Raw genomic sequence first — 57,671 nt, forward strand, 5'->3', positions numbered from 1 at the left:
CTCGCTTCGCTTCGGGCACCCTGATGTCACTTCGGACGATACCGCCTTTCCGTGCTGGGGTACTGTGCGGGTGCGGCCGCGTTTTCCGGGTAGCCGCTCTCGGCCCCGCTGCCGGAGCGTGCCGGTGCACCTTCCGAAAGCGACATCAGGGTACCCTCTCGGGTGCTCTCCGCAGCGAAGCAAGGAGAGAGCGGAGCGCCCGAGAGGGTGGGTTCCCCTGTAGGAGCGTAGGAAGGTGCGCACCGGCCGCATCGTTAGGTAAGGGGAGAGGAACGAGGACGAACGCCGTCCCTCAAGCTTTCACATCAAGAGGAGTGCTAGTCCTCGTGCGCAACCTTCACGGTCACACCGTTGAGAGTCACGGTGTCGCCGGGGTGCAGTTGCTTTCCGCGTGCTTCCTCAATGTCGCCGTTGACCTTTACCAGGCCGTGCTGAATGACCTCGCGTGCCTGCGCGCCGTCCTCTACGAGGTTGGCGAGCTTGAGGAACTGGCCGAGGCGGATCATGTCGTCGCGAATAAAAATTTCTTCCATGCTTCCTAGTTTATCCCGCCGGGTGCATCCTGGTGTCCGGCAAAAATGGGGGAGTGGTGGGCCGGGTAGGCATACCCAGGGGTAGGGTGGTGATGGTACCCTAGTGTCTTGCATCAAAAAGTGTGCATATTGCGCCGATGAGCGCGAATACGGGCGCCCCGTTCTGGGCGGCGTCCCTTATGAACCCGAACTCACGCACGTCACAGCCGGTGGCGGGGCAGAAGGAGTAACTATGGCTGAAAAGTCCACCCTCGATAACGTTATTGCGCTCGCGAAGCGCCGCGGCTTTGTTTTCCAGGCCGGTGAAATTTACGGCGGTTCCCGCTCCGCATGGGACTACGGCCCCCTCGGCGCAGAGCTGAAGGAAAACATCCGTCAGCAGTGGTGGCAGCGTTTCGTCCGCTCCCGTGCGGACATGGTTGGCCTGGACTCCTCCGTTATTCTGCCTCGTGCGGTGTGGGAGGCATCCGGTCACGTGGCGACCTTCACCGACCCGCTGGTTGAGTGCCTGTCGTGCCACAAGCGTCTGCGTCAGGATCACCTGCTGGAGAACTTTGAGGCGAAGAAGGGCCGCGCGGCTGAGGGCATGGAAGAGATTGCTTGCCCGAACTGTGGTACTCGTGGTGAGTGGACTGAGCCGCAGAACTTCTCCGGTCTGATGAAGACTTACCTGGGCCCGGTTGATAATGAGGAGGGTCTGCACTTCCTGCGCCCGGAGACCGCTCAGGGTATTTTCGTGAACTTCAACAATGTGGTCACTGCTTCTCGTAAGCGCCCGCCGTTCGGTATTGGCCAGATTGGTAAGTCGTTCCGTAACGAGATCACTCCCGGTAACTTTATTTTCCGTACTCGTGAGTTCGAGCAGATGGAAATTGAGTACTTCGTGCACCCGGATGACGCTGATAAGTACTTCAACGAGTGGGTTGAGGACTGCTGGAACTGGTTCGTTGACCTGGGTATTAACCCGGATAACATGCGCCGCTTCGACGTTCCTAAGGAGGAGCGTGCACACTACTCGGCTGGCACTATTGACGTTGAGTACCGCTTCGGCTTCCAGGGTTCCGAGTGGGGCGAGCTGATGGGTGTTGCGAACCGTACTGACTACGACCTGGGTGTGCACAACGAGCACTCTAACGCGAAGCTTGAGTACTTCGACCAGGCTACCGGCGAGCGTTACGTCCCGTACGTGATTGAGCCGTCCTTCGGCCTGACCCGCTCCATGATGGCGTTCCTTGTTGACGCATACGTCGAGGACGAGGCACCGAACACTAAGGGTGGCGTGGATAAGCGCGTCGTGCTGAAGCTTGACCCGCGTCTGGCTCCGGTTAAGGCTGCTGTTCTGCCGCTGTCGAAGAAGGCTGAACTGTCTGAGCCGGCAACTAAGCTGGCGAATGAGCTGCGTGGCCTGTGGAACGTGGACTACGACGAGGCGGGCGCTATTGGCCGCCGTTACCGCCGCCAGGATGAGATCGGTACCCCGTTCTGCATCACCGTGGACTTTGACACTCTTGAGGATCAGGCTGTGACCATCCGCGAGCGTGACACCATGAACCAGGAGCGTGTGGCTCTGGATCAAGTGAAGTCTTACCTGGCTGCACGCCTGGCAGGCTAAAAATAATTTATAACATGGTCGGCGGGTAGCTTCTTAGAGCGAAAGAGGCTACCCGCCGTCGTGTATTTAGGCTACCCTGGTTAGACTGATTGGCACGATTGACGCGAGCGAAGGAAAGGTGCACGGATATGGCTGAACGCCTCAGCGAAAAATTTGAGATTCGCCCCTGGCAGGAGGGTGATGACCTTGCCCTGCTTGAGATTTGGAACTCTGCCCGCAATGAGGTTGAGGAGCGCCAGCGTGGCCTTTTCGGCCCGGATACGGATGCGCCGTTTAGCCGCACCCTGGTGGTGACTGTTTCTGGTGTGCCGGTGGCTGCGGGTACTGTGGTGGCTTCGCTGCTGCATCCGACGCGTTTGTGGTCGTATGTGGAGGTGGCAGCTGACCACCGCCGTCAGGGTATTGGTACTGCCCTGCTGGATGCGTTGCGTGAGATTGCGGCTGCGCACGGTCAGACCACTGCTCTGCGCGTGAAGTTGGCGCCGTTTAGTGACGGTGAGGAGTTTGCGCAGGCGGCTGGTATGAAGCTGGTTCAGCGTTCCCGTATGGTGCGTGTGGAGCCGGGTGCGATTCCTCCGGTGTCGTTGCGTGAGGATGCTGACGGTAATGAGACTCAGGCGATTGAGGATTTAGCGACCGGTTCGGTGGAGCTGACTTCTGCGCTGTGGAATTTCTACCGCCGCGCCCACGAGTGGGATGTTCCTGCTGAGGTGGGCCTGGGCACGGTGAACCGCTATTTCCTCTCGGATGAGGTGCGTGCTTTTGGCGCGGTGGTGCTTCGTGACCATATTCGTGAGGCTGCCGCTGAGGGTAAGAAGGGCCCGATCGTTGCGTTTGCGGTGAGCTACCACCCCTTCGAGACTGACCCGGAGGCGGCGCTGGTGAATGAGAACACCGCCACCGAACTGCTGCTGGGCTACGACTTCGATAATGAGGGTGCTGTGGAGGCGATTATGCAGGTGTTGTCTCTGCTGAGTGCTAAGTACCCGGTGCTGGTTGAGGTTGATGACGCCATGGAGGCGCTGGTTCAGGTGACTGACGTGCTGCTGCGTGCCGGTACTGCTTCGGTGGAGGGCGACCCGACCTATATTTACGTGACCGAGTAGGTTCCAAATAGGTTCGTAGGTTCTCGGTACTGAGCCTGCTGGCTGACTCTTGCTGAAGGGGCGGGGGAGCGGAACGCTTCCTCGCCCCTTGTGCGTGCTTGCGCCTCCTCGCGGTTGCTGAGCCTCTTTAGGGTCGCTGAGCTTGCGCCGTGCCGCTGTACTGTGCTTGTTGTGCCGTGCCGCTGTGCCACTGCACTGCGCTCCTGTACCCCCTCAGCTGAGTCCGGTTCTCGATTTGCCCCCGTATGCCACAATATAGGGGTGAATTCTGAAGCACCCCGTCTTACCCTTCCGCCCCTGAAACTGGGCAATCTGACCGTTGATACTCCCGTGGTTCTCGCCCCGATGGCTGGCGTGACCAATAAGGCTTTCCGCCGCCTCTGCAGTGAATATGGCGGCGGCCTGTACGTTACCGAAATGGTGACTGCGCGCGCCCTGGTGGAGCGTAAGCCCGAGTCCATGCGCATTATTGAGCATGACCCGGACGAGAAGATCCGCTCCATCCAGATTTACGGTGTGGACGCGGTCAACGTCGGTAAGGCTGTGCGCATGGTCGTTGAAGAGGACCGTGCCGACCACATTGACTTGAACTTTGGCTGCCCGGCTCCTAAGGTGACTCGCCGCGGTGGCGGTGCCGCCCTGCCCTGGAAGACTGACCTGTTCACTGCGATTGTGCAGACCGCGGTGAAGGAGGCGTCCCGCAACGATATTCCGCTGACCATTAAGATGCGTAAGGGCATCGACGATGACCACATTACGTTCTTGGAGTCCGCCAAGATTGCTCGTGATGCCGGTGTTGCGGCGATTGCTCTGCACGGTCGTACTGCGGCTCAGCATTATTCGGGTAAGGCTGACTGGGATTCTATTGCGCAGCTGCGTGAGCTGATTCCGGATGTGCCAATCCTGGGTAATGGCGATATTTTCTCCGCCGAGGATGCGGTGCGCATGGTTGAGCAGACCGGCGTGGACGGCGTCGTGATTGGTCGCGGTTGCCAGGGTCGCCCGTGGCTGTTTGGTGACCTGCAGAATGCGTTTGAGGGTTCGTCGGAGCGTATCCGCCCGACCCTGACTGAGGTGTCGGACATGATTTACCGCCACGCAGAACTGCTGGTGGAAACCTTCGGCGATGAGACCCGAGGCCTGCGCGAGATCCGCAAGCATGTGGCGTGGTACTTCAAGGGTTACCCGGTTGGCGGTGAGCTGCGCGCGAAGATGGCTCAGGTGCCCGATCTGGCGACGTTCCGTGAGCTTATTGCTCAGCTGGATCACTCGATTGGTTACCCGGGCGCCGCCGTGGAGGGTTCGCGCGGTCGCGCCGGCAGCCCCAAGCAGCCGCACCTGCCCGATGGCTGGCTGGATTCGCGCATCCTGGGGGATGCTGAGCGTCTGGGCCTGGCGGAGGCTGAGCTGGATATTTCCGGCGGCTAAACACCTGTGTGCCGCGGCGTGCTGTTTGCGCGTCGCGGCGCATCCTTTTTATGAGCCTGTTCGTGCGCTATTTCCTGCGCCTATAACGCCTGCAGGCGCTACCTGTTGACCCTCACCGTAGAATTGAGTTTATGGCTGGATTAATCCGCAAAGAAGACATTGACGAAGTCCGCGCCCGTACCGATATCCGCGAAATCATTGAAGGCTACGTGAGCCTCAAAAGCGCCGGTATAGGCACCTTCAAGGGGCTGTGCCCGTTCCACGACGAGCGCACGCCCTCCTTCAATGTGCGCCCGCAGGTCGGTTCGTACCACTGCTTTGGTTGCGGTGAATCCGGTGATGTGTACTCCTTCGTCATGGCGATGGAACACACCAGCTTCGTTGAGACGGTGGAGCGCCTTGCCGCGCGCATCGGCTACACCCTGCACTATGAGGGCGGTAAGCCCGGCGACCGCTACGAGGCGGGTATGCGCCGCCGCCTGCTCGACGCGCACAAGATTGCCGCCGAGTTCTTTGAACGCAACCTCTACAGCGCTGATGCTCAGGAGGCGCAGCACTTCCTCGGCGCCCGCGGTTTCGACCCCGCCGCAACCCGCAAGTTCGGTGTCGGCTACGCCCCGCGCGGCTGGGATCACCTGCTCAAGCACCTTCGCTCCCAGGGCTTCACCGATGAGGAACTGAAGGCTACCGGCATGTTCTCGGAGGGCAACCGCGGCCTGTACGACCGCTTCCGCGGCCGCATCATCTGGCCCATCCGCACCATCGCCGGTGAAACCATCGGCTTCGGTGCCCGCCGCCTCTTCGACGACGACCAGGGCCCCAAATACCTGAACACCCCCGAGACGCAGCTGTACAAGAAATCCCAGGTGCTCTACGGCATTGACCTGGCAAAACGCGATATGACCAAGACCAAGCAGGTCGTCATCGTGGAAGGCTACACGGACGTCATGGCGGCACACCTCGCCGGCATCACCACCGCCGTTGCCACCTGCGGCACCGCGTTCGGTCCCGGCCACATCAAGATGGTGCGCCGCATGATTACCGACGACGGCTCCGGCGGCGAAATCATCTTCACATTCGACGGCGATGCCGCAGGACAGAAGGCCGCTATGGCAGCCTTCCAGGAGGATCAGCGCTTCGTCGCGCAGACCTTCGTTGCGGTTGCTGAGAACGGCATGGACCCCTGCGACCTGCGCCTGCACAAGGGCGACGCTGCCGTGCGCTCGCTGATCGCTTCGCGCCGCCCGCTCTTCGAGTTCGCGATTGATTCGACCCTCGCCAAGTACGATTTGGCGACCCTTGAAGGCCGCGTGCTGGCGATGCGCGCTATCGCCCCGATTATCGCCGGCATTAAGGACCGCGACCTGCGCCCCGCCTACATGCGTAAGGTGTCCGGCCAGCTCGGTCTGGAGCTTGACGAGATTCAGCGTGCCGTGGCGTACGCGCAGAACCACCCGAAGCTTTCTCGCTCCCAGCAGGCGGAGGCTCCCGCAGCCGCACCGCGTTACGAGTGTCTGAATGAGGGGCCGCAAAGCGTGCAAGGCACGCCGGGTTACGCGGGAGCGCAGGGCTATACGAGCGCTCAGGGGGCAGTTCATGCTGACGCACCCTACGATCCCGCCTACGACGCACCGCCCCCGGAAGACCACGCCGCCCCCAGCGCCTACGCCGGACAGAACGCTGCCGCGCACCCGCCGAGCAGCATTCAGCCCACCGCACCCCAGCCGGAGGCGACCGCCCCCGCCGTCGAGGAGTTCCTCACCCCCGACCCGCGTGACCCGGTTGCCCGCCTCGAAAAGGCGGCGCTCGAGATTGCCCTGCAGCACCCCGAGCTTATCAGCGTGGAACAGTGGCGTAACCTCGCCACCGTGCAGTTCCGCTACCGCACCCACCGCGAGGTGGCCGCCGGCATTATTCACGCGGCAACCGTCATGGCACCTACCCCCGGCATCGAATGGATCAACTGCGTGCGCTCCGGTGCTGTGGAGGGCGTACACCCCGCAATCGCGGAGCTCGCCGTCTCACCGCTACCGGTCAGTAGCGCTGAGCGCCTGCCGAACTTCGTCACCGGGGCACTCAACGCCCTATTCGAACAACAGATCGCCCGCCAAAAATCCGACCTGATGATGCGCCTAGAGCAGCTCAGCGCCAACCCCGACGACGAAGAGTTCGAAGCGGTACAGCGTCAGCTTCTCGAACTGGAAATGCGCCGCCGACAGCTCAGCGCACAGCGCGGCTAAGTACGGTTCCTTGTGAATACCCCGGTTACCTGCAGAACCTCTACGTTCCACAGGTAGCCGGGGGCACCGCAGGGTAGAAGCCACTCACACAACCTAAAAGTGATGCAATTCATAGTATTTCAAGTTGCGGAGCCCAAACAGTCCCGGTATAGTTATTACTCGTTGCAAGGGAAACCAGCAATGAAAATAAAATAATCCCCCGTAGCTCAATTGGCAGAGCATTCGACTGTTAATCGAAGGGTTACTGGTTCGAGTCCAGTCGGGGGAGCCAAGCTGAAAGCCTCAGAACAAAGTTCTGAGGCTTTTCCATTTTCCCGACGGGACTCGAACTCAGTAACCACTGCGTTAGGTGCAGGCGCTGGGGCGCCCACACCTAACTTCGTCTGGTCGAGTCCAGTCGGGGGTTCTTGCTTTATCTGTTCCTCTGGTTCGAGTCCAGTCGGAACGTTCTCTCCAAGTCATGAATCAGTAACCACTCCACCCTATGTGAGCGCTGGGGTGCTCCCTTCGGGCCCTCGGGCTTACGCCCCCGGCGAGGCAACGATGCTTCACCCTGCAAAAAATGTGAAGTCTAAAGCACAGAGAAGTTCCTCGCCCACATCAACCACACGCCTACCCAACGCACGGCGGGGGAGCGGCGCATCGGCTTTCTCTTACGCCTACTCCAAAGCAAATCCACAGGGGCAACCAAACCCAGAAAGCTACGCCTGCAGCTCAACACAGCCTCCAGAAAGTCGAAAATACCTGAAGAGATAGCGTAAACCCCCACCCAAACGGTCACGCGGAGGTATCATAAGGGGCTAAACTATAGGAGGTGGAGTGCGAAAAAGAAGCCTCCAAAAACACGTCACGGAGAGGTGGTCATGACCACTACTACTAATCCCAAGGCACCCAAGCGTTTCTTTGCTGGCATCAGCGGGATTAAGTCCGGCGTCGCGAACATCATCGACGCTGGCAAAACCTTCAAGACCCTCGGACCCAGCCAGGTCAAGGACGAAATCCAGATTGCAAAGCACGAGCTGAAGACCAAGGGCATCGCCGTTGGTAAGGGCGCAGCCTTCTTCGGCGTCGCAGCAGTCTTCGGTCTGTTCCTAATCATTGCGCTGGTCGCCGCAGCAATCCTCGGCCTCGGCACCGTCATGCCCTACTGGGCATCCGCACTGGTCTTCGCCCTCATCTTCCTCATCGTCCTGGCAATCTGCGCCCTGGTCGGCCTGAAGAAGGTCAAGGCACAGCTGCCGTTCAAGCCCGAATCCGCAATCTTCGGTCTGCTCTTCGACCTCGGCGTACTCAAGGAAGGTACCGCCATGTCCGCTGAGCGCCTGAAGAAGGAACAAGCAGAGCGTGCAGAGCAGAAGGCTAAGGAAGCTGAAGAAGCAGCAGAACGCGCACGTCAGGAAGCTGAAGAGCGCAAGGCACGCGGCGAGGAAGAGCCCAAGCCGCCGACCTTCGAAGAGCTCAAACAGCGCACCGCAGAACGCCGCCAGCACCTGGCATCCCTGCGCGACGACCTGCAGTCCTACACCGGCGACGTTCAGAACAACACCCAGCAAGCTCTGGCTGCACTCAAGGCAGTGCCCTCCGAGGTTGCTGCCGGTGCAGCAGCTACCGGCCGCGGCCTGGCAGAGAACGTGCGCAAGCCCGAGGTTCTGCAGGCACGCTGGAAGTCCTTCGCAGCATTGGGCGCATCCATTGCAACCGTCCTGCACTTCCTGAACCGCCTGGTACGCCGCTAAACCCGGTACACCATAAACCCAGTCGCCGCTAAAGCCGGCGCACAGGTTTAACGCCAAGCATCAAAACGCCCCGATACTCGTATCGGGGCGTTTGTGCGTCTACGGGTAGGTTGCTGGCTTCTGTCTCAACGTGAGGTTTAGAGGTAACTCCCAGCCAAAACCCGCCCTCCACGAATCGGAGAAGGACGCAGCTCACAGGTAGAATAGACAAATGCTGTACGTACTGGACCCACCCGGTGCACGCGGCAGACAGAGGTAGAAGCGGCGCACCGTCGCACCCGAAACCCCAAAGTCACCGACACACTACACCCCGATGAGGAGCCCCGTCATGGAACAGGCAAAGACGATTCTGATTGGCGCAGAAACCTACCCGCCGGACATCAACGGTGCAGCACAATTCGGTCACCGCCTCGCCACCTCCATGCTCAAACGCGGCCACTCCGTGCACGTGGTCGCCGCCAGCCCCATCCCCGGCCCCAGCTACCGCACCGAAGTAGAGGGCGGCGTCGTGGAGCACCGCCTGCGCTCGCACCTGCCCCCGACCCACGAGACGAACCGCATCTGCGTGCCCTGGGAGATCTGGTCCGAGGTCGGCGCAATCCTTGACGAGGTCCGCCCGGATGTGGTGCACGTGCAGTGCCACTACATTATTGGTCGCGCCCTCATCTTCCAGGCGAAGCGCCGCGGTATCCGTGTCATCGCAACGAACCACTTCATGCCGGCGAACCTTGACCCGTTCCTGCCCTTCCCCGCTCCCGTGAAGCGCGTGATTGAGAAGGTCACCTGGAGGGACATGCGTTTCTGCTTCTCTAAGACTGCGGTCGTTACCACCCCCACCCAGATTGGTGCGGATGCGATGCGTGACCTGGGTCATTTTGACCGCCCCGTCATGCCGGTTTCTAACGGTATTGAGATCAGCGACTACGAGCTGGCTGAGGGTGCTGACGCCGGCAAGGTTCCAGGTGAGCTGCGTATTGCCTTCGTGGGTCGTCTTGCCGAAGAGAAGAACGTGGACGTGCTTATCGAGGCGCTCTCCCTGCTGCCCGATACCCTCGAGCACGTGGTGCTGGATATCGCCGGTGGTGGCGAGCTACGTGAGGCTCTTGAACAGAAGGCGCACGATTGCGGCGTGTCCGACCGCGTGATTTTCCGTGGCTTCGTTCCGGATGAGCATCTGCCCGAGGTGTACCAGATGGCTGATGTGTTCTGCCAGCCCGGTACCGCCGAACTGCAGTCCCTGGTTTCCCTGGAGGCGATGAGTGCCTCCACCCCCGTGGTGCTCGCGAATGCGCTGGCTCTGCCGCACCTGGTGGAGGACGGCGTGAACGGCTACCTCTTCGAACCCAATAACGCTCAGGATTTGGCGAAGAAGTTGGAGGCCGTGCTCTCCCTGCCCGCTGCTGAGCGTGAGCAGATGGGTCGTGAGTCCCGCCGCATCGTGGGCTTCCACAGCGCTGAGAACACCTGGCGCACCTTCGAGGAACTGTACGTGAGTGACGCTCCGTACCAGCATTACCTGGATTCGCGCCGCTAAGGTTCTCTAGCCGCTGGGTGGTGGATTGAGTGTTTTTCGTTTTCAGTCGCTGTTCAGGTACTCTAGAGGATGGTGCTGGTGCCCATTGCGTGCCGTCACTGCACCGGATGGGGAGTTAGCTCAGCCGGTTAGAGCAGGGGACTCATAATCCCTTGGTCGCGGGTTCGAGCCCCGCACTCCCTACGGCCCCGCCCGTCGACTTCACCCACTTGTCGGCGGGCGGGGCTTTTTGCGCCCTCTTTTCGTGCTCTTTTGCGGTGCTATCGGGGCGCTATTTTCGTGCATGGAATGCATCAACGGTGATGAAAATGAGTAAATGACGAACGACAGCTCATCATAGCGTTCAATAGGGTAGGGTTGAAGAGTCTTGTCACGAAAGACAGTGTGATGCCGCCGGTAGATGCCGATTCAGCCGGTAGGTGTTGCATCCGCACACCATGTGAGAGGATCTCAATGTCGGAGAACACTCCCAACAACCCGTCGCAGGGCGCATCTGCTGCAGGAGGCTACGGCTACGATGCCGGTGTGCACCCCGCGCAGGACGCTTCGCTGTCTGCTCAGCCGGGTAACGTAGCTCAGGTTGCTCAGCCTCAGCAGCCCGTCCAGCCGCAGCAGGCGTCTCAGACCGCTCAGGCAAACGCTAATGCACAGCCGAATGCAGAGGCTCAGGCAGCCCCCGCACAGCCCGGTCAGCCTGCCGTCGCACCTCAGCCCGATGCGGCCCAGTCCGGTGTCGCTCAGTCGGGTCAGCCCGGCCAGGCAACCTATGTGCCGAGCGCACCGCATCCGGCGGTGAAGGCACTGGGTGCTACCTGGAACGCGTTCCTGGATGTTTTCTCCAGCAACCCGGCGACCGCGCACGCCCGCATCTCTTCCGCAGGTGTGTGGGGTTGGATCGTTCCCACGACTTTGCAGGCGCTGGTGGGTGCCTTCTTCTTCAGCCAGCTGGTTATCCTGGCTGCCGTCATCGCAATGTCCATGGTGGGCTACATGTTCGGCGGTCGAGGCGGTGCCGCTTACGGTGGTGCCTACGCAGCACAGGCTGTACCGACCGGACGCATGATTCTGGCGTACGTGCTGATGGCTCTTGCAATCTTCGGTGTGCAGGTTCTGCGCGGTGTGCAGCTGCAGCTGACCGCGCGTATCGGTAAGGCGCCGACCTCCTTCACCGTGAGTATGCATGCCGTGTCGGTTTCTTCGCTGGTGCTGATTCCTTCGTTCCTGCTGTTGAACCTGCTCATGTTCTTCATGACTCTCAGCCGTAGCGGTGACGGTGCGTCCTTCCTGACCATGCTCATGGTCCTGGTGCTTGCTTTCGCCGTGTTCTCGGGAGAGGCGCTCACCTACCTGGGTCTGAACCGTCTGGGCCGCTTCGCGAAGTCCCCGATTATCATGCACGCAGCGTTGAGCACTGCTTGGGTTTTTGCCTCCATGATTGTTTACTACGTGGCTATTCGCCTGATGGGAGCCTAGTATGCACGCGATGACTCACGTCCCGAGCGCACCGACTCGTCAGCGTTGGATATTCCTGGCGGTTCTGCTGACCATTGCCGCCCTGATTCTGAGCGCCTGCGGTGCGAGGATTGAGACTCAGCTGGGCCTTGAGAGCGCTGAGAAGGGTACCCGCACCATGCTGGTTTCCTTTAACCTCAAGGACAACAAGGACAAGATTAAGGGCGGTTCGGAGGCTCTGGATGCGTCCGTGCGTAAGCACCTGCCCGAGGGCCTGGAATACGGTGGTATTCAGTCTGAGGGTGACAAGGCACGTGCGACCTTCACCATTCCCTTCTCCTCTGTGGATGAGTACCGTAACAAGGTTGCTTCTATCCTGAAGGCTGCTGGTTCCAAGACCGAGCCTACCGTCACTATTCTCAATACCGAGCAGGGCCTGGTGCAGGGTATCCAGGTGAAGGAAAACTTCAGCTCGAAGGAGCTGCTGGATTGGCTCCCTGAAGCTCTTGTTGTTGATGGCGTGATTGAATCCTCCAACAAGAACAGTGTGTTCAACAGCAGCGGCAGCGAAACCACTGTGAAGTTTGGCGAGAAGGAAGTAAAGAATTCCGGCGGTTCCACTATCTCTGCGAAGGACGTGCAGGACCGTGGCTTCAAGGCGATGGTTCTTGAGCTTCAGGAAAAGGACGGTGGCTACTCTGCTACTGCCTCCTTCGTAGCGAAGGACATCATGAACTCGGAGACCGCTGCTACGGTCGACGCCTATCTGAACCAGGTCAAGCCTGAAGGCTCAGAGCTGAAGAAGAGGCTGGAGTCTTCCCAGGCAACCTACATGGCTCCTTCTGCTTCTACCAGCGCGGCGAAGGAAGAAGTGGGTCGTACCCTGACCTTCAGCGCATCCTCCCTGGACGACCTGAACACTAAGCTGAAGAAGCTGCTGGGTGCAGGTACCACCGATTTGAGCTACACCCGAGAGGTCAAGGAAGAGTCGAAGACCTTCTATGTGCGCAAGACTATGAAGGGCGTGCTGGACTGCTCGTTGCTGTGCTCTCCGGAAGGCAACGGCCTGGAAGTCATCCTGAAGGACAGCTCCGACCACAGCTATCAGGTTGATAACACCGGCAACTCTGGCTCTTCCTCTTCGAAGAGCGTCCTTCACCTGAGCCGTTACCTTTCGCAGCAGGTGACTATGAAGGGCATGAAGGTGGCTACTTCCCTGGGCCTGGACGGTTCCATGGAGGCACGTTTCCTCTACTCCTTCCCGAGCTCTGACGTAGCTGGTGCAGAAGAGGCGCTGAAGAATGCTTTTGCTGGTGGTAGCAATGACGAGACTGAGGTCCGCCAGGACGGCGACGCCACCATCGTGAGTGTGAAGGTTCGCGGTAAAGACGAAGCTGAGTTCAACCAGCACCTGAATGAATACCTGCCCGAATCGAAGGTGACCGTCACCCGCTCCGGTGGCTACCACCCCTTCGGCAGTGACTACACTCTGAAGCCGGATATTAAGCTCGCTCAGAAGCTGGGTAACTACTACCGTGTTCCTTACGAGCTCACTTTCAAGGCGCCGACCTTCTCCTCGCTGGACCAGCAGAAGGTGAACACCCTCAACTATGATTTGGCGCGTGCCGGCGTACAGTTCACCGTCAATGGTGGCGAGCTGAGCGTCAAGAGTGAGAACGGTGTGTTTAGCGGTAACGCGTTGACTGTTCCGGTGTCCGGTCTGAGCATGACCGACGTAATCGTGGATGCGGTTATTGTGGGTCTGATGCTGCTCATCCTGGTTCTGCTCTTCCTGTTCCGCAAGAAGATCGCGGAGGCTCGTGCGAAGGGCCGTGAGCGTCGTGCCGCTTCGGCTGCGGCTCTTGGCGCTGCTGCGGGTGTTGCGACCGGTTACGGTGCAACCCAGGCTGACGTACAGAACGGCTACCCGGCACAGGGTGGCTACGCTGCTCATCCCGGTTACCAGGCACAGGGTGGCTACCCGGCGCAGAACACCGCCTACGCCGCGGGTGATGATTCGCCGACTCAGGTGTTCACCCCGCAACACGGCGTGAACTACGGCGAGAACGAACCGACCAAGGCAATGCCCGCGTATATCCCTCCGACTGAGCAGCCTGCACAGCCCAACCAGCCTGCACAGCCGAACCAGTTCGGTGCTGATGACGGTGACGTCCTCCAGTGAGTAGCTGCCTCTAGCGCCTACGCTAGTGAGCACAACCCAGGCTGGCTCCTGTGGCCCGTTGCCTCCTTTGTCGGAGGTGACGGGCCACAGCTGTATCTGGTTCGGCTCATGCTCGGCGCAAGTACCCGCGCCTAATATCCAGTACCCGCGCCTAATATCCGCCTGGCACGGGAAGCAAAATGCTCGGCTCCTTCGACCCCAGCAGGCTCATGGGGTTGATGTACTCGGCGGTCTTGCCGCTGCCGTCCCTGCGGGCGCCTCCCTGTCGTACTCCCCAGTACAAGCAGGGGGCGGAGCATCGCCGGTAGGATTGCTCGCCGTTGCCGCCCGCCGCGTCTGCGACGGTACCGATGACATCACCGGCTGTAACCGTGGTGCCGACCGGGAGCGTTTCATTCATGGGTTCGAAGGTGCTGCGCCGCCCATCCGGATGCGCAATGACCAACACTTTGCGGTTGACGACCGTGCCGCTGAAAACCACTTTTCCCGGTGCCGGTGCGTAGACGCGCCGGTCGTTCTCGGGTACGGCAAGGTCTACGCCGCGGTGCCCCGCGCTCCAGCGTTGGGCGGGCTTCTCAAAGGGGCGGATCACCCGAGGTCTGGAGTCGGCGGTGGGGGAGCGGTAGCGTAGTCGGCTCGCGGTGAGCTCAACCGTGCTGGGAACGTGCGTACTGCTGGGAGCTTGCGCACCTGAGGTGGCACCGTCAGTAACACCAGCCCCGCCTGTAAAACTGAGCCAACCCGAATAATCCTGGCTGCCCAAATAACCCTGGCTGCCCGCGTAGCCCTGCCCACCCGCGCTCACAAGTGCACCCAGCAGGTAGCACGCCACCAGCATCGTGCGCCGTAGCGTTGTCGCTAACGTCTTCATGTTCTGCTTCATCTTCTGAGCACATCACGAATTGCCTCGCCCCGCAGCACCTCATGAAAAATTGTGGATAACCCCGCCGTTTTCGTCTTAAAATTCTTTATCCACAGTGCTCCTGCACACACCCGCCGTGCCTGCGCAGGTTTTACCCCTAATCCGGCGGATTAATCGCGGAATATACGGTACAATGTCGTATTGCAGTGTGCCTGCGCGGGTATTCTCCCTCTTCGAGGCATTCCGCACAGCATCACTGACGACGCGCGGCGTGAGCGGCATCCTCAAACGGGGAGCCGATAAGGGACCTTCGGTCCACCCACACGGGGTGGTTAGGGCCTGAGCTGAACGGGTAACCGTGAACGCTAACCGCCGCCAGGAAAAACTGATAACTACTATGCGCGCGTTGGGCTAGCCCGAATGGGAGGTCCGCGCGGCACCACAAAGGAGACGACATGCCCGTCGTAACTATGCGTGAAATGCTGGACTCCGGCGTTCACTTCGGTCACCAGACCCGCCGTTGGAACCCCAAGATGAAGCGTTTCATCCTGACCGAGCGCAACGGCATCTACATCATCGACCTGCAGCAGTCCCTCGCCTTCATCGACAAGGCATACGAGGCTGTTAAGTCGACCGTCGCACACGGTGGCAACATCCTGTTCGTGGGTACCAAGAAGCAGGCTCAGGAAGTTATCGCTGAGCAGGCAACCCGCGTGAACATGCCCTACGTGAACCACCGCTGGCTCGGTGGTATGCTGACCAACTTCAGCACCATCTCCAAGAGCATCGAGCGCATGAAGGAACTCGAGCAGATTGACTTCGACGATGTAGCAGGTTCTCGCTACACCAAGAAGGAACTGCTCCTCATGCGTCGCGAGTTCGAGAAGCTCGAGAAGACCCTCGGCGGTATCCGTAACCTGTCCAAGGTTCCCTCCCTCCTGTGGGTTGTTGACACCAAGAAGGAGCACCTGGCAGTTAACGAGGCTCAGAAGCTGGGCATCCCCGTTGTTGCTATCCTCGACACCAACTGCGACCCCGACGAGGTTGCTTTCCCGATCCCCGGTAACGACGACGCTATCCGCTCCGTCAACCTGCTCACCCGCGTGATTGCTGACGCAGTGGCAGCCGGCCTGATCGAGCGCAACGCTAAGAAGAACGGCAAGGCTGAAGCAGCTGAGGAGCCCATGGCAGCTTGGGAGCGCGAGCTCCTGGAGCAGCACGAGGCTGCACAGGCTGAAGAGGCAGCTAAGTAAGCTTTCTTAGCCCACTAAGCTTTATGCTTTGTGGCCCCCGCCCGCGGGGACCACGTTCGGACGGCGCCCGCCCTGACCTGGGCGCGGCGCCGTCCGCCATATGTACCACCGGGATGTCATCCCGATTTATTACAGCAACACAAGGAGTTCACAATGGCGAACTACACCGCAGCAGACATCAAGGCACTGCGCGAGAAGACCGGCGCAGGTATGCTCGACGTCAAGAAGGCTCTGGACGAGGCTAACGGCGACCAGCAGAAGGCTGCCGAGATCATCCGCGTTAAGGGTCTGAAGGGCATCACCAAGCGCGAGGGTCGCGCAACCGCTGAGGGCCTGGTGGCTGCACGCGTTGAGAACGGCGTTGGCTACATGGTTGAGGTCAACTCCGAGACCGACTTCGTGGCAAAGTCCGACCCCTTCATCGCTTTCGGTCAGAACGTGCTCGAGGCTGCTATTGCTGCTGACGCTTCCACCCTGGAAGAGCTGCAGGCTGCATCCTACGAGGGCAAGACCGTTGAGGAGCTGACCACCGACGCTGGCGCACTGCTGGGCGAGAAGATCGTTGTCCGCCGCATTGCACGCGTTGAGGGCGAGAACGTTGCAGTTTACCTGCACAAGACCTCCAAGGACCTGCCCGCACAGGTCGGCGTTCTGCTGGCTGTTTCCGGTGAGAACACCGAAGAGGTCGCACACGACGTTGCAGTTCACATTGCTGCAATGAGCCCCAAGTACCTGGATTCCGAGTCCATCCCCGCAGACCAGATCGAGACCGAGAAGCGCGTTGCTCGCGAGACCGCAATCGCTGAGGGCAAGCCCGAGAAGATTCTGGACAAGATCGTTGAGGGTCGCCTGAAGGGCTTCTTCAAGGAGAACACCCTGCTCGACCAGGACTTCGCAAAGGACGCAAAGAAGTCTGTTGCACAGGTTCTGTCCGAGGCTGGCGCAACCGCTACCGCATTCGCACGTTTCCGCGTGGGTGCATAAGGACTCGCTGCAGTTCTGTCCTCCCGTATTGCGGGTTCCCGGTAAGGGAAATCGTATGAGGTTGGGATTATAGCCTGAAGCCGGGTAGTCACCACTGGTGGCTACCCGGCTTTGCTGTATCCTTGATAAGGACTAGGCGGCAGGAGTCCGCCCCGATCACCTATAACAACCCCTAGGTAAGCCACTGGAGGAACCATGACCGAAGCTATTTCGCACCCGATTCACCATGACGAGACCGGCCGTCGCCGCGTTTTGCTCAAGCTTTCCGGTGAGGTTTTTGGTGGCGGCGAAGTTGGTATTTCGACCGAGGTCGTGCGCAGCATCGCCAAGCAGATCGCCGCAACCGTTGGCGAAGTTGAGACTTCCATCGTGATTGGTGGCGGCAACTTCTTCCGTGGCGCTGAACTCTCTCAGGCGGGTATGGATCGCTCCCGTGCAGACTACATGGGTATGCTCGGCACCGTGATGAACTCCCTGGCTCTGCAGGACTTCCTGGAGCAGGAGGGTATTGACACCCGTGTTCAGTCGGCTATCACCATGCCGCAGGTTGCTGAGACTTACATTCCTCGCCGCGCGATTCGCCACATGCAGAAGGACCGCGTCGTGATCTTCGGTGCTGGTGCGGGTCTGCCCTACTTCTCCACCGACACTGTGGCTGCTCAGCGCGCCCTGGAAATCCACGCAGATGAGGTTCTGGTGGCTAAGAACGGCGTGGACGGCATCTACACTGCTGACCCGAACAAGGACCCCAACGCTGAGCGCCTGTACAACCTCACCTACGATGAGGCAATGCAGCGCAACATCCGCGTGCTGGATCAGACCGCGTTCTCCCTGTGCCGCGACAACAACGTGACCATGCGTGTGTTCGGCATGCAGGGTGACGGCAACGTGACCCGCGCAATTCTGGGCGAGAAGATGGGTACCCTCGTTACTCGCTAACCCCTAAATTTTTAGGTTTGGGCGTACGGAACGCGCCCTCACACTGTGACCGTGCTCGATAGCGCGGACTTATTCTGGACGGTACCGCGCGGGTAAGCGCTAAAACTCGCTTATGCCCGCCGGTACCGTCTAGACTTATATCAAATACGACGTTCTGCCTCTTTCCCATCGACTTCGCGGTATTCCTCAGGTTTTCGCCTCGGATGCGCCGCGAACCGGTAGGGAAATCATGAAGGCTGAACGCGCACCCACCGACAATTCTGGTACCCCAGAATACCGACAAAGGAGATCCTTTCGTGATCGAAGAAATCCTTGCCGAAGCCGGCGAGAAGATGGAAAAGACCATCGAAGCAACCAAGACTGAGTTCGCTAAGGTCCGCACCGGTCGTGTGAACCCCGCAATCTTCAGCGGCCTGACCGCCGACTACTACGGTGCACCGACCCCGCTGCAGCAGCTGGTGTCCTTCAACGTTGAGGACGCACGTACCGTCAAGATCGTTCCCTTCGACGTGACCGCACTGGCAGCTATCGAGAAGGCTCTGCGTGACTCCGACCTGGGTGTTAACCCCAGCAACGACGGTGCAGCAATCCGCGTTGTCATGCCCGAAATGACCGCTGAGCGCCGTAAGGAATACACCAAGCTCGTCAACCACAAGGCTGAAGAGGCTCGTATCTCCATCCGTAACGTTCGCCGCCACGCTAAGACCGCTATTGACAAGCTGGTCAAGGACAGCGAAATCGGTGAAGACGAAGGCGCACGTGCTGAGAAGGAACTGGACGCACAGACCAAGAAGCACATCGACCAGGTCGACGCACTGTACAAGCACAAGGAAGCTGAACTGCTCGAGGTCTAAACCCTAATGAGTACACGCAAAGAAGCGAAAGAAGAGAGAGGCGCGCCGCCTGCTCCACAGCCGAGCCCGCAGACCGCTACAACGCCGGTGAAGTCACGCAGCGCCAAAGCTGGCCGTAACCTGCCCGCCGCCATTGGTGTGGGCGTTGGTTTCGGCGTGCTATTGGTGCTGGGCCTGATTTACCAGCCGGTTTTTGTTGCGGTCGCTACCGGCGCGGCAGCTTTGGGCACCTGGGAGATCGGGCACGTGCTCAACACCCGCCGCGGCTACGGCATCCCGGAATACCTGCTGGGTGCCCTGTCTGGCGCAATTGTGGTGGTGTCTTTCCTGTTCGGTTTTACCGGGCTGGGCATCGCCCTGGCGGTGAGCCTGCTGGCGCTGCTGCTCTCTTCTGCTCTCGTGCGTGCTGACCGTCAGGTCTCACTGGGTAAGTCTTTGAGCGGTAGCGCCCTGGCTCTGCTGTGGGTGCCGCTGATGCTGGGTATTGCCATGGTCTACTTCCAGACGGACCACGGCGAGCGTGGCATCCTCATGATTCTGCTGATGGCCATCTGCAATGACACGTTCGGCTTTATTGCCGGTGTGAATTGGGGTAAGCACCCGATGGCGCCGAAGATCTCCCCGAAGAAAAGCTGGGAGGGTCTGGCTGGTTCCTTCGTCGGTTCGGCAGTTGTTGGCGCTATCGCCTTGGCGGTCATGGGTTCGCCCTGGTATTGGGCTATTCCGCTGGCGGCGGTCATGGTGGTCGCTTCGACTGCCGGTGACCTGGTTGAGTCCGTGTTCAAGCGCCGTATGGGTGTGAAGGACATGTCGAATATCCTGCCCGGTCACGGCGGCATGATGGATCGCCTGGACTCGATCCTTTTCGCTGCGGCGGCTGGCTGCCTGATTTTCCGGTTTATTATGCCGCTCTAAAGCCTGAAGCTTTTATCGCTTATGGAGGCGGGGCGTTTCTTCCCACGAGTGGGGGAGGGGCGCCCCGCCTTTGTTGTACCCGGTGCATCAGGGGCGTAGGGGACTATATCTAAGATACCGCCCGCCAACCTTGCGCCAGGTAGCCTGAGCATTGGTATTCTTAAAGTTCAATCGTCGAGAGGAGCCACCTTGGCAAGCACCACCCGCGGAGGCGGATTCGCCCGTGCAGCAGAAACCGAACCCGGCTACAAGCGCAGTGAAGTCGACCGCCTGTTCACCCGCCTTGCCGAGGACTACGAGAAGCTCAGCGGAGCCTCCGAACTGCCCGAAGACCTCTACACCTCCCGACGGATCCGCCAGGTCGTCTTCCGTGAAGAACCCGGCGGCTACCAGCTGGATGTGGTCGACCGCGCCCTCGAAAAGATTGAGGAACGCTTCGCCAAGCTCGAACGCAGCCGCTACATTGAGGCGTACGGCCTGGACAACTGGGAACGCTCCCTCGTAGAGACCGGCGAGCTGCTCGCAGGCCGCCTGGAACGCCCCGCCGGTGAGCGTTTCCGCCGCCCCAGCAAACGCCGCCACATGGGCTACTTCGTCGGCGATGTGGACGCCATCTGCGACCGCGTGTACGCCCAGCTCAACAGCGAAGAACCGCTGGACCCCTCCGTGGTGCGCCACGCAAAGTTCCGCCCCGCCTCGGGCACCGTCAGCTACGAGGAATCCCAGGTGGACGCTTTCCTGGACCGCTGCATTGAGCTGCTGCAGGATCTGCTCTAAAACGTATGCATTGAATCCCCCGCCCCGTGTGACAGGGTGGGGGATTCTTCTGCGCTGAGGTCTTTTGCGCTGGGTTTTCTGTGCTGGGGTCGTCTACACTGGGCCTTCTAAGATGAGAGGCGGCGCCAGTACCCGGATCCACCCGCGAGCTCATGAGACACTAGAACCATGAAGTTTGGATCCTCAGCACGAGTCGGCGGCAACCGCGACCGCCTCACCGACGCCCTCACAGAACTCACCCGCGCACCGCAGCGCGTCACCCTCCTCGGCTCAACCGGCTCCATCGGCACCCAAGCCATGGAAGTCATCGACCATCTCGCCGCGCTCAAAGGCACCAGTGCCTCCGCCGCCGACGCACCGCTGAAGGTCGTCGCCCTCTCCGCAGGCTCCCGATCCCTCGAACTGCTCGCACGCCAGGCAGTGCACGTGCGCGCCGAACTGGTCGCCACCAGCGGCACCTCCGACGACGCGCAGCGCCTCCGCGAACTCATCGAAGCGGCAGCCTCCGAAGCAGGCGCCACCGGCTACACCCCGCAAATCGCCCACGGCGCCGAAGCCTCCGTACAAGCGGCAGCACACCCGGCAGACACCGTCCTCAACGGCATCACCGGCTCCATCGGCCTGGAACCGACCCTCACCGCCCTCAACAGCGGCTACCGCGTGGCACTGGCCAACAAGGAATCCCTCATCGCAGGCGGCCCGCTCGTACGCGCCGCCGTCGATGCATCCCCCCTGAACACCCCCATGGTGCCTGTCGACTCCGAACACTCCGCCCTCGCGCAGGCGCTCGCCTCCGGAACCGACGCAGAAATCGACCGACTCATCCTCACCGCATCGGGCGGTCCGTTCCGCGGCTACAAGCGCGAACAGCTGCACGACGTGACCCCCGCGCAGGCGCTCGCACACCCCACCTGGGACATGGGCCTGGTCGTCACCACCAACTCGGCAACCATGGTCAACAAGGCACTCGAAGTGCTTGAGGCACACCACCTGTTCGGCGTGGACCTGGACCGTATTGACGTGGCGGTTCACCCGCAGTCGATCGTGCATTCCATGGTGCAGTTCGTGGACGGCTCGACCATTGCGCAGGCGTCCCCGCCGAGCATGGTTCTGCCCATCGCGCTGGGTCTGACCTGGCCGCACCGCATCCCCGGCGCCGTGCCTGCTTGTGACTGGTCGAAGGCGGCATCCTGGACTTTTGAGCCGCTGGACGAGGAAGCATTCCCCGCCGTGCGAATGATCAAGGACGCCGGTAAGGTCGGCGGCACCCACCCGGCAGTGTTCAACGCCGCCAATGAGGAAGCCGTGGCAGCATTCCATGCGGGCGCGATTCGCTTTACCGACATTGTCGATTCGGTGGCACGCGTGCTGGAGGAGCACACCGGCAGCGCTGAGGCTATCTCCGACTCTGATTTGACGCTGGAGGCTGTGCTGAACGCGGAGCGTTGGGCTCGCGTTCGCGCGAATGAGCTGCTGGGCATGACCGGCAACTAGAAGACGGCTTTCTTCCTGCTTGTGCGGGAAGTACAGCTGTTGCAGGAGGGGCGGTGTTCGTCCTCGTTCCTACAGGGGCACCCGCCCTCGCTTCGCTTCGGGCACCCTGATGTCACTTTCGGACGACGCCGCCCCTCCATTCGTATCCCGGAGGAAATATGCGGCGTGCCATCCCCACCAGCGGGGCGAGGATAAATACCGTCCCCCTTGCCTCCCCCCCCGGCGCATAGTAGGCTAGTGTTCAAAATATGTTCTCTCAAGGGCAAACAACGAAGAGCCCCTGAACGAGCGAACAAAGATGCAGCATATATTTCACGAGGAAGTGCCCACCTATGCGTCGACAGAACACCCTACGAACCCTCGCCGGGGCCCTACTCCCGCTGACCCTGCTGCTTAGCTCCTGCGCCTCCGGGCAGCCCAGTGCCGACTCCTCGGCGTCCGCTAACGCTGAGAAGGCGTATAGCGCCTCCAAGAGCCCTGATAGTCAAGCTATCGAAAAAGTAGAGAACCTCGCCTCACTTTCTGACAATGTTGCCCGTGCCTACCAGCGTTCCCTGAGCCAGTGCATGGCTGAACGAGGTTTCCCGAACTACAAGGTTCCTGCAGGAAAAACTGAAATCTCGCTGCTTCTGCAGGCTGATCTTGAACCTCTCACCGTTGCGGACGCCCGCGCTCGCGGATACGAAGAGCGCTACTCTTTGACTACTACAGCACTGGAAGAGCAGAGCCGTACTATGAGCGAAGCCGAAATGCAGGCTCTTTACGGCACCGAAGGAAAGGGCGGTTGCGAGCAAGAAGCTACCCGTGCAGTCTTCGGTTCAGAAGAATCCCGCGCGACCATACGAAGGGTCCACATTACCGCGGTTCACTACCTCAACAACGACGCAATCTTCAAAGATCTTGGGCCCGCCACCGAGAAGTGGGCACAGTGCATGAAAGAACGCTTCGGAGGAGACTACACCACGCCGGTTATGGGTCGCGAACAGTACCGCCAGAACAACCAGGACACCCACGAACTGGCAATCAACGATGCGACCTGCCGTGAAGCAACCGAGCTGGATGCCGAACAGCGAAAGATTGCTATCGCTTACCTGAGTTCTTTCCTCGAAAAGGAGCAGGGTCTCATCGAGCAGGTGACCACGATTAAGAAAACTGCTGAAGAGAATGCCCGAAAGATTCTGAGCTAATCCTGCGGACTATCCAGAACAGGCATACAGAGTAGCTACAACAGCTACACCTCGTCACAGCGTATTGTGCCCGGCACGTATCCCCGTGCCGGGCATAAACTAACCCCACACGGCATCGCCGCCTAAGCCCAAACGGCACAGACAACAGCGTTCCCGTACGCGCACCCAAAGAAGGGACACCATGAGCGCCACCCCCACCCGCCAGAAGAAAACCCTCTGGCTCTACGGCATTATCGCCCTGCTTCTCATCATCACCGTCGGCACGCTCATCAGCGCCCAAAACATCAAAACCACCGCCCAAAAAGACGCGGAAGCGGCACCCCCGGACCCCTCCACCATCACCGCCACGGTCACCCGCGAAAAACTGCGCACCACTGTGCCCCTGACCTGCACCGCGAACTACGCCACCTCAACCCCGCTACGCTACAGCGGCGAAGGGCAGTACACCGCAATCACCATCAAACACGGTGACACCGTCGGCAACGGCACCCTCATCGCAGAAGTCAACGGTGAACCTCTCATCACCCTCACCGGCGGCTTCGCGCTCTACCGCGACCTCAAACTCGACGATAGCGGCCCCGACGCCGCGCTCCTCAACGAGGCACTGACCGCCATGGGACGCCAGGGCCCGCAGCCCGCGCGCATCACCAAAGACACCTACGAGGCTCTCAACAACCTCCTCGACAGCCTCGGCTACCCGCACATCAAGACTGACCAGCCCATTCCCTCCCGCTACTTCCTCATCATCAACCGTGCCGGAGTTGTCACCGGCAACCCCCGCGCAACCGGCGCTATCGCAGACGGTCCCGTAGCCACCATCGCAGAAGGTAGCAAGACCCTCAGCTGCACCGGAACCACCGGCAGGCTCACCCCCGAAGCCCGTAGCGGTCAGAAGGTAACCGTGCCCTCCCTCGGTGATGCTGAGTACGTCGCAACCCTCGGATACAAGAACACCACCGAAGCCGCCGGTGCCGCAGGCAACAGCCAGGCCGGTCGTCAGGCCAATGGCGCAGAAGGCGCGGCTGGCTCCAACCTCAACGGCGCAGCCGGTGCGGCAGGAAGCACCGAAGGGGAACGCATCCTCACCCTCGACGTAGGGGATAAGGCGGACAGCCTCCGAGGCGCCGTCAACGCGGAACTCACCCTCGAAGAAACCCCCGAAGCGCACCTGGTCGTGCCCTCATCGGCGCTCTACACCCGTGACGGACAGACCCGAGTCATCGTGCTCGGCCCCGAAAGCTCCAACGGATCGAAGGCCCGCGAAGAACGCGAGGTAACCGTTACCGTCATCAGCAACGCCAACGGCAAGAACGCCGTCACCGGTGACTTGCACGAAGGCGACAGCATCAAAATCATGCGCGAGAAAAAGTAGGGAGTAGCCATGACTGACTCCCGCGCCGATCACGCGCACCCACCAGCCTATAGCGTCGATATTCAGGGAGTGTCCCAGCACTTTATGCAGGGTGACACTCGAATTGACGTGCTCAAAAATATTGACCTGAAAGTCCGCTACGGAGAAGTCGTCGCAATCCTGGGACCGTCCGGCAGCGGCAAATCAACCCTGCTGAACATCCTCGGTCTGCTCAGCACGCCCGCCTCCGGCAGCTACCTGCTGGACGGTACAGACACCGCAACCTTCAACGCGGCACAGCGAGCTGAAGCGCGCCTGGACAGCATCGGTTTCGTCTTCCAGGCGTTCCACCTCATCGAGCATAAGAACGTGTACCGCAACGTTGAGCTACCGCTCATCTACCGTGGCGTGCCCAAAGCGGAACGAACGCAACGTGTTGAAGACACTCTCGCCCTGCTGGGGTTGAGCCACCGAACGGATGCACCCATCACCACTCTCTCAGGCGGTGAAAAGCAGCGTGTGGCTATTGCTCGTGCGCTCATTGGGGAACCGGCGTTGTTGCTCTGTGATGAGCCGACCGGCTCGCTGGATGAAGAGCTCACCCGTGAAGTCATTGATCTGCTCCGTGAATGTACGGGTGACCAGCAAAGCACGATTGTGATTACTCACGACCCGCTCGTGGCGGAGCACTGCGACCGGGTGCTACGTATGCACGAGGGGCAACTCATCGAGCAGGATGCACAGCGGCAGGAAGAAACGACCGCCCGCGCGTCTCTGAACCTGCCTAGCTTTGCTGAGGAGCAAACATCTAAGCCACAGAGCAGTGGTCGTGCACCTTGGGCGCTCGCCTCCCTCAAAGAAGCCTGGGACGCTACCGTGCACCGGGTGAGGCGCAATATCTTCACCATGCTTGGTGTGGTGCTGGGTATCGCTTCGCTCGTGCTGACCGTTGGTCTGACCGCCACCATTTCTGGGCAGTTGGCTGACAGCTTCGACATTTTTAGGGCTAAGCACCTGACGATAAGCTCGACCCGAACCGAATCCATGAGCCGCACTGAACTCTTGAGCCTGGCGGCAAGTGAGAACTACCGGCGTGTTAGCCAGCTGAACGGAGTGACCGGTACCGCGCTGGTGGATCAGCTGTATGAATCCGCAGATATTCAGCGCGGTCCAGACAACTTCGGTGAGCGCGGTGCTAACGTGACGGCTGCCGTCCGTGCGGCAACCCCCAGCATCTTTAGCGTGCAGGGTCATGAACTGGTGTGGGGCCGCACTTTCGACGAGGGGCATGTGGAGCGGAACGATAAGGTTGTGGTGCTCAGTGAAAGCGTGATGCGCCAGCTCGGACTACCCTATAGCCCCGGAGTTACGGTCTATATTCACGATGAGCCGTACACCGTCATCGGTGTGGTGCGGGAGAATCCCTCGCTGACTCTGTCGTACGGTTCGGTCTACCTGCCTCTGGGCGCGAAGCCTGGTGCCGATGTTGAAGAAGCGCAGCCCGCTGCCGGTGGCGGTGCGGCGCAGACCGGTAAGCGTTCCACTCAGATTGTGGTGAGTACTGTTGCCGGTGCCGCAAACCAGATTGCGGAGGAAGCACCGTACGCGCTCTCGCCGGAACGTCCAGCCCTGTATAGCGTGAGTGTTCCGCCCGAGCCGAAGACCCTTCGTGAGGCTGTCGACCAGCAGCAACGCACGATGCTTCTTGCGATGAGCGTTATTACCCTCGTGATTGGTGCGATGGGCATTATGAATACGTTCTTGGTTGCGGTGATGGAGCGTCGCCGTGAGGTTGGTTTGCGTCTGGCTATTGGTATGCGCCCTTCGGGTATTCTGCTGCAGTTCTCGGCGGAGGCGTTGCTGACCGGCATCCTGGGCGCTGTGGCTGGTATTGTGCTGGCGGTTAACGGCATCTCGATTGTGTCTTTGATGAACCGTTGGACGCCGATTATTAGTGCCGACACTATTCTGCTGGGCCTGGGCGCTGGTGCGCTGGTTGGCGTGTTGGCTGGTCTGTACCCGGCGGCGAAGGCTTCGCGTATTGATCCGGCACAGACCCTGGCGGCAGGCTAGTCGTTGAGGAAGGCGTGGAGGGGCGGTGTCGTCCGAAAGTGACATCAGGGTGCCCGAAGCGAAGCGAGGGCGGGTGCCCCTGTAGGAACGAGGACGAACACCACCCCTCCTCATCTATCCCAGACAAACCCCACCCAAGCCAGCAGCCCCTCCGGAAAGCGGGGGAGGGCGCCTTCACAGGCTAAGCGAGTATCCTAGAAGCTTCGTATCCCCGAACCGAAACGAGAAAAAGCGTGGAAATCCTGCTGTACGCTGTGGGCATTATCCTCATGGCAATCGCTATTGCCGTCTCGATTGCCCTGCACGAGGTGGGGCATCTGGTGCCCGCGAAGCTGTTCAATGTGCGCGTCCCGCAGTACATGATTGGCTTCGGTAAGACCGTGTTCTCTTTCCGCCGCGGTGAGACTGAGTACGGTTTCAAGGCGATCCCGTTGGGCGGCTACATTTCGATGATTGGCATGTACCCGCCGAGCCCTGCTGAGGTGAAGGAGCACCATGAGGAGGGCCATTCGGGCAGTACCAGCCCGTTTGCCTCCATGGCTGAGGAGGCGCGTGCGGCGGATGCTGAGCGCCTGAAGCCCGGTGATGAGGACCGCCTGTTCTATAAGTTGCCGGTGCTCAAGCGCATGGTGATTATGCTGGGTGGCCCGACCATGAACCTGCTGATTGGTGTGGTCTGCACGGCTATTTTGGTGTGCGGTTTCGGTACGGCGCAGGTGACGAATAAGGTGTCAGCGGTGTCTGAATGCGTGCCGAGCGTGAACGTCACTCATGATTCGATTAGCTATGGCGAGTGTACGGATAAGTCCACCCCGTCGCCTGCGAAGGCTGCTGGTGTGCAGGTGGGTGACCGTGTGGTTGCTGTGAATGGTGCGTCGACGGGTTCGTGGGAGGCTGTGTCTTCGGCGATTCGTGCGGCGGGTTCTCACCCGAGCACTTTGACGGTGGAGCGTAATGGTCAGCGTCTGGATTTGTCGGTGACTCCGGTTGAGATGATTCGCCCGGTTTCTGATGGTAAGGGCCAGTATGCGCGTGCTGCGGATGGTTCGATTGCGACGACTCGCGGCGGTTTTGTGGGTGTTTCGCCGTCGAGTGAGTTGGTGCCGGGTTCTATTACTGAGGTGCCTGCGATGGTGGGCGATACGCTCTCTCGTGTGGGTTCGTCGATGCTTTCGTTGCCGCAGCGTGTGTGGGAGTTGACGGTGACTTTGGTGACTGGTGGTGAGCGTAGCGCCGAGTCGCCGGTGTCTGTGGTTGGTGTGAGTCGTATTGCCGGTGAGGTGACGGCTACTGACCGTATTGATGTGAAGGCGAAGGCAGCGATGTTGGTCTCGCTGGTGGCGAATATGAATTTGATGCTTTTTGCGTTTAATCTGATTCCGCTTCTGCCTCTGGATGGTGGCCACGTGTTGGGTGCGCTCTGGGAGGGTGTGCGTCGTTTCTTTGCACGTTTGACTGGGCGTAAGGATCCGGGTCCGTTTGATCCGGTGAAGTTGTTGCCGTTGACGTATGCGGTGGCGGGCGCATTTATTGTGATGTCTATCATTCTGATTGTGGCGGATATTGTTAAGCCCATCACCCTGTTTTAGTGTGTTGTTACGCGCGGTAAGGGTACCCGTATTAGTGCTTTCTTTCGCGTCAGTGGCACAATAAAAAGTTGAACGAAGGATGCGTCGTACGTCCTTCATAACCCATGTATGGAGGAAAACCTTGTCGGTCAGCCTTGGTATGCCGAAGCCCGCTCCCGCGGTTCTGTCCCCGCGTCGTAAGACTCGCCAGTTTAAGGTGGGTTCTGTCGGTGTTGGTTCTGAATCTCCGATTTCGGTGCAGTCGATGACGACCACTAAGACCCACGACATTGGTGCGACTCTGCAGCAGATTGCTGAGTTGACCGCTGCCGGTTGCGATATTGTGCGTGTGGCGTGCCCGACCGATAAGGATGCGGAGGCTCTGCCCATTATTGCGAAGCAGTCCCGTATTCCGGTGATTGCTGATATTCACTTCCAGCCGAAGTACGTGTATGCGGCTATTCAGGCTGGTTGCGGTGCTGTGCGTGTGAACCCGGGTAATATCCGTAAGTTCGACGACCAGGTGAAGGAAATCGCTCAGATGGCTTCGGACCACGGCGTTTCTCTGCGTATTGGTGTGAACGCTGGTTCGCTGGATAAGCGTCTGTTGGAGAAGTACGGTAAGGCTACTCCGGAGGCTCTGGTTGAGTCTGCTGTGTGGGAGGCTTCGCTCTTTGAGGAGCACGGTTTCCGCGATTTCAAGATTTCTGTGAAGCATAATGACCCTGTGGTGATGGTGGAGGCGTACCGTCAGCTGGCTGAGCGCGGTGACTGGCCCCTGCACTTGGGTGTGACTGAGGCTGGTCCGGCGTTCCAGGGCACTATTAAGAGCTCGGTGGCGTTCGGTACTCTGCTGTCTCAGGGTATTGGCGATACTATTCGCGTGTCGCTGTCTGCTCCTCCGGTTGAGGAGGTGAAGGTGGGCACCAAGATCCTGGAGTCGCTGAACCTTCGCCCCCGCAAGCTGGATATCGTTTCGTGCCCGTCGTGTGGTCGTGCGCAGGTGAACGTGTGGGAACTTGCTGAGAACGTGACTAAGGGCCTGGAGCATATGAAGGTTCCGCTGCGTGTTGCCGTGATGGGTTGCGTAGTGAACGGTCCGGGTGAGGCTCGTGAGGCTGACCTGGGTGTGGCGTCCGGTAACGGTAAGGGCCAGATTTTCGTGAAGGGTGAGGTCATTAAGACCGTGCCTGAGGATCAGATCGTTGAGACTCTGATTGAAGAGGCTACCCGTATTGCTGCTGAGATGGAGGCTTCGGGCGAGTATGTTCCCGAGGGTTCCCCGGCTGTTTCGGTGAGCTAGTTAGCTTTTGTGTGCGGAGGCGTCCTGGTGAGGGGCGCCTCCGCGCTTTTCCGGTTATGTCCGGTTATGGTGGTGGCAGGCTTGGTGCTTGCCGCTGCCGGTTGTGGCCGCATGATCCGGCTACCTTTTCGGGGTTACATGTCCCCGTGTTTTCACTCAATTTTTATCGCTCATTCTCTATCACTCAACACGTCATGTTCACTCTTTTTTCTCGCCGCTGTAAGGGTAATCGTGCCCGGTGTGCTGCTATTTCGTCGATGGATTCTTCCCCTATGCGTAATCGCGTGAAGGAACACGTTTTTGCTTTGGATACTCGGTGGTGTGATGAATTGGAGGAGGTCCTGTTCAGTGACCCGGTCCCGAATCTGTACTCCATTGAGCATTATTTGGCGTGCCCTCTTCCGGTGAGGGCCCCGCGTATTCCGATGCACTACTATCAGGGTTTTGTGGGGTGTGAGCGCGATGGGCAGTTGTGCTGTGTGTTGCTGTTGGGTTCGAATGTGGTGCCGGTGCGATTGTGTGGTGCCGCAGTTGAACATGCTGAACACGATGCGGATTCTCATGGCGCTGAATCGCCGGATGCCTCCTCCCTGGATGCGACGGCGCTCGCGCATCGTGACGCGCTGGCTCAGCTGCTGCTGCAGGTGGGTTCTCGCCTGGATTCTATGTTCGGTGAGAGCGCCTTCGTGATGCCCCTGTGGACGCGTATGCAGGAGCTGTGCGAGCAGAGCCGAGGCGGTAAGAGCCCGCTACTGCAGATGCAGCAGCCGAGCCTGCGTGACGGTTGCGATCATCGTGCGCGGGTTCTGTCGGAGCGCCCCAATCAGCCGTTGCTGTATTTGCCGCCGGAGAAGGACCTCGCCCGCTTCTACGAGGCGGAGCTTCCTGAGCTGCCGGCGCACCTGCCAGAGCCCATCAAACCCAGGCCCCTCAAGCCGGGGGAGAGCCCCGCCGCTGCTTTCCAACTCAGCGGTGAGACTGCCGGGTATGCGCGCCTTGCCACCTCCGCGGACCTGGAGGAGCTTCTGCCCGCCGCAGCCGCCATGTTCACCGAGGAGGTCGGCTTTGACCCGATTGCCCGCTACGGGGAGGGCTACGCGGCGCGCCTGCGCACGCTCATCGCCGGTCAGCGCAGCGCCATTGTCACCGATGTGAATGGGCGCGTCATCTTCAAGGCGGATGCGGGCATCGTGAACCTGGACGCCGCGCAGGTGCAGGGCGTGTGGCTGCACCCGGACTACCGCGGCTACGGTCTGGCTAAGCCGTTCTTCACTGCCGCCGCGCAGATTCTACAGCACCGCTACCCGCACTTGAGCCTGTACGTGAACGACTACAACGCCCGCGCTCTTGCCATGTACCGGGGGACCGGTTGGGAGCAGATCGGGCAGTTCTCGACCATCATTTTTGAGCGCTAAACACGCCGAACCCTAAAACGCTATAAAATTAAAGACGACTGTGCCTTTTTCGCGGCTTACCCGGTGAGCCGTGGGCACCCTATTTAAACCTATCGACCTTTCAAGGAGAATCGTGGTACTTCGCCTTTCCAACCTCTTCGTGCGCACTCTGCGCGAGGACCCCGTAGACGCTGAGGTCGCCAGCCACAAGCTGCTGGTCCGTGCCGGTTACATCCGCCGCGCAGCCCCCGGCGTGTACACCTGGCTGCCCCTGGGCCTGAAGGTACTGCGCAAGGTCGAGAACATCGTCCGCGAAGAGATGGACGCCATTGGCGCGCAGGAAGTCCACTTCCCCGCGCTGCTGCCCCGCGAACCCTACGAGGCAACCAACCGCTGGGATGAGTACGGCGATAACCTCTTCCGCCTCAAAGACCGTAAGGGTGCAGACATGCTGCTGGCACCCACCCACGAGGAAATGTTCACCCTGCTGGTGAAGGACCTGTACTCCTCCTACAAGGACCTGCCGCTGTCCCTGTACCAGATTCAGACCAAGTACCGCGATGAGGCACGCCCCCGCGCGGGTCTGCTACGCGGCCGCGAGTTCGTCATGAAGGACTCCTACTCCTTCAACATTGACGACGAGGGCCTGAACGAGGCGTACATGGCGCACCGTGCCGCCTACCAGCGCATCTTCGAGCGCCTGGGTCTGGAGATTGTCATTGTGACCGCACAGTCCGGCGCGATGGGTGGCTCCCGCAGTGAAGAGTTCCTGCACCCGACCCCCATCGGCGAGGACACCTTCGTGCGTTCCGCGGGCGGCTACGCGGCAAACGTTGAGGCCGTCACCACCGTGGTTCCCGAGGAAATCGAAATCACCGAGGACACCCCGGTAGCAATCGTTGTGGACACCCCCGACTCCGCCACCATTGAGTCCCTGGTGGAGCGCATGAACGAACTGCACTCCGAGGTAACCGGTGGCACCCTGGAAGCTTCGCAGACCCTCAAGTGCTTCCTGGGCACCGTCATCACCCCCTCCGGCGAGCGTAAGGTCTTCGCCGTGGGCGTTCCCGGCGACCGTGCCGTGGACCTGGGCCGCGTTGAGGTCAACATCGGCGCCCTGCTGGGAATCGGCGGCGAGGTTGAGGTTGAGGCAGCCAGCGAAGAGGACCTGAAGGCATACCCGCAGCTGGTCAAGGGCTACATTGGCCCCGGCCTGAGCCTGGACGCGCCCCTGCTCGGCGCGCACACCGAGGCCGAGGATGCGGTGGCTTCCGCAACCGGCATTCCCTTCTTCGTTGACCCCCGCGTGGTGCGCGGTACCCGCTGGGTGACCGGCGCAAACGAAGAGGGCAAGCACGTGGCGAACCTGGTCTTCGGCCGCGACTTCACCGCCGACGGCGTGATTGAGGCGTGCGAGGTGCGCGAAGGCGACCCGGCACCGGACGGCTCCGGCGAGCTGGTGGCAGCCCGCGGCATCGAGATGGGCCACATCTTCGCCCTGGGCCGCAAGTACGCTGAGGCACTGGGCCTGAAGGTCTTGGACCAGAACGGCAAGCTACAGACCGTGACCATGGGCTCCTACGGCGTGGGTGTGACCCGCGCACTGGCTGCTATCGCCGAGGGCAACCACGACGAGAAGGGCCTGATCTGGCCGCGTAACCTGGCACCGGCAGACGTGCACATCGTCATCACCGGCAAGGACGCAGCATCCCACGAGTACGCTGAAGAGCTCAGCGCATCCCTGGAATCCGCCGGCCTGCAGGTCATGCTGGACGACCGCCCGAAGACCAGCCCCGGCGTGAAGTTCGGCGACGCCGAGCTGCTGGGTGTGCCCACCATCCTGGTGATTGGTCGCGGCTTCAAGGACGGCGTGCTGGAACTGAAGGACCGCCGCAGCGGTGAGGCTCGCGAGGTGTCCGTCGAGAACGCGGTGGCTGAGGTCATCGCTGAGGTGCGCGGCGCCTAAGGCACGCCACTAGCCCGCAGAGACGTAAAACCGTCGCCACCTGCCCTGCCTCCCAAGAGGTGGGGCGGGGTAGCGGCGGAAGAATGAAAGAAGAGAACTATGGCATATAAGCCGAAGCGTTCTGGCTCTAAGAAGAGCGCCCCGAATGCGCGCGCTCGCCGTGCCGCATCCCGCGTGGCGAATGGTGTGAACGTTCCCCGCACTCGCGCTGAGAGCGAGCCCGTGGTGGAGGCACCGGTGCGCGTGGGTACCCGCGCGATTCGTGAGGAAGAGGTTGCCGAAGCGATTGCCCCGGTTATCTCCGAGTTCTCGCTGGTGCTGGAGGGTCTGAAGATTTCGGGCCCGGCGGCGAACCGCACCGTGAAGATTACGGTGGACTACACCGCTGAGCGTACCGATTCGCTGTCGCTGGATTCCCTCGCGGAGATTTCCGGTGCGATTTCGAGCGCCCTGGACCGTGCGGATGAGAACGACGAGTTCTTCCCCTACGAGCTGGAGGTGTCCTCGCCCGGCGCTACCCGCGCCCTGACCGAGCGCCGCCACTGGGAACGTGCCCGTACCCGCCTGATCGCGGTCACCGCACCCGACGGTACCGAGTACCTGGCGCGTCTGCACGAGGTGCAGGATGAAGGTCCGGTGCTGGCTCGTAAGAAGAACACGAAGAAGGGTCAGAAGGAGTCGTACCACGAGCCGAGCTTGCTTCCTTGGGAAAATATTGCTTCTGCTCACGTCGAGATTGACTTCAATTCGCCCGCTGAGCCGGTAGAATAGAGTTATTAAAGCTTCAGGCACGGGGTGTTCCGTGCCAGGTATATACCGTTCGGGAGCCGGGGCGCATTGAGCGTCCCGGCGCCGTGCTAACTGGGAAAGGCTGAAAAGCGTGGAGGATATTAAAACTATTGACCTGGGCGCACTGCGCGCATTGGCGAAGCAGCGCTCTCTCGTCATGGAGGAGCTCTTCACCCTGGTTGAGAACGCCCTGCTGCTTGCGTACATGAAGCAGCCCGGCGCTATTAAGGGCTCTCGTGCCGTCATCGACCACACCACCGGCGAGTTCGTCATTCTGGCTCCTGAGCTTGATGAGGACAACCAGAAGATTGACGAGTTCGACGATACCCCGAACAACTTTGGCCGTATCGCTGCCGCAACCGTCCGTCAGGTGCTTTCGCAGCGTCTGCGTGACGCTGAGGACGCATCCGTTCTGGGCGAGTTCAAGGACCGTGAGGGCACCCTGGTGTCCGGCGTGATTCAGCAGGGCAACAACCCGCGTATGGTTCAGGTTGACCTGGGCACCGTTGAAGCTGTTCTGCCCAGCAATGAGCAGGTTCCGGGCGAGAAGTACCCGCACGGCTCCCGCCTGCGCGCCTACCTGGTTGAGGCTCGCCGCGGCCCCAAGGGTCCCTCGATTGTGGTTTCTCGTTCGCACCCGAACCTGGTTCTGCGCCTGTTCGAGCACGAGGTTCCCGAAATCTCTGAGGGCCTGGTTTCCATTAACTCCATCGCACGTGAAGCTGGTCACCGCTCCAAGATTGCTGTGTCCGCGAAGAACCCGACCATTAACGCTAAGGGTGCGTGTATCGGCGATATGGGTGCCCGCGTGCGTGCGGTTGCTGCCGAGCTGAACGACGAGAAGATTGACATTGTCGACTACTCGACCGATCCGGCAACCTTCATCGCTGCGGCGCTGTCCCCGGCGAAGGTCACCGAGGTCATTATCGCGAACCCGCGTGAGTACTCCGCTCGTGCTGTGGTCCCGGATGATCAGCTGTCCCTGGCTATCGGCCGTGAGGGCCAGAATGCACGTCTGGCAGCGAAGCTGACCGGCTGGCGTATCGATATTCTCTCCGAGTCCAAGTACGCTCAGGTTCGTGCCGAGGAAGAGGTAGCAGCACGCGTGGCTCGTAGCCTGGCTGAAGAAGCAGCAGAAGAGTCCGCACAGGACGCTGAATAAGCATTAGCCCCGGTGAGGGGCGTATCCCTTTGATGCAGGCGCAGGATATTGGGCAGTAACGTGCCCGGTATTCTTGCGCCTGCGTCACAGTTTTGCCCATGATTCTTAAAAACGGGATACACTATTAAGATGTGCCGGTGTGTAACCGGGCGCTTTATCGTGCCCTCACACGCACCGGATAGAGCATCACGAATGTACTGCGAACGCGGTTCTACACACGCTAGAGAGGGGAGAGGACCATGAGCGATCACGACCTCACCGCAACCTCCGAAGCATTTGAAGGACCGGTCCGCACCTGCATCGGATGCCGTGCCCGCGATGAACAGCGCAACCTGCTGCGCATCGCCCGCACACCCGTCACGTCTGCTACCGAGCAGGCGGACACCCCGCCCTATCAGCCCGATATGGCGGGAACTATGCCCGGACGAGGCGCTTGGATCCATCCGAGCGAAAAGTGCGTAGCCGCTCTGCAGAAAAAGAACGGTCTGGCGCGCGCCTTCAAAAAAGCGATCCCTGTAGCCCAGCTGCAGGCGTGCTGTGAGCAGATTCGAGCCGTTATTGCGGACTCGACCCCCTCATAGACGCTTTTCGGGTATATGCCCTCTGTAAGTCAACGAGTTTGACGACTTCTTATCTGAAAGCGAGTCAGAAAACTGATGGATATCTAATGAGTGCCGCGAAATGAGTACCCTTTCGTGCTCACCCACCGGCAATTTCACGAATTGGCGCGCCTTCGGGCGTGCACCCCGTAAACATTAGTGTTCGCACCATTCCCGGTGCGGACCGGGAATGGAGAAAATTTGGCTCAGCCTCGAGTACACGAGTTTGCTAAAGAAGTAGGCGTACCTTCTAAGGAAGTTATCGCTAAGCTCAAGGATATGGGCGAGTTCGTTAAGAGCTCCTCTTCCACCCTGAACCCCATGGTTCTGAAGAAGCTGCGCGCGGAATTCCCCGCCGCAGCCGCTAAGCCTGCCGCAAAGGCAGCACCCGCGGAGTCGGCAGCTAAGTCGGCACCCAAGCCCGCAGCGGCTAAGCCCGCCGCTAAGCCTGCGGCAGCTCCCAAACCGGCAACGGCAAAGCCTGCCGCTAAGCCGGCACCCAAGCCTGCAGCTAAGCCCGCAGTAGCTGAGAGCGCAGCTCCCAAGCCTGCAGCTAAGCCCGCCGCAAAGCCTGCAGCAGCAGCACCCAAGCCCGGCGGTCCCCGCCCGGGTAACAACCCCTTCGCAACCCAGCAGGGCATGGCACGCCCCGAGGCTGCACCGAAGTCGGCAGCGCCCAAGCCTGCCGCTCCGAAGCCCGGCCCCAAGCCCGGTCCTCGCCCCGGTAATAACCCCTTCGCATCCCAGCAGGGTATGAAGCGTGGCGGCGGCGACTCCCAGCGTTCCGGCGGTCCCCGTCCGGCACGTAACGGTCGTCCCGGTGGCAACGGCGGCAACGGTGGCGCACGCCCCGGCGGCAACGGTGGCGCACGCCCCGGCGGTAACGGCGGTCCCCGCCCCGCAGGTGGCGCACGTCCCGCAGGTAACGGTGGCCCCCGTCCGGCAGCTGGCGCACGTCCCGGTGCACCCCGTCCGGCTGGTGGCGGCGGTGCACGCCCGAACCCCTCGATGATGCCCAAGGTTTCCAACGTTGGTGGCGGCGCGTCCGGCTCCAACAACGGCGGCGGTAACGGTGGCGGCGGCGCACGTCGCGGCGGCGGTTCCGGCGGCGGCTTCAACCGCGGTCCGGGTCGTCCCGGCCCCGGCGGTCGCGGCAACGCACAGGGCGCATTCGGTCGCGGTGGCTCCAAGCGTAAGGGCCGCAAGTCCAAGGCAGCTCGCCGCCATGAGCAGGAGCAGCTGAACGCACCGGCACCCGGTGGCGTGGTTGTTCCTCGCGGCGACGGCTCGACCGAGATTCGTCTGCGCCGCGGCGCGTCCATCATGGACTTCGCTGAGAAGATTGGCGCAAACCCGGCATCGCTGATTACGGTTCTCTTCCACCTGGGTGAGATGGCTACCCAGACTCAGTCCCTGGACGAGGAGACCTTCGAGCTGCTGGGTGCCGAACTGGGTTACTCGATCAAGATTGTTTCCCCGGAGGATGAGGAGCGCGAGCTGCTCGAGTCCTTCGACATCGACCTCGAAGCCGAAGCAGAAGCTGAGGGCGAGGATGTCCTGGAGGTTCGTCCCCCGGTCGTCACCGTCATGGGTCACGTTGACCACGGTAAGACCCGCCTGCTGGACGCTATCCGTAACACCAACGTCATTGAGGGTGAGGCCGGCGGCATTACCCAGCACATTGGTGCATACCAGGTCCACACCACCGTTGAGGGTGAAGACCGCGCGATTACCTTCATCGATACCCCCGGTCACGAGGCGTTCACCGCTATGCGTGCCCGTGGTGCGAAGGTCACCGACGTGGCAATCCTCGTGGTCGCGGCGGATGACGGCGTTATGCCCCAGACCGTTGAGGCACTGAACCACGCACAGGCCGCTAACGTGCCGATCGTGGTTGCTGTGAACAAGATCGATAAGGAAGGCGCGTCCCCGGAGAAGATCCGTGGCCAGCTCACCGAGTACGGTCTGATCCCCGAAGAGTACGGTGGCGACACCATGTTCGTGGACGTCTCCGCTCGCAACGGCACCAACATCGACGAGCTGCTTGAGGCTGTCACCCTGACCGCTGACGTGCTCGAACTGACCGCTAACCCGAACAAGGAAGCACGCGGCGTTGCTATTGAAGCAAACCTGGACAAGGGCCGCGGTGCGGTTTCCACCGTCCTGGTTCAGTCCGGTACCCTGCACGTCGGTGACGCTATCGTTGCCGGTGTTGCTCACGGTCGCGTTCGTGCAATGTTCGATGAGAACGGTCAGGCTGTGAAGGAAGCTGGCCCGTCCCGCCCCGTTCAGGTGCTGGGTCTGTCCACCGTTCCTCGTGCAGGCGATACCTTCCTCTCCACCGAGGAAGAGCGTACCGCTCGTCAGATTGCTGAGAAGCGTGAGGCTGCTGATCGTAACGCTCAGCTGGCTAAGCGTCGTAAGCGCGTGACCCTCGAGTCCTTCGATGCCGCTGTGGCTGAGGGCAAGATGGACACCCTGAACCTGATCATTAAGGGTGACGTCTCCGGTGCTGTTGAAGCACTGGAAGAGTCCCTGATGAAGATCGACGCCGGTGGCGACGAGGTTCAGCTGCGCGTCATCCACCGCGGTGTGGGTGCTATTACCCAGAACGACGTGAACCTGGCAACCGTGGACAACGCGGTCATCATCGGCTTCAACGTCCGCCCGGCAGAGCGCGTGGCAGAACTTGCCGACCGCGAAGGCGTCGAGATGAAGTTCTACTCGGTCATCTACCGTGCGATTGAGGAAATTGAGCAGGCCGTCAAGGGTATGCTCAAGCCCGAGTACGAGGAAGTGGAGCTCGGCTCCGCAGAGATCCGCGAGGTCTTCCGCTCCTCCAAGTGGGGCAACATCGCAGGTTCGATCGTCAAGAACGGCATCATCAAGCGCAACGCCAAGGCACGCCTGGTGCGCGACGGTTCCGTGGTGGCTGACAACCTCACCATCGAGTCGCTGCGTCGTTTCAAGGACGACGCTACCGAGGTTCGCGAAGGTTTCGAGTGTGGTATTGGCCTCGGCTCCTTCAACGACATCAAGGAAGGCGACATTATCGAGACTTGGGAGATGCGCGAAAAGCCGCGTGTCTAAGACTCACACGCTGATGCGCCCGTCACCCGCTAGTGTTCTCGCACCCGCAGGCTTCTAAAACTGGAGCCTGCGGGGCGGGTGCTGGCGGGGCGGGCGCTTCCGCATTACCTGGAACGCCTCCAAAGCACCCCGAGTGTTCGCGGAAGGCGCCACGATATTTCACCACGACATTTCAAGGAGAAACACATGGCTGATGCAGCCCGCGCGGCACGACTTGCCGACCGCATCAAGGTAATTGTGGCGAAGGCGCTGGAGCGTCGTGTTAAGGATCCCCGCCTCGGTTTTGTGACCATTACCGATGCCCGCGTGACCAACGACCTGCAGCACGCAACCCTGTACTACACCGTGTTCGGCTCCGAAGAGGACGCCGCAAACACCAAGAAGGCGCTGGAATCTGCTAAGGGTATTCTGCGCGCCGAGGTGGGTAAGAACATCACTGCCCGCCTGACCCCCACCCTGACTTTCGTCGCTGACGAGGTTCCCGAGAACGCCTTCCACATTGAGGCGCTTCTGCGTGAGACTCGCGAGCGCGACGCCGCCCTGGCTGCTGCAGCTGAGGGTGCCGAGTACGCTGGTGAGGCTGACCCCTACAAGAAGGATGAGCCTGCCGAGGGTGAGGACGCCTAAGTGGCGAAGAAACAACCTCAGGGCCCGTCCGGCCTGATGGTCATTGATAAGCCCGCCGGGATGAGCAGCCACGACGCAGTCTCTCAGATGCGTCGTATTGCTGGCACCCGGCGGGTTGGTCACGCCGGTACGCTGGATCCTGCCGCGACCGGCGTGCTGATTTTGGGCATCAATAAGGCGACGAAGCTGCTGACCTACCTGGTCGGTCAGGATAAAACCTATGACGCGACGATTCGCCTGGGCATTGAGACGCTGACTGAGGACGCCGAGGGTGAGCACACCGCCGCGCATCCGGATGCCGTTGAGGCGCTGACCGGTATGGACACTGAGCAGATGCGTGCGCGCATCCTGGAGGCTGTGGCGCAGCTGAGCGGCGACATTCTGCAGGTTCCTTCTGCGGTGTCTGCTATCAAGATCAACGGTGTTCGTTCGTACGCGCGTGTGCGTAGCGGCGAGCAGGTTGAGTTGGCGGCGCGTCCGGTGACGATTAGCGAGTTCACGGTGCATTCTGTGGCTGCCGGTTTTGCCGAGTACGTGATTGAGGACCCCGAGAACGAGGGCGAGCACACGGCAACCTCGGTTCCCGTGATTGACTGCAAGGTGACGGTTTCGTGCTCTTCGGGCACCTATATTCGTGCCCTGGCGCGTGATCTGGGCAAGATTCTGGGCACCGGTGGACACCTGACGGCTCTTCGCCGTACCCGTGTGGGTGCGGTGGTGCTTGAGGACGCCGCCGATTTGGCGCAGTTGAAGCAGCGCCGTGAAGAATCGGAAGCACCGCTGGAAGATTTGCCGCTGCTTCCCCTGGAGGAAGCGGCACGCCGCATCTTTGGTGCGCGTGAGCTCTCTGCCGTGGAGGCGAGCGATATTTCTTACGGTCGTCGTATTAGCCCCAGCGGTGATGGTTCCGTAGTGAAGCGTTCCGTGCACGCGAGCGCGGATGAGTCCGGCGCGGTGCAGCATGCCAGCGTTGAGGGTATTGTGGCGGGCTTCGCCCCGGACGGTACCTTGGTTGCCCTCCTGGAGAATAAGAAGCAGCGCGGGAAGGTGCAGGCCGCCCCGGTGCTGGTTTTTGAGGCGAATCGTTCCTTCAACTAGGCGTTGAAGGCTTATGATGGGCGAAGAGGGTTCGGTGTTTGCGCCTACCCAAAGCTGATTCCTCAAGCCTGATTGATTCAGCACCTGTTGAACGTGCGCCCTATTCATTCAACACGCTAACGTAAACATCCCTGAACACACATGACTACTCGTGCGGGTGCCGCCCGGCCCTGCTGAAGGAGAGAATATGAGCGAGAACCAGAGCTCCGCTAAGAAGGCGAGTGAGCCTCGTACCGCGCCGGTACCCCGCGTGGAGTCTGCACAGGCTGAAGCTACCGTAACCGGGGCTGCTGCGACCGGAGCTGCTACTCAGGGCGGTGCCGCGAAGGCTGCCGGTGCTAAGAGCGCTGAGCCTATTTCAGCGGCGAAGGCACCCGAGGGTGTTCGTGTAGCCGCACCGGCGTCCGGCGATAAGGCGTCGCAGAAGGCCGATAAGAAGGCTGAGAAGAAGGCAACCCGCGAGGCGTTTGCCCGCCCCAAGAGCATTGAGGAGGCGGCTAAGCCTCAGAACCGTGCGGCGTTCCGCGCGGCGGTGGCGCTGTACGGTCTGTTCATGATTGCGTACGGTGTGTGGCAGGTTCTGGGCGGTATCCGCGTCATTCCGGATGCGCCTGCAGATTTTGCGAACCCCTCGGTGCAGTCGAACTACGTGTTCTTCGCGGCAACCTATGTGGGTGTGGGCCTATCCTTCGTGTTCATTGCCGTGAAGTTCAAGTGGGTGAACATGCTCGCGTTCTCCTGCCTGGTGGTTTTCCTGGGCGGCGTGGGTCGTATCCTGTCGTGGGCGTTCTTCGGCACCCCGCACTGGTCGCTGATCGTGCTGATGGTGACTGAGCTTGTGATTCCTCCGTGCCTGCTGGTGTGGTACAGCTGGATTAACAAGTCCAATAAGATTCGCGAGGAGATGCTGAAGGCTTCTCGTAACCAGGCTCGTAAGTAGTCGTAACGCCCGGGAAGGTTCCTGCCGCACGGTGGGGTGCCTGCCCGGGCTTTCTTATGGGTGGGTTTTCTGCGGGCGGGGCTTGGCTTGTGGGTGGGGTTCTGCCGCTGCCAGTCAGATACCCGCCACCTCCGCCGCATCCACAAAGCTAGGGGAGAGGGCACCGCCTGCGAGGGGCGCCGTTCCATTCCCTGTTGATTCCCGTTTTGAATTCTGCATCCTGCCGCCTGTGGTCTAGGATGGTTAGGTACATTTATCTTTTTCAGGAGAGCCCGTGACCCTCTACACCGCTTTGAGCGAGGTCCCCGCCGGCTACGGCCCCTCGGTCGTGACCATCGGCAATTTTGACGGCGTGCACCGTGGACATGCCCGCGTGATTTCGCGCGTGGTCTCCCTTGCTGAAGAGCACGGTTTGAGCTCTATCGCGGTCTCTTTTGACCCGCACCCGATGCAGGTGCACCGTCCCGAGGTCGCCCACCACGACATTATGGGTCAGGGCTCGCGACGCTACTTCATGTGCCTGCTGGGTCTGAACGACTACCTGCTGCTGAACTACAACCTGGAGTTCGCTGCGCAGACCCCCGAGGAGTTCGTGAAGTCCACCTTTGTGGATGCGCTGAATGCGCGTTTCGTGGTCATCGGTGACGACGTGCGCTTTGGTAAGAACAACTCCGGCGACCTGAACACCATGCGTGAGCTGGGGGAGAAGTACGGCTTTGAGGTGGTTGTCGTTGAGGATCTGATGGTGGATGAGAACACCCGTTGCTCCTCGACCCGCATCCGCCAGCTGCTGCTGGAGGGCGATATGCCCGCCGCAACCGAGCTGCTGGGCCGCCACCACATGATGGCTGGTGAGGTCGTACACGGTCTGGCGCGCGGCCGCGAGTTGGGCTTCCCGACCGCGAATCTTGAGCTTGAGGCGCGCGGCCTGATTCCCGCCGACGGTGTGTACGCCGGCTGGCTCGTGGACGAGTCCGGTAACCGTCACCCCTCCGCTATTTCGGTGGGTACGAACCCGACCTTTGACGGTATTGAGCACCGCCAGGTTGAGGCGCACGTGATTGACCGCCCGGAAGAGCGCGTGGAGGATTTCAACCTGTACGGTCAGCGTGTGCTGATTGAGTTCGTGAAGCGTCTGCGCCCCATGGTGGCGTACACCGGTGTTGAGGCGCTGATTGAGCAGATTAACGACGATGTGGTGCAGACCCGCGAGGTGCTGGCTGAGGACGCGAAGAACTACTGCCCGCCGGAGTGCCCGGTGCAGGCGGAAGTGAAGCATCCCCACTTCTAAGAGCAACGTCCTGCGCCATGCCCCTACGATAACTGCTTGTAGCCCGGGCGGTAGATTTTCGGATCTGCAGCCGGGGCTTTTACGTACCCGACCGGATGTGCCGTAGCTGCCACCTTCTTCGCGCCTGACCTGCTGCGCCGCTCATGAAACATCCTGCGTTGTCAGCCTTTACATCCTGCGTCGCCCGCGAGGTGCCCCTGTTTTAGTCGCCCCGCTTTTAAGAGAAGATAGAGTCATGGAAAAATTGAACGTCGAATCCTTCAACCTCGACCACCGCGCCGTAGCAGCACCCTACGTGCGTATCGCAGACCGCAAGGTCCTGCCCGGTGGCGACACCCTCATCAAGTACGATATCCGATTCACCCAGCCGAACACCGCGCACCTGGAAATGCCGACCGTGCACTCCATCGAGCACCTGAGCGCCGAGCACATGCGCAACCACACCGACCGTCTGATTGACTTCTCCCCGATGGGCTGCCAGACCGGTTTCTACGCGCTGACCCTGGCCCTGGAGCCCGAGGATTTCTTCCCTATCCTGGAAGCAACCCTCAACGATATCCTCAACGCGACCGAGGTTCCGGCAGCGAACGAGGTGCAGTGCGGTTGGGGCGCCAACCACACCCTCGAAGGTGCGCAGGCTGCGGCTCGCGAGTTCCTCGCGGCACGCGATGAGTGGGCGCAGGTGATGGCGTAATGAGCGCACAGATTCCTGACGCTTTCGCATCCGCCTTCAACCCAGTGGACTTTGACCCGAACGCTTTCGACCCGGCTGAGGCGTTCAACAGCATGTTTGAGCTGATGGACGGCATGTCCAACGCCATCATCATTCAGGTGGCTATGGATGAGGAGCTTGCACCCTTCCTGAAGGTGACCGAGGAGCTGCAGCCCTCCTTCACCGAGGGTGCGGCGGTATTCCACCCGCGTTACCTGCAGGTGGGTGAGGACCAGGTTCCGCTGCTGCTGGTTCGCTCCAAGATCGGTCTGGTGAACGCGGCGAGCGCCGTCACCGAGGCGATCAGCTACTCCTCGAACTGCCTGGGCGTCATCAGCGCAGGTACCGCCGGCGGTTTGGCTCGCGGCATTAACGTGGGCGACGTGCTGATTGGCGCGAACTACACCTACACTGATGCCGACGCGACCGCGTTCGGTTACGCGCGCGGCCAGGTTCCGGGCATGCCCGAAAGCTACGACGGTCAGGCGGATGAGTGGCAGGACGCTCTGGAGCATGCGCTCGCCGCACTGGAGCCTGTGCGTGAGCAGGCTGAGAGCCCGTGGGAGGTGCGCCGCGGCCAGATGCTGGCGGGTAACTCCTTCGTAACCGCCCACAACGTGAAGGACACCCGCGAGGCGTTCGAGGGCGCCATCAGCACCGACATGGAGACCACCGCTATTGCTCAGGTCTGCCACAACTACGAGATTCCGTTTATCGGAGTGCGTTGCGTGTCTGATCTGTGCGGCCCGGAGGCTGACCAGGACTTCCACCTCTCCGTGGACGTGGTGGCTCCTCGTTCGGCTCGTTACGCTCTGCAGCTGGCTGCTGAGCTGTGGACCGAAGCACAGCTGGAGGCGCTGGACCTGGCTCTCTAAAGCTCTAGAACTAACGATCCAGAGCATGCGGCACGATGTGAGCTCGCATGCGGCATGTGCCGGGGCGTGAACCTGACGGGTTTGCGCCCCGCTCTTTGCGCCCCGGTCCTTTTATACCGGTCTTTTTGTACTGGTTTTTGTACCCCAGTCTTTTTCTGATTAGGCACTTTGATGTACCCGGTCCGTAAGAAACGCAGAAATATTAACCGCGGTGAATATACATTCTGTGTGTCGTGGAGTACTATGAATGTGGAAACTGTCCGATCTCACAGAGGAGTACGTCGTGAAGTTCTGCCCGACTCTCGCCTCCGTCACCGGTCTGCTCGGTGGCTACAAGGTTGCATCTAGCACCGGCATCCGCCCGCTCGGTGGCGCTATCCTGGCACTGTGCGGTGCCGTGGCTTACAAGAATTGGAAGCGTAAGGCTGGCGCAGGCCGTGCCACCTTCCTCACCGCTGTCTACCTCGGCGCGTTCGGCGCCGCTCATCCGCTCGCCAAGAAGCTTGGCGCGTGGCCTGCAGTCTACACTGTGACTGCTGCAACCGCTCTGTGCTCTATCGTCATTGGACGTAAGCGACAGAAGTAGTCTTTGACGAAAAGACGGCGGAAAGGCAACGTTGCCTTCCCGCCGTCTTTTGCGTTCCCTCCCGCCGTACCGGTTGAGTGGGGATGCGACGGGGCGACGCGCGAAGGCAACACCTTCCGCGCAACGCCCCATCACTCGATGGGGAGTGAATCAACCGGTACCGCTCTCAGCCACCTGCTAAGCTGCGGCACCGCCCGATAAGTTTCCCCGCCACCGGCGGGTACACCCCACGAGGTAAAGGAAAAGAAGAAGATGAATACCACTCCGGACTCATCCCCGGTACAGCAGGGCGTAGCTGAGGCTACCTCCGAGAGCCCGCAGCTAGCGCGTGGACTCTCCCTGCGTCACATCATGTTCATCGCCCTCGGCTCCGCCATCGGCACCGGCCTGTTCTACGGCTCGGCATCCGCCATTCAGCTGGCGGGCCCCTCCGTGCTACTTGCCTACGTTATTGGCGGCGCGGCAGTGTTCATGGTGATGCGTGCAATGGGCGAACTCGCCCTGGCGCACCCGGTCTCCGGAGCGTTCTCCGAATACGCGACCCGCTACCTCGGACGCTGGGCGGGTTTTGTGACCGGCTGGACCTACGCCCTGGAAATGGCGCTGGTCGCCATCGCGGACGTCACCGCCTTTGCCGTGTACATGAAGTTCTGGTTCCCGAACAGCCCCTCCTGGATTTGGATCGTCTCGGTTCTGCTGATTCTGCTCGCCATTAACCTGGCGAAGGTCAAGGCATTCGGCGAAACCGAATTCTGGTTCACGCTCGTAAAGGTCAGCGCCATTATCGCCATGATCGTTGGCGGCGTGGTTCTGCTCTTCGTGGGTGTGCAGGCACACGACTCCGTGGCGCCCTCCGTCACGAACCTCTGGGCTCTTGAAGGTGGCTTCTTCGCGAACGGTTTTACCGGCTTCCTCGCCTGCTTTACCGTGGTGATGTTTGCCTTCGGCGGTATCGAGAACATCGGTATTGCCGCCGGTGAAGCGAAGGACCCGCGCACCTCAATCCCCAAGGCGATTCGCACGGTGCCGTTCCGCATCCTCATCTTCTACATTCTGACCCTGTCGGTCATCATGTCCCTGTACCCCTGGTACTCGGTGACGAAGGCGAACTCGCCGTTCGTGCAGATTTTTGAGGGTCTGGGCATTCCGGCTGCCGCATCGATTCTGAACGTGGTCATCATTACCGCCGCCATCTCTGCGCTGAACGCGGACGTGTACGGTGCCGGCCGCATGATGTACGGCCTGGCGAAGCAGAACCTCGCCCCCGCGTCCTTTGCGAAGGTTACCAAGAACGGTGCGCCCTGGATGACCACCCTCATCATGGTGCTGGTCATGGCGGTCGGCGTGATCGTGAACGTGCTCTTCGAGAACGCGTTCGAGGTGGTTGCCTCCCTGGCAACCTTCGCGACCGTATTCGTGTGGGTCATGATTCTGCTGGCGCACATTGCCTTCAAGCGCAGCGGCGCCGATACCGAGGTGCAGCCGGTACGCCAGCCCCTGTGGCTGAGCTATCTGGCGTTGGCGTTCATGATCTTTATCGTGGTGCTCTTCGGCTGCTTCGCGGACACCCAGCTGGCGCTGGTGATGGGCGCAATCTGGTGCCTGTTCCTGCTGGGCTACTACCGCCTCGTGGTGGTGCGCGCTCGCGCTGAAGCGTAAACACCGAATAAACGTAGAGCCCGGTGCGAGGACTCGGCGTGAGAACCCGGTGCGAGAGCCCGGCTGTGAAGCCCGGCGACCGGTAGTGTGATGAGCTACCTGTTGCCGGGCTTCTGCTCACCCTTCCACGAAAGCGCCCCGGTAGCGTAGAATGGGAAGAACGCGTCTGCAGTCCGCAGTAGACGACGTGTATTACAGGGGCGTAAGCCCACCACCCGGCGGCAACCGTCCGTACGGGACGTATGCGGTACTAACTCTAGGAGTTAAAAGTGGCACTGGATCCCGCTGTCAAGCAGGCAATCATCAAGGAATACGCAACTCACGAGGGCGACACCGGTTCGCCCGAGGTTCAGATTGCAGTTCTGTCTCGTCGTATCGCCGACCTGACCGAGCACCTGAAGTTCCACAAGCACGATCACCACTCCCGTCGTGGCCTGATGATCCTCGTTGGTCGTCGCCGCAACATGCTCGGCTACCTGAAGAGCGTCGACATCGAGCGTTACCGTTCGCTGATCGAGCGCCTGGGTCTGCGCCGATAAAACAGGAGCGTCTTGACGCTTTTGTGGTGATTAATCGCCTTTAGGCGGTGTGTGCGGACGTGCTGTCAGCACTACCAACCCTCCAACACGGAGGCGGGTAGCGCCAGCGCGTCCGTACTGCCGCGTTGAGGGGCGCATCTTCCACTCGATAGATTTCACTAGATTCACAGCGAGAAATCGGTAGAAGACGCCGCCCCACCTGAAAGAAAGAACAGAAGGCCGTACCGGCACACACGCCGCGGTCCTCGGTAGCGAATTACGGAACAACACCACCCCCACAACCGCGCCGACACGCGTCGAGCACACGAAAAGGCGGGGGAGAGGTGCCGTGGTTTCCTATCGAAGGCCGACTCGTGCGCCGTACGGCCTGCTAAGAAGAAAGAAGGAACCGTGGAAGGTCCCGAAATCAAGTTTGCTGAAGTCGAAATCGACAACGGCATTCACGGTAAGCGCCACGTGCGCTTTGAAACCGGCCGCCTCGCAAAGCAGGCTGCTGGCTCCGTCCTCGTCACCATCGATGACGAGACCACCCTGCTCTCCGCAACCGCAATCGGCAAGTCTCCCCGTGAGGGCTTCGACTTCTTCCCGCTGACCGTGGACGTGGAAGAGCGCATGTACGCAGGCGGCAAGATCCCCGCATCGTACTTCCGCCGCGAAGGCCGCCCCAGCACCGAAGCAATCCTGGCTGCACGCCTGATTGACCGCCCGCTGCGCCCCGCCTTCACCAAGGGTATCCGCAACGAGGTGCAGGTCGTTGTTACCGTTCTGACCTACGAGCCGGACGAAATCTACAACACCTTCGCAATCAACGCTGCATCCGCATCGACCTCCCTGTCCGGTGCGCCGTTCAACGGCCCCATCGGTGGCGTGCGCATGGCACTGATTGACGGCCAGTGGGTCTGCTTCCCCAAGTACTCCCAGCTGGAAAATGCTGTGTTCGACATGGCTGTTGCAGGTCGTATCGTCACCAAGGCTGACGGTACCGAAGACGTCGCCATCATGATGGTTGAGGCAGAAGCAACCGACAACTCCTGGAAGCTCATCAAGGAGGACGGCCAGACCGCCCCCACCGAAGAGATCGTCGCGGAGGGCCTGGAAGCAGCTAAGCCCTTCATCGCAGCACTGTGCAAGGCACAGGCTGACCTGGTGGCTCGCGCAGGCAAGCCCGCCCTGGAACTGCCCTTCTTCGGCGGCCACGGCGAAGACATCGACGCAGCAGTTGAAGCATTCGCAGCAGACCGCCTGGCAGAGGTATACTCCATCGCTGGCAAGCAGGAACGCGAAGCAGCAGCAGCTGAGTTGCAGGAAGAGCTCATGGAAGCTCTCACCGGCGAAGGTAAGGAATTCGAAGAGCGCTCCAACGAGGTTTCCGTAGCATTCGCTGCCCTGACCAAGCACGTGGTTCGCCAGCGCATCCTCACCGAGCAGGTCCGTATCGACGGCCGCGGCCTGACCGACATCCGCCAGCTCACCGCTGAGGTTGAAATCCTGCCCCGCGTTCACGGTTCCGCTCTCTTCGAGCGCGGCGAAACCCAGATCATGGGTATCACCACCCTGAACATGCTCAAGATGGAGCAGCAGCTGGACTCCCTGCACCCGGTCAAGTCCAAGCGCTACATCCACCATTACAACTTCCCGCCGTACTCCACCGGTGAGACCGGCCGCGTGGGTTCGCCCAAGCGCCGCGAAATCGGCCACGGTGCACTCGCAGAGCGCGCAATCACCCCGGTGCTGCCCTCCCGAGAAGAGTTCCCCTACGCAATCCGTCAGGTCTCTGAGGCTCTGGGCTCCAACGGCTCGACCTCCATGGGCTCGGTTTGCGCATCGACCCTGTCCCTGCTGAACGCCGGTGTGCCGCTGCGCGCACCCGTTGCAGGTATTGCAATGGGTCTGGTCTCTGACGAGGTTGACGGCGAGACCCGCTACGCAGCCCTGACCGACATCCTCGGTGCGGAAGACGCACTGGGCGATATGGACTTCAAGGTTGCAGGTACCTCCGAGTTCGTGACCGCTATCCAGCTGGACACCAAGCTCGATGGTATCCCCGCATCCGTGCTCGCTGGCGCACTGACTCAGGCACGTGAGGCTCGCCTGCACATCCTCGAGGTGCTCGTCAGCGCGATTGACGCACCGGATGAGATGAGCGAGTTCGCACCGCGCATTATTTCCGTGAAGATCCCGGTTGCCAAGATCGGTGAGGTCATCGGCCCCAAGGGTAAGATGATCAACCAGATCCAGGAAGACACCGGCGCAGACATCTCCATTGAGGACGACGGCACCGTGTACATCGGTGCAGCTGACGGCCCCTCCGCCGAGGCTGCCCGTGCGGCGGTGAACGCTATCGCTAACCCGCAGGTTCCCGAGGTGGGCGAACGCTACCTGGGTACCGTGGTGAAGGTGACCGACTTCGGCGCGTTCATCTCCCTGACCCCCGGTAAGGACGGCCTGCTGCACATCTCCGAGATGCGTAAGCTCAACGGCGGCAAGCGCGTTGTTGACGCTGAGGACGTTGTCTCCGTGGGCCAGAAGGTCCAGGTGGAGATCACCAAGATTGATGACCGCGGCAAGCTCTCGCTGGCACCGGTCGTTGAGGGTGGCGACGACGAGTAGTCGTAACCCCCGCTAAGTGATGAGGGGCGTTCGGCGCACCCGGTGCGGTTCATTCCCCACCGGATGTACCGGGCGCCCCTCATCTCATGAGGAAAGAGAACAGCGGAATGCAGACTGCTGTTCTCACTATGAAAGGAATATCAGAATTGTCGACTCGACGAGATACGACGATTGATATTGCCAAGGGCATCGCGATTATCGCGATTGTTTTTGGGCATATTCAACGAGGAATGTGGGCATCAGGGTTGGGCACCGAGGCTCTGCGTCCCTACAAGTTTATGCTGGATTATGGGGTTTATTTCTGGCACCTGGTAGTTTTTGCTTTCCTGAGCGGTCTTTTTGTGACCCGAGGAGCAACGAAGACTACTGCCTCCTCCTATCTGACGAAGCGTCTGGTTCTCTTCGGATACCTGTATGTTGTTTGGCAGGTTTTGCAGGTGGGCATGAAACTTGTACTTCCGTCTAATTCTTCCGATAAGACGACTGTTATGAGCCTGCTTGAATTGTGGAAGCCCGAGGGCCAGCTCTGGTTCTTCCCCTGGCTCATAATTGTAACCATTATTGCTGTGCTGGGCCGCGTCTGGCAGAAGGATGTCAAAGCCTATGCAGTTATGACGGTGTGCGCGGTTCTTGCCATCGTTTTCTGGGGCTATAGTGGCGATTATGTAGGTACCGGCGGTATCTCTCTTGCGGTCTTCTTCATGCTTGGCGTGGCTCTTGGCCATGAGAGATTCCAAGCTATTATGGAGTCCGTACCGCTGGCGGTACACGCCGCCATTGTGGTAATCGGTCTTGCCGTGTACGCCGTAATTTTGGTGAATGTACAGGCCGCTCCGCCGACTGTGGTGCCCTACTTTGCGAATAACCCAGCGGCAATCGTCATGGGTATTGTCGCTTCATTGCTGTCCTCGCTGGCGGTGCTCTCGCTCTCCTACCTGCTGGCAAGGGTTTCGTGGAGCGGCTGGCTCGCCTACCTGGGCCGTCACTCCCTGGAAATCTTCATCGCGCATATTGTGTGCGGTGCAGCTTTCCGTTTCGTGCTGACGAAGTCTGGTTTCTTCTCGGTACCCCTGTTCCTGGTGGGAGGAACGATCTTCGCAATCCTCGCCTCGCTCCTGATGGGGTACTGCGCTCAGAAGCTGCGGGTTCCGCTGTTTGCGTTGCCTCGCCCTCTTGAACAAAAAATTAGCTAATCGAAATATCGAAGGACGCTGAATGTCTATTTCCCTGCCCGTCGAGCTTGAGGCCATTGCCGAAGAGCTCAACTACGAGCATGGCCGCCTCATCTACGAGGGTGTAGGCGGTAACGAGGTGCGCCGCTCCATCCTGCCCGGTGGCGTACGCGTGATTACCGAAAAAATGCCCGGTACCCGCGGCGTATCTATCGGATTCTGGGTCGGAGTCGGCTCCCGAGACGAAGCCCCCGGCATGCTTGGTTCCACCCACTTCCTGGAGCACCTGCTGTTCAAAGGCACCGGCACCCGCACCGCCCTGGACATCGCATCATCCTTCGATGCGGTAGGCGGTGAATCCAATGCGCTGACCGCTAAGGAACACACCTGCTACTACGCGCGTGTGCTCGACGATGACGCGCCCATGGCGGTGGACGTCATCACCGATATGGTCACCAACGCCCTGCTGGATCCGGCTCACCTTGAGCAGGAACGCGGTGTGATCCTCGAAGAGATCGCCATGGACCAGGACGACCCGACCGACGTTGCTTTCGAAAACTTTGTGGAGCAGCTCATGGGTGAGAACCCGCTGGGCCGACCCATTGGCGGTACCCCGCTGGAGATTACCGAGGTGCCGCGTGACGCCGTGTGGGAGCACTACAAGCGCTACTACACCCCGGACCGCCTGGTTATTTCTGCCGCCGGTTCGCTGGAACACAGCACTATGGTCCGCCTCGTGCTGGAGGCACTGACCCGCTACGGCTGGAACCTACAGGAGGGTGTGGCACCGGCACCGCGTCGCGTACGTACCGACAGCGGCATTGTTCCGCTGAGCGAACTGCGTGAGGTGGAGAAAGGCTTCGAACAGACCAACATTGTGATGGGCTGCCCGAGCATTATTGCCGGGGATGACCGCCGCTACGCGATGAGCGTACTGACCAGCGCGTTCGGTGCGGGTATGTCCTCGCGTCTGTTCCAGGAGATTCGTGAGAAGCGCGGTCTGGCATACAGCACGTTTGCGTTCTCCGGTGCGTACTCGGACGCCGGCTACTTCGGCATGTACGCAGGCTGCCTACCCGCTAAGACCGAGCAGGTGCGCGAGGTCATGGGCTACGAGTTCGATAAGCTCGCCACCGCCGGTATTACCGAAGAGGAGCTGACGAAGGTCCGCGGCCAGCTGGCTGGTTCCACCGTGCTCGGTAGCGAGGATTCGGGTTCGCGCATGTCCCGCCTGGGCCGCGCCGAGCTGGACTCGGGTCTGTTCACCAGCACCGATGAACTGCTGGAGAAGATCCGCGCGGTCTCTCTGGAGGAGGTGCGCGACCTGGCAGCGTACCTGGGGCAGCAGCAGATGATTACCACCATCGTGCGCTAACGCTCAATGCTTACGGCATAGAATGCCCGTTCCCACACCCCACTAAAGCGGGGGAGGGAACGGGCATTTGGTTTGTATCGGTCCTATTGCAGAGGCGTTTCCGAGAAGTGCTTCCGGGGCACTCTGCCGTCCATGCTCTTGACGCTCAGCATGAGCGGCAGAATCGAAAAGCTACCCCAGAACACTACCTCTGAGGGCTACTTCTGCACGCTACTTCTGTGCCTTGGCGATAGCCTCCATCAGCACTTGAGCGTAGAGTTCCTGGCCGGCTGCCTCCGGATGAACACCATCGGAGGTGAGAAGACCATTCTGAGTTTGCAGAGCCTGGCGAATCGCAGAGTTCCAATCCGCAATAATCACACGATTAGAATGCTGAGCCGCAAACTCGTGAATCTTACCGTTCGAGTAGTCAATCCAGGTTAGGTTGCGCGGGCCGTAACCGGTGACCAGCACCAGTTTAGAATCGGCGGGCATAGCCGCCAGAACCTCGTCGAGCTGACCGTCCAGAATGGTCGAGTTCGCGGTCACCGACAGCACGAAGGTCTTACGGATTTGGCCGCTGGCTCCCATGGACTTAATAATCGGCAGAGCCTTGGCGATGGTGCGTCCCTCCGCCGCATCGATGGATGCTTCGGGCATCTTGTCGTACAGCTCGGGGGATACTGCCACCACAATGGAGTCACCCACAATAGTCACCTGTGAAGAGTTCACGGAACCGGTCGCATCCTTCGAAGCTGAGGGGCTTGCGGAAGCCTTTGTATCCTTACCCGCAGCGCTTGCGCTTGCTGATGCGCTCGCAGCCTGCGCCTCCTGACGTGCCTTCAGACGCTCAACGGCGGCACGCTTGCCATCCTCAACGGACTGCTGGGCGGTAGTCATTGCCGGAGCGGTGTATACCGCCAGACCGGTTGAAGCAGCCGCCACGACAGCCGCAAGGGCGACCGAAACCGGCAGGAACTTAGTGCGCGAGGACTGGAAGGCCGCCACCACACGGTTAGCACTACCTCGGAAACCGTAGCGGCGAATCGGGGTCTCAACCCAGCGGTACGACATCTCTGCAATAACGAAGGTCGCAACAAAAACGCCCGCGTTCACCAGCGGGGAGCGATCCGCGCCCAGCACATAATGCATCACTACAGCAAGCGGCCAATGCCACAGATACAGGCCGTAGGAGCGCTCGCCCACCCAGCGTAGGGGAGCGAAGTTCAGTAGGCGGCGCAACATTTCGGAGGCGCCAGCAAGCATATCGGGTAACATACCCTGAATTACGCCCAGCGCCAACAGGGAGGCACCGAACAGACCCGAGGGAATCGCTCCGGGTGCAGACTCAGGAACCAGAATTGCGTAGGGAATCAGCGCGAATAGGGATAACCAGCTAATCATGACGCGGGCGAAAGCGACCAGACCGAAGGGCTGAGCTACGCGGTACAGTACGGACTGCTGTAGCGGGGGATACAGGGACCAGGGACGAGCGAACGCCAGCAGGGCGCCGAGTAGCAGACCGTAGAGGTGAGTGTCAGTGCCGTAGTAGATGCGGCTAATGGGGGAGCCGGACATCAGCAGTGCGGTGGCAGTGCTCAGCGACGCAATAATACCAAGCACCATGACCACGCTGAAACGACGCCATGAACGGCGCAACAGTATGCCAGCGCTAACAATCAGCAGGGGCCAGACCACGTAGAACTGTTCTTCCACTGCCAGGGACCAGAAGTTCGTGAAAAGCTCCGGGGAAGTCTGCGCGAAGTAGTCGTTACCGGAAAAAATGGAAATCCAGTTGGACGAGAAGGTCGCCGCACCGGCAAGTTGTCGACCCAGGTTCACCTGAATATCGCCGCCAACGAGCAGGCTGACCGGTCCCATGACCAGAATCAGCAGGGCAATGGCGGGAAGCAGTCGGCGGGCACGGCGAATCCAGAAGCTACCCAGGGCAATTTTGCCGGTGAGTGTACCTTCACGTAGAAGCAGGGAAGTAATCAGGAAACCGGAGATGACGAAGAAAATATCTACGCCGATCATGCCGCCGGGTAGTACGGTGGGCCAGAAGTGGTACACCATCACGAGGAGCACAGCGATTGCTCGCAGGCCGTCCAAACCCGGCAGAATATAACGCCGGTTAGCCTCATCTGGACGCACGGAGGAGGTAAAGAGGGACTTCATACTGTTTGTGTACTCCGTAGGACGGAAATTATAGAAATACTTGCTAATTATATGTTTGTTCCCTTTAGATGACATATAAATACCCGTATATGACGCACATAATACTTCGTTTTTATACTGCTGAGGTTCCGCAGGGTATCTCACCCTGTGTGTGCGATGGCGTGCACCGTGCCCACAGAGGGGATAATAGAGGCTGTACGTCACAACCCCCATCGTCGGGGCGCCAACAAGTTACGGAGGAGAGAATCATGACCCACGAGGCTGATGAAAAAATCTGGAAGGTAGCGGTACTCGGTGCTGCGGGCCGCATGGGTTCCGAGGCGGTGCGTACCGTCAACACCTCCGCAGACATGGACCTGGTGGCGGCGCTGGGCCGCGGCGACGACCTGCAGGAGCTGGTCGATGCCGGCGCAGAGATTGTTATTGACCTGACCGTTCCTGAATCCAGCGAAGCAAATGTGCGCTTCGCGGTGGAGCATGGTATGCACGCTGTGGTTGGTACGACCGGTTGGACCCCCGAACGCCTGGAGTCCCTGAGAGCGCTACTGGCTGAGCACACCGAGGTGGGTGTGCTCATCGCCCCGAACTTCGCGATTGGTTCGATCCTCGCCACCGAGTTCGCGGCGAAGGCGGCACGCTACTTCGAATCGGTAGAGATTATTGAGATTCACCACCCGAATAAGGTGGATGCTCCCTCCGGTACCGCTGTGCACACCGCCCGTAAGGTGGCTACCGCCCGCGCGGAGGCTGGCGTGGGCGGTAGCCCGGACGCCACCACCTCCGATCCTTTGGGTTCGCGCGGTGCCGTGGTCGACGATATTCACGTACATGCGGTACGTCTGCGTGGTATGGTGGCGCATCAGGAGATTCTGCTGGGCGATCCCGGTCAGCAGCTGGTGATTCGTCATGATTCTTTTGACCGTACCTCCTTTATGCCTGGCGTGCTGTTGGGTGTGCGTGAGGTGGCGGCGCATCCCGGTTTGAGCGTGGGCTTGGACGCCTACATGGATTTGTCCTAGGAGAGAGTATTGTCTGAACAGACTTCGCGTGAGGTTTCATCGAGCCCGTCGGAGGCACAAGCCCGCGGTCCCTGGTGGACTTCGCTACGCCTGTGGAGCATCTGTGCCTGCGTGCTGATGGTGCTGACCGTGCTGATTCTGCCGCTGCCGCTGACGGTGCGTGCCTCTATTATGGGCGTGCTGATTTTTAGCGCCGTCTTCGTAGCGGTGGATGCCGGCGGTTGGGGTAAGACCTTCGCGGCGCTGACTTGCGCGCTGCTGACCCTATACCTGGTGCATATTGCCCAGCAGGGGTTCGTGATGCTCACCTCCGGTTCGGTGGCTGGCATTGTTCTTGGCGCGGGTATGATTTTGCTGCCGATTCTGGGTGCGTGGGCGCTGGTGCGTGAGGTGCTTTTCGGTGCTCGTATTCAGCGTATGGCTCAGGAGCTGGCTGCTTCGGGTGAGCTGGCGGAAGATACCCTGCCGCGCACCCCCTCCGGTCGTGTAGACCGTGAGGCTGCGGCGGTGGAGTTTGAGAGCTTTGCTGCGGCGGTGGAGCAGGAGCCGAATAACTGGAAGGCATGGTTCAACCTGGCGTGTATGTACGATGCCGGTGGTGAACGCAAGCGTGCCCGTGCGGCGATGCGTAACGCGTGGGCGTTGCGTTCGGGCGGTCAGGCCAAGGGTATGCGTTAGGCGGTAGCCCCGATTACGTATGGTCGATGCCGCATGTATTTTCGGCATGAGGTTGATAACGCCGAGGCTGTGTGCCCGGTTTCATAGGCTCTCGCGGAAGTACCGCGGGTTTGAAAGAGTCCGAATAGTAGAACACGTATGAAAACTTATGCGTCCTGTAGCAAAAATCTGCATTTCGGGCGTACTCTGGACATATGTCTGAGAACCTTTCGAACCCCGGTACTTTTGTTGAGCCTGTCTTCGGTCGCCTCCTGACCGCAATGGTGACCCCCTTCGCGAAGGACGGCTCCGTCGATGAAAAGCAGGTTGCAGACCTGGCGAACTACCTTGTGGAGAACGGCCACGACGGCCTGGTGGTCTGCGGTACCACCGGCGAATACTCCACCATGACCGATGACGAGAACGAGCGCGTCTTCCAGATTGTGAAGGACACCGTTGGCTCTCGCGCGAAGATTATTGCCGGTGTTGGTTCAAACGATACGGCGCATACTATTGAGCTGGCGCACCGTGCCGAAAAGATTGGTGTGGACGGCCTGCTGGTTGTGACCCCGTACTACAACAAGCCGACTCAGCCGGGTGTCTACGCCCATTTTGCGACCGTTGCTCAAGCAACTGAGACCCCCGTCATGCTTTACGATATTCCGGGTCGTGCGGGCATCCCCATCGCACCCGAAACCTACCGTCGCCTTGCAGAAATTGATAGTATTGTAGCGGTGAAAGACGCCAAGGCAGACTTCGGTGCCGCAACCGAAGTCATGACAACCACCGACCTGCACTACTACAGCGGTGACGACGGACTGACCCTTCCCTGGATGGCAATGGGCGCTGTCGGCCTCGTTTCGGTGACCGCACACGTGGCACCTGCACTCTTCCGTGCCCTGATTGATGCTGTCGTCGCACAGGATTTGGTGGAGGCGCAGCGTCTTCACCTGGAACTGACTCCGATTGTCCGAGCAACTATGGGTCGCGCCCCAGGTTGCGTTGCTGCCAAGGAAATTCTTTCCTGGCAGGGTGTGCTGGATGAGCCCGTCGTCCGCCTGCCGCACGTACTCTCCGAACCGGAGGTTGCCCAGGCTATGCGAGCTGACCTGCTCTCCTCGAGCATCGCTCACACCCTGAAGAACTCCTAAACTTTGACGCCTACCCGACGCACGCAATAGTGCAGGGAGCGTATATATAGAGGATTTCGGCTACCGTCACACCCCGACTTCGGGGCACATGATGTAGCCAACGGACGCGGACTCCACACCTAACACTAGGTGAGGGGTCCGCTCTGGCGTATTGCCGCGGTTTACCGTCGATGATTCGGCCCACCCACTCAGACAGGGACCCAGCTTAGGTAGAGGCATCCGAGCAATACGCCCCCAATACTTTTGAATACTTTCGGTGATTTGGACGCACCGGTAGCACCTCCGCAGCCTCGGCACGTGAGAGCCGAACCGGCGGGAGCGCTTGCGGTACGAAGCGTCGCCTACGAATCACAGACATCACAAGAAAACATAGAAGAAAGAGGAGACACACGATGAGCGTCTTTGAAGCGAATCTTCCCCTCCCTCCCCGCCTGAAGAAGGACACCCTGCGCGTGGTGCCCCTGGGCGGCCTGGGCGAAGTCGGTCGTAACATGACCGTGTACGAAATCAACGGCAAGCTGCTGATTGTTGACTGCGGCGTGCTCTTCCCCGAAGAGTCCCAGCCCGGCGTGGACCTGATCCTGCCCGACTTCAGCTACATTGTCGACCGTCTGGACGACGTGGTTGCCATGGTGCTGACCCACGGTCATGAAGACCACATCGGCGCGGTTCCCTACCTGCTGCGCCGCCGTCCCGACATCCCCCTGGTCGGTTCCGAACTGACCCTGGCACTGGTCGAGGCGAAGCTCGCCGAGCACCGCATCAAGCCCTACACCCTCGCGGTGAAGGAGCACCAGGTGGAGCGTTTCGGTCCGTTCGA

45 protein-coding genes and 2 tRNA genes (1 of these 47 only partly in view) are annotated in these 57,671 nt (G+C 60.4%); 44 read left to right on the top strand and 3 right to left on the bottom strand.

The window, feature by feature from the left end:
* Positions 1 to 317: 317 nt before the first annotated feature.
* Positions 318 to 533, bottom strand: coding sequence for an RNA-binding S4 domain-containing protein (locus HMPREF2779_RS00410; protein WP_005507051.1), 216 nt, complete (start codon positions 531 to 533; stop codon positions 318 to 320).
* 232 nt (positions 534 to 765) lie between these two features.
* On the opposite strand from HMPREF2779_RS00410, the gene HMPREF2779_RS00415 reads away from it, so the two are divergent.
* The 10 genes from HMPREF2779_RS00415 (at position 766) to HMPREF2779_RS00460 (ending at position 13,823) form a co-directional block, all read left to right on the top strand.
* Positions 766 to 2,145, top strand: a complete 1,380-nt coding sequence (locus HMPREF2779_RS00415; protein WP_005507052.1) for a glycine--tRNA ligase — start codon at positions 766 to 768, stop codon at positions 2,143 to 2,145.
* A gap of 128 nt (positions 2,146 to 2,273) precedes the next feature.
* Positions 2,274 to 3,251, top strand: a complete 978-nt coding sequence (locus tag HMPREF2779_RS00420) for a GNAT family N-acetyltransferase (RefSeq protein WP_105360542.1) — start codon at positions 2,274 to 2,276, stop codon at positions 3,249 to 3,251.
* Positions 3,252 to 3,512: 261 nt separating this feature from the next.
* Complete coding sequence (gene dusB, locus HMPREF2779_RS00425; protein WP_049355088.1) at positions 3,513 to 4,679, top strand: tRNA dihydrouridine synthase DusB; 1,167 nt, start codon at positions 3,513 to 3,515, stop codon at positions 4,677 to 4,679.
* A 131-nt stretch (positions 4,680 to 4,810) separates the two neighbouring features.
* The gene (gene dnaG, locus HMPREF2779_RS00430) at positions 4,811 to 6,919 is read left to right on the top strand and encodes a DNA primase (protein WP_105360543.1); all 2,109 of its coding nucleotides are present in this window, start codon (positions 4,811 to 4,813) and stop codon (positions 6,917 to 6,919) included.
* A gap of 195 nt (positions 6,920 to 7,114) precedes the next feature.
* Positions 7,115 to 7,190 (top strand) — tRNA-Asn (locus HMPREF2779_RS00435).
* Between the two features lie 592 nt (positions 7,191 to 7,782).
* Positions 7,783 to 8,655 (top strand): phage holin family protein, encoded by an 873-nt coding sequence (locus HMPREF2779_RS00440; protein WP_105360544.1) that lies wholly within the window; start codon positions 7,783 to 7,785, stop codon positions 8,653 to 8,655.
* Between the two features lie 328 nt (positions 8,656 to 8,983).
* Complete coding sequence (locus HMPREF2779_RS00445; protein WP_070684851.1) at positions 8,984 to 10,189, top strand: glycosyltransferase; 1,206 nt, start codon at positions 8,984 to 8,986, stop codon at positions 10,187 to 10,189.
* 109 nt (positions 10,190 to 10,298) lie between these two features.
* Positions 10,299 to 10,372: transfer RNA gene (locus HMPREF2779_RS00450), tRNA-Ile, on the top strand.
* Positions 10,373 to 10,642: 270 nt separating this feature from the next.
* Entirely contained in the window at positions 10,643 to 11,662 is a 1,020-nt protein-coding gene (locus HMPREF2779_RS00455; protein WP_105360545.1) for a hypothetical protein, read from the top strand.
* A gap of 10 nt (positions 11,663 to 11,672) precedes the next feature.
* Positions 11,673 to 13,823, top strand: a complete 2,151-nt coding sequence (locus tag HMPREF2779_RS00460; protein WP_233992153.1) for a flagellar motor protein — start codon at positions 11,673 to 11,675, stop codon at positions 13,821 to 13,823.
* Between the two features lie 151 nt (positions 13,824 to 13,974).
* On the opposite strand, the gene HMPREF2779_RS09050 is transcribed toward HMPREF2779_RS00460, so the two are convergent.
* Positions 13,975 to 14,706, bottom strand: coding sequence for a M23 family metallopeptidase (locus tag HMPREF2779_RS09050; protein ID WP_233992154.1), 732 nt, complete (start codon positions 14,704 to 14,706; stop codon positions 13,975 to 13,977).
* A gap of 434 nt (positions 14,707 to 15,140) precedes the next feature.
* Between HMPREF2779_RS09050 and rpsB the strand changes: the two genes are divergently transcribed.
* The 30 genes from rpsB (at position 15,141) to HMPREF2779_RS00615 (ending at position 51,867) form a co-directional block, all read left to right on the top strand.
* The gene (gene rpsB / locus HMPREF2779_RS00470) at positions 15,141 to 15,938 is read left to right on the top strand and encodes a 30S ribosomal protein S2 (RefSeq protein ID WP_005508818.1); all 798 of its coding nucleotides are present in this window, start codon (positions 15,141 to 15,143) and stop codon (positions 15,936 to 15,938) included.
* Positions 15,939 to 16,091: 153 nt separating this feature from the next.
* Entirely contained in the window at positions 16,092 to 16,922 is an 831-nt protein-coding gene (tsf, locus tag HMPREF2779_RS00475; RefSeq protein ID WP_070684857.1) for a translation elongation factor Ts, read from the top strand.
* 195 nt (positions 16,923 to 17,117) lie between these two features.
* Entirely contained in the window at positions 17,118 to 17,861 is a 744-nt protein-coding gene (gene pyrH / locus HMPREF2779_RS00480) for a UMP kinase (RefSeq protein ID WP_070684859.1), read from the top strand.
* A gap of 296 nt (positions 17,862 to 18,157) precedes the next feature.
* A complete protein-coding gene (frr, locus tag HMPREF2779_RS00485) occupies positions 18,158 to 18,715 on the top strand; it encodes a ribosome recycling factor (RefSeq protein ID WP_049350195.1) in 558 nt (185 codons plus the stop codon).
* 87 nt (positions 18,716 to 18,802) lie between these two features.
* A complete protein-coding gene (locus tag HMPREF2779_RS00490) occupies positions 18,803 to 19,630 on the top strand; it encodes a phosphatidate cytidylyltransferase (RefSeq protein ID WP_233992155.1) in 828 nt (275 codons plus the stop codon).
* Between the two features lie 189 nt (positions 19,631 to 19,819).
* Positions 19,820 to 20,407, top strand: a complete 588-nt coding sequence (locus HMPREF2779_RS00495; RefSeq protein ID WP_049341682.1) for a cell division protein DivIVA — start codon at positions 19,820 to 19,822, stop codon at positions 20,405 to 20,407.
* A gap of 168 nt (positions 20,408 to 20,575) precedes the next feature.
* The gene (dxr, locus tag HMPREF2779_RS00500) at positions 20,576 to 21,901 is read left to right on the top strand and encodes a 1-deoxy-D-xylulose-5-phosphate reductoisomerase (protein ID WP_105360548.1); all 1,326 of its coding nucleotides are present in this window, start codon (positions 20,576 to 20,578) and stop codon (positions 21,899 to 21,901) included.
* A gap of 332 nt (positions 21,902 to 22,233) precedes the next feature.
* Positions 22,234 to 23,088 carry a chromosome partitioning protein ParA gene (locus HMPREF2779_RS00505; RefSeq protein ID WP_105360549.1) on the top strand — a complete coding sequence of 285 codons (855 nt, stop codon included), beginning with the start codon at positions 22,234 to 22,236 and terminating at the stop codon, positions 23,086 to 23,088.
* Positions 23,089 to 23,269: 181 nt separating this feature from the next.
* Positions 23,270 to 24,460, top strand: coding sequence for an efflux RND transporter periplasmic adaptor subunit (locus tag HMPREF2779_RS00510; protein ID WP_105360550.1), 1,191 nt, complete (start codon positions 23,270 to 23,272; stop codon positions 24,458 to 24,460).
* A 9-nt stretch (positions 24,461 to 24,469) separates the two neighbouring features.
* Positions 24,470 to 26,512, top strand: coding sequence for an ABC transporter ATP-binding protein/permease (locus tag HMPREF2779_RS00515; RefSeq protein WP_105360551.1), 2,043 nt, complete (start codon positions 24,470 to 24,472; stop codon positions 26,510 to 26,512).
* 233 nt (positions 26,513 to 26,745) lie between these two features.
* Positions 26,746 to 28,101, top strand: a complete 1,356-nt coding sequence (locus HMPREF2779_RS00520) for a M50 family metallopeptidase (RefSeq protein WP_105360552.1) — start codon at positions 26,746 to 26,748, stop codon at positions 28,099 to 28,101.
* 139 nt (positions 28,102 to 28,240) lie between these two features.
* Positions 28,241 to 29,383: a flavodoxin-dependent (E)-4-hydroxy-3-methylbut-2-enyl-diphosphate synthase gene (gene ispG, locus HMPREF2779_RS00525; protein WP_044142245.1), complete on the top strand. Its 1,143-nt coding sequence runs from the start codon at positions 28,241 to 28,243 to the stop codon at positions 29,381 to 29,383.
* Between the two features lie 257 nt (positions 29,384 to 29,640).
* Positions 29,641 to 30,798 (top strand): GNAT family N-acetyltransferase, encoded by a 1,158-nt coding sequence (locus tag HMPREF2779_RS00530; RefSeq protein ID WP_233992158.1) that lies wholly within the window; start codon positions 29,641 to 29,643, stop codon positions 30,796 to 30,798.
* A gap of 112 nt (positions 30,799 to 30,910) precedes the next feature.
* On the top strand, positions 30,911 to 32,743 hold the full coding sequence (locus HMPREF2779_RS00535) for a proline--tRNA ligase (RefSeq protein WP_070684875.1): 1,833 nt from the start codon (positions 30,911 to 30,913) through the stop codon (positions 32,741 to 32,743).
* Positions 32,744 to 32,842: 99 nt separating this feature from the next.
* Positions 32,843 to 33,514 carry a ribosome maturation factor RimP gene (rimP, locus tag HMPREF2779_RS00540; RefSeq protein ID WP_105360554.1) on the top strand — a complete coding sequence of 224 codons (672 nt, stop codon included), beginning with the start codon at positions 32,843 to 32,845 and terminating at the stop codon, positions 33,512 to 33,514.
* Positions 33,515 to 33,623: 109 nt separating this feature from the next.
* Entirely contained in the window at positions 33,624 to 34,694 is a 1,071-nt protein-coding gene (gene nusA / locus HMPREF2779_RS00545) for a transcription termination factor NusA (protein ID WP_070684879.1), read from the top strand.
* Between the two features lie 239 nt (positions 34,695 to 34,933).
* Complete coding sequence (locus HMPREF2779_RS00550) at positions 34,934 to 35,275, top strand: YlxR family protein (RefSeq protein ID WP_105360555.1); 342 nt, start codon at positions 34,934 to 34,936, stop codon at positions 35,273 to 35,275.
* Between the two features lie 219 nt (positions 35,276 to 35,494).
* Positions 35,495 to 38,383 carry a translation initiation factor IF-2 gene (gene infB, locus HMPREF2779_RS00555; RefSeq protein WP_105360556.1) on the top strand — a complete coding sequence of 963 codons (2,889 nt, stop codon included), beginning with the start codon at positions 35,495 to 35,497 and terminating at the stop codon, positions 38,381 to 38,383.
* 186 nt (positions 38,384 to 38,569) lie between these two features.
* Positions 38,570 to 39,010 (top strand): 30S ribosome-binding factor RbfA, encoded by a 441-nt coding sequence (gene rbfA / locus HMPREF2779_RS00560; protein ID WP_005507090.1) that lies wholly within the window; start codon positions 38,570 to 38,572, stop codon positions 39,008 to 39,010.
* Positions 39,011 to 40,108: a tRNA pseudouridine(55) synthase TruB gene (truB, locus tag HMPREF2779_RS00565; RefSeq protein WP_105360557.1), complete on the top strand. Its 1,098-nt coding sequence runs from the start codon at positions 39,011 to 39,013 to the stop codon at positions 40,106 to 40,108.
* 187 nt (positions 40,109 to 40,295) lie between these two features.
* Entirely contained in the window at positions 40,296 to 41,048 is a 753-nt protein-coding gene (locus HMPREF2779_RS00570) for a DUF4345 domain-containing protein (RefSeq protein ID WP_070684888.1), read from the top strand.
* 274 nt (positions 41,049 to 41,322) lie between these two features.
* A complete protein-coding gene (locus HMPREF2779_RS00575) occupies positions 41,323 to 42,339 on the top strand; it encodes a bifunctional riboflavin kinase/FAD synthetase (RefSeq protein WP_105360558.1) in 1,017 nt (338 codons plus the stop codon).
* A 235-nt stretch (positions 42,340 to 42,574) separates the two neighbouring features.
* Entirely contained in the window at positions 42,575 to 43,033 is a 459-nt protein-coding gene (locus HMPREF2779_RS00580; RefSeq protein WP_105360559.1) for an S-ribosylhomocysteine lyase, read from the top strand.
* Complete coding sequence (gene mtnN / locus HMPREF2779_RS00585; protein WP_105360560.1) at positions 43,033 to 43,926, top strand: 5'-methylthioadenosine/S-adenosylhomocysteine nucleosidase; 894 nt, start codon at positions 43,033 to 43,035, stop codon at positions 43,924 to 43,926. The genes HMPREF2779_RS00580 and mtnN overlap by 1 nt, the downstream gene beginning before the upstream one ends.
* Before the next feature lie 247 nt (positions 43,927 to 44,173).
* Positions 44,174 to 44,512 (top strand): hypothetical protein, encoded by a 339-nt coding sequence (locus tag HMPREF2779_RS00590; protein ID WP_049328014.1) that lies wholly within the window; start codon positions 44,174 to 44,176, stop codon positions 44,510 to 44,512.
* Between the two features lie 252 nt (positions 44,513 to 44,764).
* Positions 44,765 to 46,171 carry an amino acid permease gene (locus HMPREF2779_RS00595; RefSeq protein ID WP_105360561.1) on the top strand — a complete coding sequence of 469 codons (1,407 nt, stop codon included), beginning with the start codon at positions 44,765 to 44,767 and terminating at the stop codon, positions 46,169 to 46,171.
* Positions 46,172 to 46,440: 269 nt separating this feature from the next.
* On the top strand, positions 46,441 to 46,710 hold the full coding sequence (gene rpsO / locus HMPREF2779_RS00600) for a 30S ribosomal protein S15 (RefSeq protein WP_005507098.1): 270 nt from the start codon (positions 46,441 to 46,443) through the stop codon (positions 46,708 to 46,710).
* Positions 46,711 to 47,100: 390 nt separating this feature from the next.
* Complete coding sequence (locus HMPREF2779_RS00605; RefSeq protein ID WP_105360562.1) at positions 47,101 to 49,320, top strand: polyribonucleotide nucleotidyltransferase; 2,220 nt, start codon at positions 47,101 to 47,103, stop codon at positions 49,318 to 49,320.
* 146 nt (positions 49,321 to 49,466) lie between these two features.
* The gene (locus HMPREF2779_RS00610) at positions 49,467 to 50,513 is read left to right on the top strand and encodes an acyltransferase family protein (protein ID WP_158676567.1); all 1,047 of its coding nucleotides are present in this window, start codon (positions 49,467 to 49,469) and stop codon (positions 50,511 to 50,513) included.
* Between the two features lie 22 nt (positions 50,514 to 50,535).
* Positions 50,536 to 51,867 (top strand): M16 family metallopeptidase, encoded by a 1,332-nt coding sequence (locus HMPREF2779_RS00615; RefSeq protein ID WP_105360564.1) that lies wholly within the window; start codon positions 50,536 to 50,538, stop codon positions 51,865 to 51,867.
* 210 nt (positions 51,868 to 52,077) lie between these two features.
* On the opposite strand, the gene HMPREF2779_RS00620 is transcribed toward HMPREF2779_RS00615, so the two are convergent.
* Positions 52,078 to 54,024: an acyltransferase family protein gene (locus HMPREF2779_RS00620; RefSeq protein ID WP_105360565.1), complete on the bottom strand. Its 1,947-nt coding sequence runs from the start codon at positions 54,022 to 54,024 to the stop codon at positions 52,078 to 52,080.
* A 248-nt stretch (positions 54,025 to 54,272) separates the two neighbouring features.
* On the opposite strand from HMPREF2779_RS00620, the gene dapB reads away from it, so the two are divergent.
* The 4 genes from dapB to HMPREF2779_RS00640 form a co-directional block, all read left to right on the top strand.
* Positions 54,273 to 55,043 carry a 4-hydroxy-tetrahydrodipicolinate reductase gene (dapB, locus tag HMPREF2779_RS00625; RefSeq protein WP_105360566.1) on the top strand — a complete coding sequence of 257 codons (771 nt, stop codon included), beginning with the start codon at positions 54,273 to 54,275 and terminating at the stop codon, positions 55,041 to 55,043.
* Positions 55,044 to 55,052: 9 nt separating this feature from the next.
* Positions 55,053 to 55,721 (top strand): tetratricopeptide repeat protein, encoded by a 669-nt coding sequence (locus HMPREF2779_RS00630; RefSeq protein ID WP_070684898.1) that lies wholly within the window; start codon positions 55,053 to 55,055, stop codon positions 55,719 to 55,721.
* Between the two features lie 194 nt (positions 55,722 to 55,915).
* On the top strand, positions 55,916 to 56,851 hold the full coding sequence (gene dapA / locus HMPREF2779_RS00635) for a 4-hydroxy-tetrahydrodipicolinate synthase (RefSeq protein WP_070684900.1): 936 nt from the start codon (positions 55,916 to 55,918) through the stop codon (positions 56,849 to 56,851).
* Between the two features lie 392 nt (positions 56,852 to 57,243).
* Positions 57,244 to 57,671: the 5' portion of a ribonuclease J gene (locus HMPREF2779_RS00640; RefSeq protein ID WP_070633924.1), read on the top strand. 1,288 nt of this gene lie beyond the right edge of the window; only the first 428 of its 1,716 coding nucleotides appear in the window; it begins with the start codon at positions 57,244 to 57,246; the stop codon falls past the right edge of the window.

This window comes from Rothia sp. HMSC069C03, assembly GCF_001811075.1.
Classification (GTDB): Bacteria; Actinomycetota; Actinomycetes; order Actinomycetales; family Micrococcaceae; genus Rothia; species Rothia mucilaginosa.

What these genes read in the sequence shown, in the direction of transcription:
- HMPREF2779_RS09050 (WP_233992154.1), bottom strand. Translation starts at nt 14,706, where the DNA reads ATGAAGCAGAACATGAAGACGTTAGCGACAACGCTACGGCGCACGATG.
- tsf (WP_070684857.1), top strand. Translation starts at nt 16,092, where the DNA reads ATGGCGAACTACACCGCAGCAGACATCAAGGCACTGCGCGAGAAGACC.
- HMPREF2779_RS00460 (WP_233992153.1), top strand. Translation starts at nt 11,673, where the DNA reads ATGACTCACGTCCCGAGCGCACCGACTCGTCAGCGTTGGATATTCCTG.
- dapA (WP_070684900.1), top strand. Translation starts at nt 55,916, where the DNA reads ATGTCTGAGAACCTTTCGAACCCCGGTACTTTTGTTGAGCCTGTCTTC.
- HMPREF2779_RS00445 (WP_070684851.1), top strand. Translation starts at nt 8,984, where the DNA reads ATGGAACAGGCAAAGACGATTCTGATTGGCGCAGAAACCTACCCGCCG.
- HMPREF2779_RS00455 (WP_105360545.1), top strand. Translation starts at nt 10,643, where the DNA reads ATGTCGGAGAACACTCCCAACAACCCGTCGCAGGGCGCATCTGCTGCA.
- HMPREF2779_RS00515 (WP_105360551.1), top strand. Translation starts at nt 24,470, where the DNA reads ATGACTGACTCCCGCGCCGATCACGCGCACCCACCAGCCTATAGCGTC.
- dxr (WP_105360548.1), top strand. Translation starts at nt 20,576, where the DNA reads ATGAAGTTTGGATCCTCAGCACGAGTCGGCGGCAACCGCGACCGCCTC.
- HMPREF2779_RS00620 (WP_105360565.1), bottom strand. Translation starts at nt 54,024, where the DNA reads ATGAAGTCCCTCTTTACCTCCTCCGTGCGTCCAGATGAGGCTAACCGG.
- HMPREF2779_RS00550 (WP_105360555.1), top strand. Translation starts at nt 34,934, where the DNA reads ATGAGCGATCACGACCTCACCGCAACCTCCGAAGCATTTGAAGGACCG.
- rbfA (WP_005507090.1), top strand. Translation starts at nt 38,570, where the DNA reads ATGGCTGATGCAGCCCGCGCGGCACGACTTGCCGACCGCATCAAGGTA.
- HMPREF2779_RS00615 (WP_105360564.1), top strand. Translation starts at nt 50,536, where the DNA reads ATGTCTATTTCCCTGCCCGTCGAGCTTGAGGCCATTGCCGAAGAGCTC.
- dapB (WP_105360566.1), top strand. Translation starts at nt 54,273, where the DNA reads ATGACCCACGAGGCTGATGAAAAAATCTGGAAGGTAGCGGTACTCGGT.
- HMPREF2779_RS00570 (WP_070684888.1), top strand. Translation starts at nt 40,296, where the DNA reads ATGAGCGAGAACCAGAGCTCCGCTAAGAAGGCGAGTGAGCCTCGTACC.
- HMPREF2779_RS00505 (WP_105360549.1), top strand. Translation starts at nt 22,234, where the DNA reads ATGCGTCGACAGAACACCCTACGAACCCTCGCCGGGGCCCTACTCCCG.
- ispG (WP_044142245.1), top strand. Translation starts at nt 28,241, where the DNA reads ATGCCGAAGCCCGCTCCCGCGGTTCTGTCCCCGCGTCGTAAGACTCGC.
- HMPREF2779_RS00440 (WP_105360544.1), top strand. Translation starts at nt 7,783, where the DNA reads ATGACCACTACTACTAATCCCAAGGCACCCAAGCGTTTCTTTGCTGGC.
- mtnN (WP_105360560.1), top strand. Translation starts at nt 43,033, where the DNA reads ATGAGCGCACAGATTCCTGACGCTTTCGCATCCGCCTTCAACCCAGTG.
- HMPREF2779_RS00595 (WP_105360561.1), top strand. Translation starts at nt 44,765, where the DNA reads ATGAATACCACTCCGGACTCATCCCCGGTACAGCAGGGCGTAGCTGAG.
- HMPREF2779_RS00410 (WP_005507051.1), bottom strand. Translation starts at nt 533, where the DNA reads ATGGAAGAAATTTTTATTCGCGACGACATGATCCGCCTCGGCCAGTTC.
- rimP (WP_105360554.1), top strand. Translation starts at nt 32,843, where the DNA reads ATGGCATATAAGCCGAAGCGTTCTGGCTCTAAGAAGAGCGCCCCGAAT.
- HMPREF2779_RS00530 (WP_233992158.1), top strand. Translation starts at nt 29,641, where the DNA reads ATGGATTCTTCCCCTATGCGTAATCGCGTGAAGGAACACGTTTTTGCT.
- HMPREF2779_RS00580 (WP_105360559.1), top strand. Translation starts at nt 42,575, where the DNA reads ATGGAAAAATTGAACGTCGAATCCTTCAACCTCGACCACCGCGCCGTA.
- rpsB (WP_005508818.1), top strand. Translation starts at nt 15,141, where the DNA reads ATGCCCGTCGTAACTATGCGTGAAATGCTGGACTCCGGCGTTCACTTC.
- HMPREF2779_RS00510 (WP_105360550.1), top strand. Translation starts at nt 23,270, where the DNA reads ATGAGCGCCACCCCCACCCGCCAGAAGAAAACCCTCTGGCTCTACGGC.
- dnaG (WP_105360543.1), top strand. Translation starts at nt 4,811, where the DNA reads ATGGCTGGATTAATCCGCAAAGAAGACATTGACGAAGTCCGCGCCCGT.
- pyrH (WP_070684859.1), top strand. Translation starts at nt 17,118, where the DNA reads ATGACCGAAGCTATTTCGCACCCGATTCACCATGACGAGACCGGCCGT.
- HMPREF2779_RS00420 (WP_105360542.1), top strand. Translation starts at nt 2,274, where the DNA reads ATGGCTGAACGCCTCAGCGAAAAATTTGAGATTCGCCCCTGGCAGGAG.
- HMPREF2779_RS00415 (WP_005507052.1), top strand. Translation starts at nt 766, where the DNA reads ATGGCTGAAAAGTCCACCCTCGATAACGTTATTGCGCTCGCGAAGCGC.
- HMPREF2779_RS00590 (WP_049328014.1), top strand. Translation starts at nt 44,174, where the DNA reads ATGTGGAAACTGTCCGATCTCACAGAGGAGTACGTCGTGAAGTTCTGC.